General features: G+C 64.7%; 53 protein-coding genes and 2 pseudogenes (1 of these 55 running past the window's edge). 21 read left to right on the top strand and 34 right to left on the bottom strand.

All coding sequences use genetic code 11. The features are described 5' to 3' along the window. Nucleotides 1–570: the 5' portion of a hypothetical protein gene (locus DWB23_RS05675; RefSeq protein WP_121741798.1), read on the bottom strand. It extends 312 nt beyond the left edge of the window; the window shows 570 of its 882 coding nt (coding positions 1–570); its start codon is at nt 568–570; the stop codon falls past the left edge of the window. 109 nt (nt 571–679) lie between these two features. Next, nucleotides 680–1,714 (bottom strand): LLM class flavin-dependent oxidoreductase, encoded by a 1,035-nt coding sequence (locus tag DWB23_RS05670; RefSeq protein WP_121741797.1) that lies wholly within the window; start codon nt 1,712–1,714, stop codon nt 680–682. Nucleotides 1,715–1,811: 97 nt separating this feature from the next. On the opposite strand from DWB23_RS05670, the gene DWB23_RS05665 reads away from it, so the two are divergent. The 4 genes from DWB23_RS05665 to DWB23_RS05650 all read left to right on the top strand — a co-directional run bounded on the left by DWB23_RS05665 (nt 1,812) and on the right by DWB23_RS05650 (nt 4,722). Then, complete coding sequence (locus DWB23_RS05665; protein WP_121741796.1) at nt 1,812–2,069, top strand: hypothetical protein; 258 nt, start codon at nt 1,812–1,814, stop codon at nt 2,067–2,069. A 96-nt stretch (nt 2,070–2,165) separates the two neighbouring features. After that, nucleotides 2,166–2,834, top strand: a complete 669-nt coding sequence (gene npdG, locus DWB23_RS05660) for an NADPH-dependent F420 reductase (protein ID WP_121741795.1) — start codon at nt 2,166–2,168, stop codon at nt 2,832–2,834. Between the two features lie 470 nt (nt 2,835–3,304). Then, complete coding sequence (locus DWB23_RS05655) at nt 3,305–4,264, top strand: cobalamin-binding protein (RefSeq protein ID WP_121741794.1); 960 nt, start codon at nt 3,305–3,307, stop codon at nt 4,262–4,264. Continuing rightward, a complete protein-coding gene (locus tag DWB23_RS05650) occupies nt 4,261–4,722 on the top strand; it encodes a desampylase (protein WP_121741793.1) in 462 nt (153 codons plus the stop codon). The genes DWB23_RS05655 and DWB23_RS05650 overlap by 4 nt, the downstream gene beginning before the upstream one ends. Before the next feature lie 253 nt (nt 4,723–4,975). On the opposite strand, the gene DWB23_RS05645 is transcribed toward DWB23_RS05650, so the two are convergent. Continuing rightward, nucleotides 4,976–6,469 (bottom strand): sulfatase-like hydrolase/transferase, encoded by a 1,494-nt coding sequence (locus tag DWB23_RS05645; RefSeq protein ID WP_121741792.1) that lies wholly within the window; start codon nt 6,467–6,469, stop codon nt 4,976–4,978. Between the two features lie 522 nt (nt 6,470–6,991). Between DWB23_RS05645 and DWB23_RS05640 the strand changes: the two genes are divergently transcribed. Then, nucleotides 6,992–8,383 carry a GntP family permease gene (locus tag DWB23_RS05640; RefSeq protein ID WP_121741791.1) on the top strand — a complete coding sequence of 464 codons (1,392 nt, stop codon included), beginning with the start codon at nt 6,992–6,994 and terminating at the stop codon, nt 8,381–8,383. A 274-nt stretch (nt 8,384–8,657) separates the two neighbouring features. Here the strand turns inward: DWB23_RS05640 and hisS are convergent, their stop codons facing one another. The 4 genes from hisS to DWB23_RS05620 form a co-directional block, all read right to left on the bottom strand. Further along, nucleotides 8,658–9,956: a histidine--tRNA ligase gene (hisS, locus tag DWB23_RS05635; RefSeq protein WP_121741790.1), complete on the bottom strand. Its 1,299-nt coding sequence runs from the start codon at nt 9,954–9,956 to the stop codon at nt 8,658–8,660. Nucleotides 9,957–10,221: 265 nt separating this feature from the next. Continuing rightward, nucleotides 10,222–10,842 (bottom strand): DUF7411 family protein, encoded by a 621-nt coding sequence (locus DWB23_RS05630; RefSeq protein ID WP_121741789.1) that lies wholly within the window; start codon nt 10,840–10,842, stop codon nt 10,222–10,224. Beyond that, the gene (locus DWB23_RS05625; RefSeq protein ID WP_121741788.1) at nt 10,842–11,195 is read right to left on the bottom strand and encodes a DNA-binding protein; all 354 of its coding nucleotides are present in this window, start codon (nt 11,193–11,195) and stop codon (nt 10,842–10,844) included. Before DWB23_RS05625 ends, DWB23_RS05630 begins: the two co-directional genes overlap by 1 nt. 95 nt (nt 11,196–11,290) lie before the next feature. Continuing rightward, nucleotides 11,291–11,746 carry a 30S ribosomal protein S19e gene (locus DWB23_RS05620; protein WP_121741787.1) on the bottom strand — a complete coding sequence of 152 codons (456 nt, stop codon included), beginning with the start codon at nt 11,744–11,746 and terminating at the stop codon, nt 11,291–11,293. A 155-nt stretch (nt 11,747–11,901) separates the two neighbouring features. Between DWB23_RS05620 and thiL the strand changes: the two genes are divergently transcribed. After that, the gene (gene thiL / locus DWB23_RS05615; protein WP_121741786.1) at nt 11,902–12,870 is read left to right on the top strand and encodes a thiamine-phosphate kinase; all 969 of its coding nucleotides are present in this window, start codon (nt 11,902–11,904) and stop codon (nt 12,868–12,870) included. Between the two features lie 84 nt (nt 12,871–12,954). Here thiL and DWB23_RS05610 read toward each other — a convergent pair whose 3' ends face one another. From DWB23_RS05610 to DWB23_RS05600, 3 genes are all read right to left on the bottom strand, one after another. Next, nucleotides 12,955–14,112, bottom strand: coding sequence for a site-2 protease family protein (locus DWB23_RS05610; RefSeq protein ID WP_121741785.1), 1,158 nt, complete (start codon nt 14,110–14,112; stop codon nt 12,955–12,957). Nucleotides 14,113–14,375: 263 nt separating this feature from the next. Further along, nucleotides 14,376–14,621, bottom strand: coding sequence for a DUF7123 family protein (locus DWB23_RS05605; RefSeq protein ID WP_121741784.1), 246 nt, complete (start codon nt 14,619–14,621; stop codon nt 14,376–14,378). A gap of 250 nt (nt 14,622–14,871) precedes the next feature. Next, nucleotides 14,872–15,696, bottom strand: a complete 825-nt coding sequence (locus tag DWB23_RS05600; protein WP_121741946.1) for a molybdopterin synthase — start codon at nt 15,694–15,696, stop codon at nt 14,872–14,874. A 159-nt stretch (nt 15,697–15,855) separates the two neighbouring features. Here DWB23_RS05600 and pyrH point away from each other — a divergent pair, with 159 nt between their 5' ends. The 3 genes from pyrH to DWB23_RS05585 all read left to right on the top strand — a co-directional run bounded on the left by pyrH (nt 15,856) and on the right by DWB23_RS05585 (nt 20,271). Then, nucleotides 15,856–16,581, top strand: a complete 726-nt coding sequence (pyrH, locus tag DWB23_RS05595; protein ID WP_121741783.1) for a UMP kinase — start codon at nt 15,856–15,858, stop codon at nt 16,579–16,581. After that, complete coding sequence (gene lysS, locus DWB23_RS05590) at nt 16,578–18,362, top strand: lysine--tRNA ligase (protein WP_121741782.1); 1,785 nt, start codon at nt 16,578–16,580, stop codon at nt 18,360–18,362. The genes pyrH and lysS overlap by 4 nt, the downstream gene beginning before the upstream one ends. An 85-nt stretch (nt 18,363–18,447) precedes the next feature. Continuing rightward, nucleotides 18,448–20,271, top strand: coding sequence for a site-2 protease family protein (locus DWB23_RS05585; RefSeq protein WP_121741781.1), 1,824 nt, complete (start codon nt 18,448–18,450; stop codon nt 20,269–20,271). Nucleotides 20,272–20,346: 75 nt separating this feature from the next. On the opposite strand, the gene DWB23_RS05580 is transcribed toward DWB23_RS05585, so the two are convergent. Continuing rightward, on the bottom strand, nt 20,347–20,907 hold the full coding sequence (locus tag DWB23_RS05580; protein ID WP_121741780.1) for a PadR family transcriptional regulator: 561 nt from the start codon (nt 20,905–20,907) through the stop codon (nt 20,347–20,349). Between the two features lie 176 nt (nt 20,908–21,083). Here DWB23_RS05580 and DWB23_RS05575 point away from each other — a divergent pair, with 176 nt between their 5' ends. After that, on the top strand, nt 21,084–22,631 hold the full coding sequence (locus DWB23_RS05575) for a heme-binding protein (RefSeq protein ID WP_121741779.1): 1,548 nt from the start codon (nt 21,084–21,086) through the stop codon (nt 22,629–22,631). A gap of 87 nt (nt 22,632–22,718) precedes the next feature. Here DWB23_RS05575 and DWB23_RS22900 read toward each other — a convergent pair whose 3' ends face one another. Further along, nucleotides 22,719–22,889, bottom strand: coding sequence for a hypothetical protein (locus DWB23_RS22900; RefSeq protein WP_162989754.1), 171 nt, complete (start codon nt 22,887–22,889; stop codon nt 22,719–22,721). Nucleotides 22,890–22,979: 90 nt separating this feature from the next. On the opposite strand from DWB23_RS22900, the gene DWB23_RS05570 reads away from it, so the two are divergent. Next, the gene (locus tag DWB23_RS05570) at nt 22,980–23,444 is read left to right on the top strand and encodes a hypothetical protein (RefSeq protein WP_121741778.1); all 465 of its coding nucleotides are present in this window, start codon (nt 22,980–22,982) and stop codon (nt 23,442–23,444) included. A gap of 113 nt (nt 23,445–23,557) precedes the next feature. Here the strand turns inward: DWB23_RS05570 and DWB23_RS05565 are convergent, their stop codons facing one another. Both DWB23_RS05565 and DWB23_RS05560 read right to left on the bottom strand, forming a co-directional pair. Then, nucleotides 23,558–23,947 (bottom strand): DUF5611 family protein, encoded by a 390-nt coding sequence (locus DWB23_RS05565; protein WP_121741777.1) that lies wholly within the window; start codon nt 23,945–23,947, stop codon nt 23,558–23,560. Nucleotides 23,948–24,174: 227 nt separating this feature from the next. Further along, nucleotides 24,175–25,170: a DUF7093 family protein gene (locus tag DWB23_RS05560; protein WP_121741776.1), complete on the bottom strand. Its 996-nt coding sequence runs from the start codon at nt 25,168–25,170 to the stop codon at nt 24,175–24,177. Between the two features lie 187 nt (nt 25,171–25,357). Between DWB23_RS05560 and DWB23_RS05555 the strand changes: the two genes are divergently transcribed. The 4 genes from DWB23_RS05555 (at nt 25,358) to DWB23_RS05540 (ending at nt 28,736) form a co-directional block, all read left to right on the top strand. Next, nucleotides 25,358–25,660 carry a DUF6432 family protein gene (locus DWB23_RS05555; RefSeq protein ID WP_121741775.1) on the top strand — a complete coding sequence of 101 codons (303 nt, stop codon included), beginning with the start codon at nt 25,358–25,360 and terminating at the stop codon, nt 25,658–25,660. Nucleotides 25,661–25,699: 39 nt separating this feature from the next. Then, a complete protein-coding gene (gene ygfZ / locus DWB23_RS05550; protein WP_121741774.1) occupies nt 25,700–26,791 on the top strand; it encodes a CAF17-like 4Fe-4S cluster assembly/insertion protein YgfZ in 1,092 nt (363 codons plus the stop codon). 119 nt (nt 26,792–26,910) lie between these two features. After that, the gene (locus DWB23_RS05545; protein WP_121741773.1) at nt 26,911–27,330 is read left to right on the top strand and encodes a hypothetical protein; all 420 of its coding nucleotides are present in this window, start codon (nt 26,911–26,913) and stop codon (nt 27,328–27,330) included. Between the two features lie 83 nt (nt 27,331–27,413). Further along, nucleotides 27,414–28,736 carry a TIGR00341 family protein gene (locus tag DWB23_RS05540; protein ID WP_121741772.1) on the top strand — a complete coding sequence of 441 codons (1,323 nt, stop codon included), beginning with the start codon at nt 27,414–27,416 and terminating at the stop codon, nt 28,734–28,736. Nucleotides 28,737–28,755: 19 nt separating this feature from the next. On the opposite strand, the gene DWB23_RS05535 is transcribed toward DWB23_RS05540, so the two are convergent. Further along, nucleotides 28,756–28,938 carry a hypothetical protein gene (locus DWB23_RS05535; protein ID WP_121741771.1) on the bottom strand — a complete coding sequence of 61 codons (183 nt, stop codon included), beginning with the start codon at nt 28,936–28,938 and terminating at the stop codon, nt 28,756–28,758. Between the two features lie 143 nt (nt 28,939–29,081). On the opposite strand from DWB23_RS05535, the gene DWB23_RS05530 reads away from it, so the two are divergent. Both DWB23_RS05530 and DWB23_RS05525 read left to right on the top strand, forming a co-directional pair. After that, the gene (locus DWB23_RS05530) at nt 29,082–29,339 is read left to right on the top strand and encodes a hypothetical protein (RefSeq protein ID WP_162989753.1); all 258 of its coding nucleotides are present in this window, start codon (nt 29,082–29,084) and stop codon (nt 29,337–29,339) included. A 117-nt stretch (nt 29,340–29,456) separates the two neighbouring features. Continuing rightward, nucleotides 29,457–29,709 (top strand): annotated as a pseudogene (locus tag DWB23_RS05525) (IS5/IS1182 family transposase); the annotation flags it as partial. Nucleotides 29,710–29,778: 69 nt separating this feature from the next. Here the strand turns inward: DWB23_RS05525 and DWB23_RS05520 are convergent. Then, nucleotides 29,779–32,433, bottom strand: a complete 2,655-nt coding sequence (locus tag DWB23_RS05520; RefSeq protein WP_238717352.1) for an ice-binding family protein — start codon at nt 32,431–32,433, stop codon at nt 29,779–29,781. A 421-nt stretch (nt 32,434–32,854) separates the two neighbouring features. On the opposite strand from DWB23_RS05520, the gene DWB23_RS05515 reads away from it, so the two are divergent. Beyond that, the gene (locus DWB23_RS05515; RefSeq protein WP_121741768.1) at nt 32,855–34,285 is read left to right on the top strand and encodes an FAD-binding oxidoreductase; all 1,431 of its coding nucleotides are present in this window, start codon (nt 32,855–32,857) and stop codon (nt 34,283–34,285) included. Nucleotides 34,286–34,336: 51 nt separating this feature from the next. Here the strand turns inward: DWB23_RS05515 and DWB23_RS05510 are convergent, their stop codons facing one another. Both DWB23_RS05510 and DWB23_RS05505 read right to left on the bottom strand, forming a co-directional pair. Then, complete coding sequence (locus tag DWB23_RS05510) at nt 34,337–35,764, bottom strand: MATE family efflux transporter (protein ID WP_121741767.1); 1,428 nt, start codon at nt 35,762–35,764, stop codon at nt 34,337–34,339. A gap of 115 nt (nt 35,765–35,879) precedes the next feature. Next, complete coding sequence (locus DWB23_RS05505) at nt 35,880–36,971, bottom strand: geranylgeranyl reductase family protein (RefSeq protein ID WP_121741945.1); 1,092 nt, start codon at nt 36,969–36,971, stop codon at nt 35,880–35,882. A 260-nt stretch (nt 36,972–37,231) separates the two neighbouring features. Between DWB23_RS05505 and DWB23_RS05500 the strand changes: the two genes are divergently transcribed. The 3 genes and pseudogenes from DWB23_RS05500 (at nt 37,232) to DWB23_RS05490 (ending at nt 41,115) form a co-directional block, all read left to right on the top strand. Continuing rightward, entirely contained in the window at nt 37,232–39,214 is a 1,983-nt protein-coding gene (locus tag DWB23_RS05500; RefSeq protein WP_121741766.1) for an SLC13 family permease, read from the top strand. 88 nt (nt 39,215–39,302) lie between these two features. Next, nucleotides 39,303–40,127, top strand: coding sequence for a cyclase family protein (locus tag DWB23_RS05495; protein WP_121741765.1), 825 nt, complete (start codon nt 39,303–39,305; stop codon nt 40,125–40,127). Further along, nucleotides 40,124–41,115: pseudogene (locus DWB23_RS05490) on the top strand (fumarylacetoacetate hydrolase family protein). Before DWB23_RS05495 ends, DWB23_RS05490 begins: the two are co-directional and overlap by 4 nt. Nucleotides 41,116–41,164: 49 nt before the next feature. Here the strand turns inward: DWB23_RS05490 and DWB23_RS05485 are convergent. The 16 genes from DWB23_RS05485 to DWB23_RS05405 all read right to left on the bottom strand — a co-directional run bounded on the left by DWB23_RS05485 (nt 41,165) and on the right by DWB23_RS05405 (nt 55,242). Then, nucleotides 41,165–41,932: a class I SAM-dependent methyltransferase gene (locus DWB23_RS05485; protein WP_121741764.1), complete on the bottom strand. Its 768-nt coding sequence runs from the start codon at nt 41,930–41,932 to the stop codon at nt 41,165–41,167. A gap of 54 nt (nt 41,933–41,986) precedes the next feature. Beyond that, nucleotides 41,987–42,577, bottom strand: a complete 591-nt coding sequence (locus DWB23_RS05480; RefSeq protein WP_238717349.1) for a GTP-dependent dephospho-CoA kinase family protein — start codon at nt 42,575–42,577, stop codon at nt 41,987–41,989. Nucleotides 42,578–42,579: 2 nt separating this feature from the next. Beyond that, on the bottom strand, nt 42,580–42,777 hold the full coding sequence (gene spt4, locus DWB23_RS05475; RefSeq protein WP_121741763.1) for a transcription elongation factor subunit Spt4: 198 nt from the start codon (nt 42,775–42,777) through the stop codon (nt 42,580–42,582). A 2-nt stretch (nt 42,778–42,779) separates the two neighbouring features. Further along, nucleotides 42,780–43,349 carry a DNA-directed RNA polymerase gene (locus DWB23_RS05470; protein WP_121741762.1) on the bottom strand — a complete coding sequence of 190 codons (570 nt, stop codon included), beginning with the start codon at nt 43,347–43,349 and terminating at the stop codon, nt 42,780–42,782. Continuing rightward, nucleotides 43,350–43,742, bottom strand: a complete 393-nt coding sequence (locus DWB23_RS05465; protein ID WP_121741761.1) for a PIN domain-containing protein — start codon at nt 43,740–43,742, stop codon at nt 43,350–43,352. Between the two features lie 25 nt (nt 43,743–43,767). Then, complete coding sequence (locus DWB23_RS05460) at nt 43,768–44,997, bottom strand: translation initiation factor IF-2 subunit gamma (protein ID WP_121741760.1); 1,230 nt, start codon at nt 44,995–44,997, stop codon at nt 43,768–43,770. A 375-nt stretch (nt 44,998–45,372) separates the two neighbouring features. Beyond that, entirely contained in the window at nt 45,373–46,398 is a 1,026-nt protein-coding gene (locus DWB23_RS05450) for a glycerophosphodiester phosphodiesterase (RefSeq protein WP_238717348.1), read from the bottom strand. Between the two features lie 208 nt (nt 46,399–46,606). Then, nucleotides 46,607–47,593: a metallophosphoesterase family protein gene (locus DWB23_RS05445; protein WP_121741758.1), complete on the bottom strand. Its 987-nt coding sequence runs from the start codon at nt 47,591–47,593 to the stop codon at nt 46,607–46,609. A 277-nt stretch (nt 47,594–47,870) separates the two neighbouring features. Next, nucleotides 47,871–48,098: a DUF7511 domain-containing protein gene (locus DWB23_RS05440; protein WP_121741757.1), complete on the bottom strand. Its 228-nt coding sequence runs from the start codon at nt 48,096–48,098 to the stop codon at nt 47,871–47,873. A gap of 294 nt (nt 48,099–48,392) precedes the next feature. Beyond that, nucleotides 48,393–48,611: a hypothetical protein gene (locus tag DWB23_RS05435; protein ID WP_121741756.1), complete on the bottom strand. Its 219-nt coding sequence runs from the start codon at nt 48,609–48,611 to the stop codon at nt 48,393–48,395. A 277-nt stretch (nt 48,612–48,888) separates the two neighbouring features. Next, entirely contained in the window at nt 48,889–49,911 is a 1,023-nt protein-coding gene (locus DWB23_RS05430; RefSeq protein WP_121741755.1) for a phosphate signaling complex PhoU family protein, read from the bottom strand. Beyond that, on the bottom strand, nt 49,911–50,585 hold the full coding sequence (phoU, locus tag DWB23_RS05425; RefSeq protein WP_121741754.1) for a phosphate signaling complex protein PhoU: 675 nt from the start codon (nt 50,583–50,585) through the stop codon (nt 49,911–49,913). Before phoU ends, DWB23_RS05430 begins: the two co-directional genes overlap by 1 nt. A gap of 2 nt (nt 50,586–50,587) precedes the next feature. Then, a complete protein-coding gene (gene pstB, locus DWB23_RS05420) occupies nt 50,588–51,490 on the bottom strand; it encodes a phosphate ABC transporter ATP-binding protein PstB (protein WP_121741753.1) in 903 nt (300 codons plus the stop codon). 2 nt (nt 51,491–51,492) lie between these two features. Then, a complete protein-coding gene (pstA, locus tag DWB23_RS05415) occupies nt 51,493–53,217 on the bottom strand; it encodes a phosphate ABC transporter permease PstA (RefSeq protein WP_121741752.1) in 1,725 nt (574 codons plus the stop codon). A gap of 48 nt (nt 53,218–53,265) precedes the next feature. Then, nucleotides 53,266–54,207, bottom strand: coding sequence for a phosphate ABC transporter permease subunit PstC (pstC, locus tag DWB23_RS05410; protein WP_121741751.1), 942 nt, complete (start codon nt 54,205–54,207; stop codon nt 53,266–53,268). Nucleotides 54,208–54,270: 63 nt separating this feature from the next. Beyond that, on the bottom strand, nt 54,271–55,242 hold the full coding sequence (locus DWB23_RS05405; RefSeq protein ID WP_121741942.1) for a PstS family phosphate ABC transporter substrate-binding protein: 972 nt from the start codon (nt 55,240–55,242) through the stop codon (nt 54,271–54,273). Nucleotides 55,243–55,947: the final 705 nt, after the last annotated feature.

Raw genomic sequence — 55,947 nt, 5'->3', positions numbered from 1 at the left:
GAGGAACACGCGCCACTCGCCGTCCTCGGTGAGCGCGACGAGCGTCTCTTCTTCCGTGACCGTCTCGCCGTCCTCGGTGACCTCGGTCTCGACCGTCACCAGTGCGGCGTCTTCGCCTTCCAGCACGTCCTCGAGATCGACTTCCTGAAACCAGAACTCCACGTACGGGATGTCGTAAATCTCGTCGGTCTCGTACCCCTCGTCTGCGAGTTCGACCTCGTAGTCGTCGATTCCGTCGGTTCCGAGCGTGAACTCCACGTCTTCGTTTTCCTCGGCTTCCGCCGCCATCTCGACCGGATCGAACGGATGGCGGGTGTGCATCGCCTCGCTCATCCCCTCCAGATCCTCTTCGATCCCGGTCTCCATGTACGCCTCGACCGCCAGGACGGCACCGTGTTCGACGTCTTCGGACGGCTCGTTGCCGTCGTCGTTCTCGCCGTCGTCGCTCTCGTCGGTATTCGTGTCATCGTCGTTCTCGCCGTCATCACCGAGTCCTAACTCGCCCACGCAGCCCGCGAGTCCGGCACTCGCCATCGTACCGACGATCGCGACGTACGTTCTCCGATCCATACCTCTTCTCGAGTTTCGCTGATAATTAATTTTCTCATGACATTCTGGCGGCGAAGACAGTAGGCGGCCGCGACTCGAGGTCGACCGTCGTCGACGTCCGGATTCGCCGTCACCACGGCGAGAGGTCGGCGGCGTCGGCGAGCAACTCGTGGGATCGACGCGTGTCCTCGGGATCGGCGATCTGATTCTGGACGACGACCTCGTCGACGCCGACCTGAGCGGTGAGCTCCTCGAGCAGGTCCCGAACCGTCTCCGGGCTGCCGGAAATCGCTCGCGGCCACTCGCCCGGCCCGATCGATGTCGGAGTCGGGTCTGGAACGGTTCCGAGCTCGTCGATCGCCTCTTCGATCGACCGGATCGGTAGCTGGTCGGTCCGGCCGCTCCGAAGGAGCCTCGAGGACGCTTCGGTCGTCGCGCGCAGCCGCGCCGCCTCCTCGTCGGTGTCGGCGCAGGTGACGTTCAGCGCGAGCATTCCGTACGGATCGTCCGGGCCGGCGCCGAACGAGGACGGCTGGAAGTGCTCCCGGTAGGTCTCGAACGCGCGAACTGCGGGCTCGGGCCTGATGAACGCGGCGAAGCAGTAGGGGAGTCCCAGTCGGCCGGCGATCTTCGCGCTCGAGGGACTCGAGCCGAGGACCCACACCTCCGGCACGGAGTCGCGCGACCGAGGCAGTTGTAGGTCGCTGAACTGGTGGTCGTCCGGAAACCCGTCGTGGAGGTGTGCGGTGACCTCGTTGATCTCGTCGGCGTGATCCCCGCCGGACCGCCGTCGGCTCCGATCCTGTTGGAGGGCGAAGTCGCTGACCGGGTTTCCCGTCGCCCGCCCGAGGCCGAGATCGATCCGACCGGGTGCGAGTGCGTCGAGGACGCTGAACGTTTCCGCGACCTTGTACGGGCTGTAGTGATTGAGCAGCACCGTTCCGGAGCCGACCCGGATGTCGGACGTGTTGGCCGCGACGTGGGCGATCAGCACCTCCGGCGTCGTGCTCGCGATCGAGTCGGTGAAGTCGTGGTGTTCGGCGACCCAGAACCGCGAGTAGCCGAGTCGTTCGGCCTGCTGAGCGCGCTCGACCGTGCGTTCGAACGCCTCCGTCGCGCTACCACCCTCCGGGATCGGTGCGAGATCGACGAGCGAGAGCTCCATGCCGGCAGATGGGGTTTGGGTGGGAAGTGTGTACGCATTCGGCGACCCGACGCCTGACGGGCCAGCATTAACCACGCCCGCGCTCGAAACGGGTTCCATGACCGACACCACGATCGAGGACGTCGAACGAAGCCTCGACCGCGCGACCGACCTCGAGAGCGAGGACGCTGTCTCCGTCCTCCGGACGGCCCGCCAGGATCTCGCGGATCTCAGGAGCGATCCCGACGTCGACGACGAACACCGACGGGCGCTCGAGAAGCGCCTCGAGCAGCGAATCCGCGAGATCGAGGAGCGAGACGCGTACGACAGCGGACTGGGTGCGGCGATGAATCCGGACGAGGACGACGCGCCGTAGTGTTCGCGTGCGCTCGGCCGTACCGAGCGTCAGAGAACCCGGCGAGATCGACCGACCTCCCACCCTTTTATTCGGGTGCCGTCCTGAGGGTCGCGTATGCGAATCGCACTACTCGGCGGAACCGGTGATATCGGACAGGGGCTGGCCCTACGCTTTGCGCGCGATACGGACCACGAAGTGCTCATCGGCTCTCGAGACCCCGAAAAGGCGCGGGACGCGGTCGAGAGCTACGAGGACGAACTCGCGGAGCGCGGCGCGGAATCGAACGTCAAGGGCTTCGCGAACGAGATGGCGGCCGATCGAGCCGACGTCGTCGTCCTGAGCGTGCCGCCGTACTACGCCGGCGACACCGTCGAGGCCGTCGAAGACGTCCTCGACTCGGACTCGATTCTGGTTACCCCCGCGGTCGGCATGCAGGGCGACGAGGACGGCCTGCACTACCACCCGCCTGGAACCGGCAGCGTGACTCAGCTCGTCGCCGAACGCGTGCCCGACGAGGTGCCGGTCGTCGGCGCGTTCCACAACCTCGCGGCCGACGCCCTCTCGGACCTCGACAACGACCTCGACCTCGACACGCTCCTCGTCGCGGACGACGACGACGCGAAGGAGACCGTTCGCAATCTGGCCAACGAGATCGAGGGCCTGCGCGCGCTCGACGTCGGCCCGCTGGCTAACGCCGCCGAAGTCGAGAGCGTCACCCCGCTCGTGATTAACATCGCGAAGTACAACGAGGATCTCCACGACGTCGGCGTGAAGTTCCACTAACAAACTTTTGTTCCGCGGGCGCGGCGGAGCCGCGCCCGCGGTAAAATCTCGAGAAAGCAACGCTCTTTCGGCCCTCGCGGGAGCGAAGATGCCGCTTAGCTTTGATGGAAAGCACTCCTCCCTCCCCTGGCTCACGGCTTCGCCGTTCGCCTATCCGCGGCGCTACGCGCCGCGCTCTCCGGGTCGGTTGTCGGCCCGCTCGCTCCCGTTGGTCGCTCGCGGTGAGTATCTCTCTCCACATGCGGTGGCGCGCGCTGGGTCGCGGTGAGCCGATGGCGAACCGCGAGTCGAAATCGTGCGAGGGATGAGCGAACGAAGTGAGCGAATCGGCTGGGGAGGGTGTGGAGATCCTCGCCGCCAGTGTGAGTCGAGTGCTCGAGCCGTCGCCTCATCGAACGGTCTCGTAGCATTCGTTCAAAAAGAACGACCCCGAACCAGCCGCTTTTGACCCCACAACGCCTACGACGAGCATGCGAATCGTCACGACGCTCCCTTCGGCGACCGAAACCGTGGCCGCCCTGGGCATAGAGCCGGTCGCCACCTCCCACGAGTGCGACTATCCGCCCGGCGTCGAGGACCTTCCATCGGTGACCGCCTCGAGAATCGACGCGGAGGCCTCGAGCGGCGAGATCGACCAGCAGGTGCTCGACAATTCCGAAGCGGGCGTCTACAGCGTCGACACCGAACTGCTCGAGGCCCTCGAGCCGGACCTGATCGTCACCCAGGGGATGTGCGACGTCTGTGCGGTCGACGAAGTCGTAATCGAAAATGCCGTCGACGAAATCGATGCCGACCCCGAAATCATCACCACTGACCCCCACAGCGTCGCGGACGTCCTCGAGGACCTCGAGCGAATCGGCCGCGCCACCGACCGAGAAGACCGCGCCCGCGAGGTCCGCGCCGAACTCGAGTCCCGAATCGACGCCGTCCGAACCCGAACCGCCGACCTCGCAGCCGCTGACCGCCCGCGCGTCGCCGTCTTCGACTGGACCGACCCAGTCATGATCGCGGGCCACTGGACGGCCGACCTCGTGCAGTGGGCCGGCGGGACGTACGGGCTGTCCGACTCCGGAGAGCGCTCGAGGCCCCGCGAGTGGGACTCGATCCGCAAGTACGACCCAGAACTCGTAATCGTCGCGCCCTGTGGCTTCGGCCTCGAGCAGACCGCCGAGAACACCGCCGATCTCACCCACCGCGAGGGCTGGGACGACCTCGCGGCCGTCCGAGGGGACCGCGTCTGGGCGATGGACGGCCACCACTATCTGAATCGGCCCGGCCCGCGACTGGTGGACACGCTCGAGGCGCTGGCCCCGATCGTCCGGCCCGAACTGTTCGACGAGTCGACGCCGCCGGTCGCGCTCGAGGAGATCGCGGTTCCGTTCGAGACGCTCCCGGATCGACTCGAGGCGAGTCCGGGGCTGGAGCCGTGACCGACGGGTCCGATCCCGAGTCCGGTCCTGCACTCGTCGTCCCCGCCGAGATTCGCGATCGGATCCTCGAGCGCGCCCGCGACAGTCGACCCGCGGAGATCTGTGGGGTCTTCGGCGGCGAGTACGATCCCGCCCCCGATGGTCGGAGCCGCGTTCGTTCGCACTACCCGGCCGAAAACGTCGCCGAGACGCCGCGGACGCGCTACCGGATCGATCCCGAAGCGCAACTCGAGATATTCGAAGCGCTCGAGGGAGGCGCCGGTGAGGAGATCGTCGGCTTCTATCACTCCCATCCGCGCGGCCCGCCGCGGCCGAGCGCGACCGACGCGGCGCAGGCGACGTGGCCCGATCGGTCGTACCTGATCGTCTCGCTCGAGCCGCTCGAGGTCGGTTCGTGGCGGTGGCGAAAAGAGGGAGAGTCCGGCGCGTTTGAGCGGGAACGGCTCGTTCTCGGGTGAGTGGACGTTTCAGGTGCGATTTGAGCGACCAGCGACGACTCGAGCGTCTCGTCTGAGATGAAATATGCGAAAACCCGCTCACACTGGCAGCGGTGAGCGCCACGTCCTCCCCAGCCGATTCGCTCGCTGCACTCGCTCATCCCTCGCACACCGTCGTCGACGCACCCTCACCGCGTTCGGGTCCGTCGACAGCGCGCGCCACCGCACGTGGATAGTCGGTAAGCGACGTGAACGGTCGGTCGTTCGGGTGTCGTCACGACGCGTTTCTCAGCACGTCCGGTACCCAGCCCCGATTCGGGTCGTCCGTCTCCTCCATCCACTCGATCAGGCGCTCGCGCATCTCGCGGCGCACGTCGGCGTACTCGGGGTGGTCGATCAGGTTCTGCAACTCGGCGGGATCGGCTTCGAGGTCGTACAGTTCGTCGATGTCCGGCCCGTTGTAGACGTACTTGTACCGATCCGTGCGGACCATCCGCTGGGTGTAGAGGCCGAACTCGTCGCCGTGATATTGGGCGAACGTGGAGTCGGGCCACCCCTCGTGGACGGTTTTCGGATCGTCGCCGGCCTCGAGCAGCGGCACCAGGCTCCGAGAATCGAACGACTCTGGAATCCCGACGTTCCCCATCTCGAGGAACGTCGCCGCGAGGTCGTGGAGGTGGACGGGGGCGTCACAGACCGACCCGGGCTCGGTGACGCCGGGCCAGCGCATCTGCAGCGGAATCCGATAGGTGTCGTCGTACATCAGCGGCCCCTTGTTGAACTGTCGGTGGTTCCCGATGAAGTCGCCGTGGTCGGAGGCATGGACGACCGCCGTCTCCTCCGTAAGCCCGTACTTCTCGAGGGCCTCGAGGATCCGCTCGAATTGGTCGTCGATCAGCGTCACGAATCCCCAGTACTTCGCGGTGGCTTCGGCCCAGCACTCCCAGTCGAGTCCGTCGACACCGCGATACGCGAGGTAGTTCGCCTGGACCTGTGGCTTCCCGTCGTAGGTCTCGGCGTAGCTCTCGGGCGGCTCGATCGCGTCGGGATCGTACATCGAGGCGTAGGGCTCGGGGACGACGTAGGGGTGGTGAGGACCGTAGAAGTCGGCCCGGTGGAAGAACGGCGCGCCGTCGTCGCTGTCGCCGTCACCGTCCGCGTGCGCCTCGATCGCGTCGATCGTCCGCTCGGCGAGAAACCAGGCGCGGGTCTCCTCGACGTCGACCGGCGTCTTCGCGGCGACGAACGTTCCCTCGCTGCCGTCGCGGGGGTCGTCGCCGGTGTAGAGTTCCTCCTCGAGATCGACCTCGCCCAGCGGCACGCCGCGCTCCTCGCGGTACTCGCGAAAGGCGTCGTCGATGTCGTCGTGGTGTTTGTCGCTGCCGCCGAGATAGGAGAAGCCGAAGTCCTCGGGCGTTTTTCCGCGGCCGACGTGCCACTTGCCCGTGTAACTACATTCGTACCCGCTGTCGGCCAGTCGCTCCGAGAACGTCGGTATCCCGGGCGGCAGGTTCGGCCGGATCGCGTCGGCCTCGTGGCTGTTGTTGAGCATCCCGTGGCCGTGGGGGAACCGGCCGGTCATCAGCGAGGCGCGAGCGCTCGTGCAGATGCTGATCGGCGTGCACGCCCGCGAGAAGCGCGTTCCCTCGCTCGAGAGGCGGTCCATCGCCGGCGTCTCGACCGGCGGCCCGTCGGGAGCCGTGCAGTCGTATCGCTCCTGGTCGGTGAGGACGAAGAGGACGTTCGGACGAGTGTCGGCGTCGGCCATCGGAGGGCGTACGCCGACGTCGAAGTTAATGGTGAGGCCTGCCGGGGATTCGACGCGACGGTTGGCAGTCTCTCGATGACTACGTCTCGAGGCCGATATTGCCGACGACCGCTTCGCCGGTTCTCCGTCGGCGCGCCGCGCTGGTCTCCGTAGCCGTTACCTCTCCGGATACTGGACGCCTCTATGGAGTTGGGCGTTTTCACCAACTCACCCGAAACGATCGGTTTGTGTTCATCCCGACCCCCGCAGCGTCGACGTCGGTGCTCGCCGTCGCGCACAGCCACCGATCGTCGTCTTGATCGATCTCGTGACGGGCCTGATCTCACTGACCTCAGATGCGTTACGTGGGCAACCAGAAGGCGACCAGCAGAACGTGATCGCCCTTTATTTCCGTCTTTCAGACGGACGTTATCCCGGTAATACGCCGTGGATAATTGAATGTTCGTATGTTGATAAATATCGTCAACGATCTTAAACTTGCTAAGTGATTAATTATAAATAGTGTATTGCACATGTTGGAGTATGACATTCACAACTGTCCCGATGCAACTGGGAGGAGAGGCGCCGCTCATCTCGCTTGCAGTGGGAATCATTGTGATCGTGCTTCTCCTGGTCGTTCTCGATCTGCCACCGTTTATCGCGCTCGTTCTCTCGGGGTTCGCCGTTGGCACCGTTACCCCCGCGATTGCCTTTGGCGATGTCCCCGGCGAGTACGCTACCGCGTTCGGTGACGGCATGGCCGGCATCGGTATCCCGATCCTGATGGCGGCGGTTATCGGGAAGTCGATGGTGGAGAGCGGGGCCGCGGATCGGATCGTACGCGGGTTTACCGCGCTCTTCGGGGAGGACCGGACCGAACTGTCGCTGTTCGGTAGTAGCTTCGTAATCGCGATCCCGGTGTTCTTCGACAACGTCTTTTATCTGCTCGCTCCCCTCGCACGGGCGGCCCGCTCCCGGACGGGCAAGAATTACGCGCTGTTCATCGTTGCCGTCGGCGCTGCCGGGGCTGTCACACACGGTTTCGTCCCGCCGACACCCGGTCCGCTACTCGCGGCGAACGAACTCGATGCCAACCTCGGGTCCACGATCCTTATCGGTCTCCTTACCGGGCTTCCGACGGCGATCATTGCCGGTCTCGGATACGGGTACTGGATCAATCGGCGTCTGGACATTCCGCTACGCGATGCGATGGGTACCACGGTCGACGAACTAGAGGAGAAAGTCGACACACCGACCAGCGCCCTCCCCGGGTTATTCGAATCCGCACTTCCGATCCTTCTCGCAGTCCTCCTCGTGGGCGCGAACACTGGCGTCGAGACGTTTCTCGGTGAGGACACGACGGCAGCTTCGTTCACCAACTATATCGGCGATCCGAACTTCGCGCTGACGATCGCCGCGCTCGCGGCGGCTTTCACGTTTTACCGCGTGAGCGAGTTCACCAGCGAGACGTTTTCGGATGAACTCACAGAAGCGCTCAAAAGTGGCGGCAACATCGCCGCGATTACCGCCGCCGGCGGTGCGTTCGGCGCGATGCTCGCTGCGGCGGGTGCGGGCGAATACATCGCGGGTGGACTGGAAAACATCGGACTGGGTCTCCTCGTGACGGCGTGGGTAATCGCCGCCGGGGTGCGCGTCGTCCAGGGGTCGGCGACCGTCGCGATCGTCACCACGGCCGGAATCATGGCGCCGTTTACGGGCGAACTGACGGTCAACACCGCCTACCTCGTCATGGTGATCGGCGCGGGGGCTACGTTCTGTTCGTGGTACAACGACAGCGGTTTCTGGATCGTCAAGGAAATCGGAGGGCTTACGCAGGCGGAAACGCTCAAGACGTGGACCGTAGCGACGATCGTGATCGGTGTCGGTGGACTGCTCATCACGCTCGTTTGCTCGACGATCCTTCCGCTCGCGTGAACTCGAGTTCTCTGTTGACGATCGGAACGAACTGATCCGACTCGACGTCGAGGACGGCAACGGCGTCGGCCCTCGAGTTCGACTCGCTGGATGATTTTTGCGGCGCCGATCGAGATCGACCCGAGAGCGTTGATGTCGCGGTATCGCCAGTGATAATCGACTTGAGAGCGACGAATAACGATCCGTCGCCGCCCTCGAGTCGCCCATCAAGCCCGCCGCGCGCGTCTTCGGTGACTACGCTATCACGGTCCGAACGCAGATCCGGCGAGCGCCCCTATTCGAGGTCGTCGAACGTCGGTCGCTCGAGGTCGCCGGGGAACGAGTCGACCGGCACCTGCGTCTGGTCGCCGGATTCCATGTCCTTGATCGTTACTTCGTCGTTCTCGAGGTCCTGTTCGCCGACGATGACGACCGTTTCGGCGTTGATCGAGTCGGCGTAGTTCAACTGCGCGCCGAAGGATCGGCCGGCGACGTCGGTTTCGACGACGTGTCCGCGCTCGCGCAGGTCGCGGGAGATCCGGGCCGCCTCCGACCGCGTGTCGCCGATCTGGAGCACGTAGTAGTCCGTCGTCACTTCCTCCTCGGGCCAGACGCCGGCACGCTGCATCAGGAGCGGCAGCGTCGCGTGACCCGGCGCGACGCCGACCGCGGGCGTCGGCTGGCCGCCGAAGCCTTCGATGAGGTCGTCGTAGCGTCCCCCGCCGAAGATCGACCGCGAGACCTCGCCGGTCGAGTCGAAGCACTCGAAGACGACGCCGGTGTAGTAGTCGAGTCCGCGCGCGGTCTCGAGGGAGATCGTACAGTACTCGCGAGCCCCGAAGTCATCGGCCGCGGCGAGGACGTTCTGGAGGTTCTCGACCGCCTCGGTCACCCGCTCGGTGTCGGCGAACTCCTTGACGTCCTCGAGGTCGCCGGCGGCCACGAGGTCGTCGAACTCGGCGGCCTGGTCGGCCGTCAGTCCGGCACCGATCAACAGGTCGTGATACTCGACCCGCGAAATCTTGTCGCTCTTGTCGACCGCGCGGATCGCCGCTTCGGTGTCGACGTCGGCGTCGTAGCTCTCGAGGAGCCCCCCGAGGATGTCCCGGTGGGAGATCCGGAACTCGAAGTGCTCGCCGGTGAGTCCGAGCCCGGTCAGGGTGTCGGCCGCCCACGCGAGGATTTCGGCGTCGGCTTCGGGCGCGTCGGAGCCGAAGATGTCGACGTTGGTCTGGTAGAACTCCCGCTGGCGGCCCTGCTGGACCTGCTCGTAGCGCCAGAACGGCCGCGTCGAGAACCACTTGATCGGCTTCGAGAGCGCCTGCTGTTTGGCGACGACCATCCGCGCCACGGTCGGCGTCAGCTCCGGCGTCAGCGCGACGTGACGGCCCCCCTGGTCCTCGAAGGCGTACAGTTCGTCGACGATGTCGTCGCCGCTCTTGTCGGTCCACAGTTCGGCTCGCTCTAGGGCCGGCGTCCCGATCTCGCGAAAGCCGTATTCGCGAGCGGTTTCCTCCACGATATCGATGGTCGCCCGCCTGGCGGCCATCTCGCCGGGATAGAAGTCACGAAAGCCCTTGATCCGGTCGTACATGTCCACCGGTTCGGGGACGGCGAACTTCTATCCTGTTGTTTGGCGACGGCCGCCGCGTTCGTCGCTGATCGGAACCGGTTCGTTCAGCTTCCCAGTCTCGATTACCGCGACCGATCTTCCTCGAGACTGGCCAGACCATGAGACAACCCGGAGTGACGGGGACTCCTGTGCAACGCGTCGCCGACACCCACGGCTGATCAGCTATCGTCGTCGAAAGCGATACGGACGGCGCGAGATTCGAGTTCGCCCGCTAACTCGTGCCGGTCTATTCCACTTCCGTCGGCTCGGTTCCATTTCGGTGAACGTCCGTCACGTACGTCTGCTCGTGATTCGGAAACAGCTCGAGAACGGCTTCGGGGCCGTCCTCCGCGGCGATAACGGCCCGCAGTTCCGCCTCGTAATCGGCTCGATCGATCTCCTCGCTCGGCCCGACGGTCACCTCGAGTCGCGCCTCGACCAGTCGGTCGACGGCGGTGCGGCCAAACCCGGACAGGGGTGCGATGTAATCGACGTCGTGGCGGTCCTCGAGGCTCTGGGCCTGGGCTCGCGACACCGTCGGGACGCGGTCGTCGCGCCGGGTGCCGTCGGCGATCGCGTCGAACTCCTGATCGGCCAGTCGCTCGAGGGCGTGCTGGTGGATCCGCTGGATACCGTTTCGGGGGAACCCGTCCGCACGAATTCGTTCGATGGCCTCGCGGGCGACGCCGGGGTCCAACTCGAGGCGCTCGAACGCGAATCCGTTGGCCGTTGCGGTCTCGCGGGCGTGTTTCCAGTCGTCGCTGATGCCGAAGTGAGCCGTAACGAGGGTGACGTCGTAAAACCGCTCGAGGAGAAGGGCCGCGAGCGTCGAATCCTTGCCGCCGCTGTAGAGCACGCCGAGTTCCATTAGCGGCGCTTGATATCGAAGCTCTTCTCGTCGGGCTTGAGCTCCTGCAGGAGCTGTTTCATCTTTTCGTCGTCGATTTTCCCCTGAATGCGCCCGCTGCGGGCGAGCGTGACGACCTGTCGTTCGACCTGTTCGCCGAACTGGGGCTTGCTCATCTTGACCGTGTTGAGCCGCTTGCGCGCGTCGTCGGTCAGGTGCTGGCGCAGGACCGCCTTCTTCTGGGCTTCGGCCTGTTGCTGGGCCGCTTCCTGAGAGGCGTCGCCCTGCTGGGACCCGGCCTGTTGTTCCTGTAGCTGCTCCATTTTCTTCTGTCGGAGTTCCTCGAGTCTCTCGTCGTCGGGTGAACCACTCATAGTCGCGCATTCGTTTGCACCGCGGAAAATGATTTCGGACGACAGGTACGGCGGGCGCTCGAGGGTCGTTTCGACGCGAAAACTGCGCTCCGTCGTTACGCGTAGCGCTCGAGTTCCGGACGGTCGAGGTCTTCAAGGACGGCACCGGCGGTGTCGTCGAGCAGGCTCTGGCCCGCGGGCGTGATGCGGCGACCTTCGCCCTCGGCGGTCTCGACGAGGTCTTCGTCCTCGAGTTGCTGGAGGATGGTGCGGATCAGGTTCTTCGAGCCGTCGGTGCGCTTGTCGGGGGCGACCTGATAGCGGTTCGAGCCACCCTTCGCACCGCCGTACTCCGTCGAGAGTCGCTCGACGCCGACCGGTCCGCGGTCTGCGACCTTGCGCAGGAGGCTCGCGGCGCGGGTCGCCCAGAAGTCCTCCTGTTCCGGTGGTAGATCGCGGTCGACACCGGACTTTGCGAACTTGCCCCAGTCGGGTTCGTCGAGCCGTTCCTCGAGATCGTCGGCGAGCGCCTCGATGAGGTCGTCCGCCGGAACGTCGTACATTGTAGCCATTGGCGTGTGGTTTCCGTCCGTCGCATTTAAGACCATCGTTGTCCCCGCGCATCGGGTGTGTGCCGGCCGTGCACACGGATTCCCGCGCCGTAGCTGCATCGACCGCTGCGGCGCTAGCCCGGATCGTTTTTCGTGCTGGAATCGAAACGATCGGTATGGACGAACGCGCCGCCCTGGCGCTCTTGGAACGCGAACTCGAGGGGGCCGGCGACGACGCCGCCGTCGTCGACGAACTCGTGATCACGACGGACATGCTCCACGAGCGGACGGACTTTCCGGCGGGGACGACCCGGTACACGGCGGGCTGGCGAGCGGTCGCTGCATCGCTCTCCGACGTGGCGGCCATGGGTGCCGACGCGACCGCCGCCGTCGCGGCCTACGCGGCCCCCGAGTTCGATCGCGAGGAACTGCTCGCGTTCGTTCGCGGCGCGAGCGACGTCTGCGAGCGCGTCGACGCCGAGTACGTCGGCGGCGACCTCGACGGGCACACGGAGTTTACCGTAACGACGACGGCTATCGGCCGAGCCGACGACCCCGTCCACCGAAGCGGCGCTCGAACCGGCGATCTCGTCTGCGTTACCGGCACGCTGGGCCGGAGCGCAGCCGCCCTCGAGTTGTTCGAACGCGGGGCTCGAGACGGCGAGCGGAGCGCCGGAACCGGCCACACCGTCGACGCGGACGACGCGGACGGTGCAGATGACGCGGCCGATGCGGACGCGATCGAGCGCGCGAACGACCTCTTTCGATTCGAGCCGCGGGTCGCGGCCGGCCGAGCGCTCGCACCGCGGGCGACGGCGATGATGGACTCGAGCGACGGACTCGCGCGGTCGCTCCACCAGCTCGCCGAAGCCAGCGGCTGCGGCTTCGAGATCGAATCCGACCGGATTCCGGTCGCCGACGCGCTGCTCGAGGTCGCGACGGACGACGAGGACGCGCTCGAGCGCGCGACGACCTTCGGCGAGGACTTCGAACTCGTCGCGACGGTTCCAGAGGCGGCGCTCGAGACCGTCCGATCGGCGACGGATCTCGAGTGCTCGGTGATCGGGTCGGTCACGGAGGCCGGGCGCGGGATCACGCTGGACGGGGACGCGCTCGAGGACCGCGGTTACACGCACGGCGGGTGAGGCGAATCCGGCCGCTGCTGCGGGGACGCGTCGGTAGTGACCCGAAACGCGGACGTGTCCGCCGTCGTGGTGCGATGCTGCCAGTCACTGAACGATCTCGAGCGGGACCGGCATGAAACAGAGCAGTCCGAAACCGAAGGTGACGAGACCGATGATGACCCGTCCGGTTCCCAGTCGGCTGTCGTCGACCGGGTGAGCCGCGCCCGCCCGTGCGAAGACGGCGGTCAGAACGCCCCAGAAGATCCAGATGAACACCGTTTGCAGACTGTAGCCGCCGACGTAGTAGAGGTACGCGGCGAGGGCGAACAGCGCACCCGGAACGAGCGCGCTGATCGTTTCGTGGAACTCGCCGGTTATTGCGCGGAGGATGTGGCCGCCGTCGAGCTGACCGACCGGGATCAGGTTGAGGAAGGTGACGAACATGCCGACCCACGCGCCGATAACGACCGGGTTCACGCTCGTCGTCGGATCGTTTCGGTACAGCGGCCGATCGAGCACCGACGCCAGGAACTCGAGCAACGGGGGATAACCGAGCCGAATCTGGATCGAGCTGGGATCCTGTACGAGCTCCGGCGATGCGACCACGGGCGGAAGGTGAAGCCCGATAATCGTGACGACGACCGTCGCGACCAGCCCGGCTAATGGGCCGGCGACGCCGATGTCGAACAGGGCCTTTCGGTTCGGCATCCGCCCCTTTAACCTGATCACCGCGCCCATCGTCCCGATGAGCGTCGGAATCGGGAGGAAATACGGTAAGGAGGCGTCGACCTCGTGGTACCGACTCATCGCGTAGTGTCCCATCTCGTGGATCCCGAGCACGCCGAGGATCGCGACGGTGAACGGCCAGGCCTCCAACATCGCCGTCGGACTGGCGAGCGGATCGTTGTGGTACCACATCGATCCGGCGAACAACGTCGAGAGCACCGTCGCGAGCAGGAGAACGATGTTCGTCCACGGAATCCCGTCGATCCCGATGTCGATGGGCTCGGCGACGAGGACGTACTCCCCGTGTCGCGTCGTCAGCTGCGGCTCGTATCCCGCCTCGCGAAAGACCGGCCACAGCTCACGCATCGCTCGCTCGGGATGCATCCGGGGATCCCCGTAGTACAGTAGTCGCTCGTCCTCGGTTCGGAGCTCGTGGATCGTGAATACCGACTCGATCCGCTCGAGTGGCGGCCCGCGCTCAAACGACGGGCCGTCCCTCGGCGACGATCCGAACCCGGACGATTCGACGTCGTCCATCGTCCGTGACTCGGGGCCCACGTCGTATAAATCGACTGCCGTCGGCAGGGCCGACCGTCTTCGAAACGGGGAGAACTGCTCGACGGGTACCGATCGTCGCCGGGGAGTCGGCAAAATTGACGGACCGAACGGAGTCACCGTTCGGCCCGACGAAGGGGTGGAGACCTGTTCAGAGGACGTTACCGGTGGCGCTGGAGAACGCGCCGGCACGCGGGGCGTGATTCGCGGATCGCGGGATCCGTCGCGTCGTACGGGATTCGGGATCAGACTGGCTCGACGCGCCACGTCGTCGCACTCGTGTACGACCACTTCTCGATCTCGAGGTCGCTGACCGAATCGGAGAGTTTGACCATCAGTGCGCCGATCTCTTTGGGGGACATTCCGACGTCGTCGGCGATGAATTTTCCTTTGAAGTACAGCTCTCCTTCTGCTGCACGTTCACGCAGGTAGCGTTTGAGGCGGCGTTCCTTGCTTTCCGTGGAGGATTGGGCTGTCGTGCTCATCGACATCAACTCCTTGTAGGGAAGATATGTTATAAAGGGTGGATGGTTAGCGAGATTTCGATTGTGTTCAACGATCTGGGGGGTAACAGACGTTTCATTCCCATTTATGATAATCTTTACGAGCGTTTTAGAGGAGTCTAGACGTTTTAAAACTCTCTCTAACGCGTTATCTCCATCAAAAAACTTCGTGATCGATAGAGAGTCACGTTTCAGTGCCTGTGGAGTATTTCGAACGACGATGGCATGAATATAATGCTCACGATCGCTCGTGGACCCAGAACTCGTCCTCGACCGTCACTTCCTTCTTAAACAGCGGAACTTCGTCTTTCAGCCGGTTGATTCCGTCTTCGACGGTTCGAAAGGCCTCTCCGCGGTGGCCGGCGAGGACGACGACGAAGACGATGTCCTCGCCGTCCTCGACGACGCCGGTCCGGTGGTGGAGTTCGACTTCGAGGACGCCGTCCCGCGCCTCGAGATCCGTTTCGAGGGCGGCCATGCGTTCGTCCGCGACGCCCTCGTACTTCTCGAACTCGAGGAACTGTGTCCGCGAGTCGTCCGCGTCGTCTTTCGCGCGCACCCGTCCGGTGAACGTCGCGATCGCGCCCGCGCGATCCGCCTTCGGTGACCGTTTGACGCGGTCGACCAGCGACTCGAGGGTCTCGTAGGCTTCCGTCTCCGCCAGCGCGGTCGCGACCGCCTCGACGTCGAGGTCGCCGTCGTTCTCGACGGCCGCGATGGTGTCGCCGTCGACGTCGCTCGAGCCGACGACGACTGTCGGGTATCGGAGACCGTCGACGCCGACGACGATCGCGTAGTCGCAGTCGATCGCTAACTGATCGAGCGCGCCGCCGACGGTCATTCCCGTTCCGGTCGCGGTCCAGTCGCCGTCGGCGCCCAGATCGTAGATGACGTCGCCGCCGACCGCCGTCGGTTCGTGGGTGTGCATTCCGTCCGCGATCGTCGCGTCGTACCTGATGACGCCGACGCGCCCCTCCTGTGCGAGTCGATCGACGGTTCGGTTGACGACCCGCTCGAGTGCGTCGCCGTCGGCACCGCGATCGATGATCCCGAGTACGTGCATGTCTGAGAGATGGTGGCGTCGGACTTTGTAGCTGTCGACGCCGACGCACGTCACCGGACTCGATCCCGTTCGAGAACCGATCCCGTGTTCGAGTGAGACACGCGCGCAGCCAGCCAGTTGGCAACTCTTAAGATAGCAACCCGGTTACACCGGATTAGCATGAAAGTGGTCGTCTCTATTGGCGGAAGCGTGCTCGTGCCCGAACTCGGGACGGATCGGGTAGCCGAACACGCGGCCGTCGTCGAAGACCTCGTCGCGGACGGCTGTCGCGTCGGTGCCGTCGTCGGGGGCGGCGGCGTCGCCCGCGAGTACATCAGCGCCGCTCGCGATCTGGGGGCCAACGAGATCGAACTCGATCAGCTGGGGATCGACGTCACCCGGCTCAACGCGCGTCTACTGATCGCCGCACTGAGCAGCGGCTCAGTCATCGCGCCGGCCAAAAACTACGAGGAAGCCGGCGAATCGCTTCAACGCGCGGGAATATCCATTATGGGTGGCGTCGCACCGGCCCAGACGACTGACGCCGTCGGTGCCGCCCTCGCGGAGTACGTCGACGCCGATCTGCTCGTCTACGCGACGAGTGTCCCCGGCGTCTACAGCGACGATCCCAACGAAAACGCCGAGGCGACGAAGTACGACAGCCTCACCGCGACGGAACTCGTCGACGTGATCGCCGGCCTCGAGATGAACGCCGGAGCCTCGGCACCCGTCGACCTGCTGGCGGCGAAGATCATCGAGCGTTCGGGCATGCGCACGATCGTCCTCGACGGCACCGACCCGGACCGAATCTCGCGTGCCGTCCGATACGGGGAACACGACGGGACCAACATCATCCCCGAGGGCGCGGGCGAGGAACCGACCTACTGGGCGCAGGACGAACGATGAGCACCGAACACGACGGCGGGGAGGAGACCCCGGACGCCGAGAGTCCCTACACCCTTCAGCGCGAGGACGGCGACGACGCGCGCCACGCCTTCTGGGCGGACACCGTTGCGGATCGGATCGAAAACCGGGACCCGGACGACCCGATCGTCGTCAAGGGCGGCATCTCGCCGTCGGGCGTCCCCCATCTCGGCAACGTCAACGAGCTCATGCGGGGCTACTACGTCGCCGAAGTCCTGCGCGAGCGCGGTCACGAGGTCCGCCAGGTCTTCACCGCCGACGACCGGGACCCGCTCCGAAAGCTGCCGCGGACGCTCTGTGATCTCGAGGGGAATCTCGTCGATCTCGGCGAGGTCGACGCGGGCGCGCTCGGACGAAACCTCGGCGCGCCGTACACGGACGTTCCGGACCCCTTCGGCTGCTGTGACTCCTACGGCGAACACTTCTCGACCATCATTCAGGACAGCGCCGACGCCGTCGACGTCCCGATCGAACTGATTTCGAACACGGAGCTGTACGAGTCCGGCGACCTCGAGGACGTGACGCGGTACGTCCTCGAGAACCGAGAGCGCGCCCGCGACGTGCTCTCGCAGTACCAGGATAAGGTCGACGCGGACTACATCCCCTTCAATCCGATCTGCGAGGACTGCGGGAAGGTCACGGAAACGGTGACAAGCGTCAATTTGGATGGCGAGGCGCGAAGCGCCTCGGATAGTCGAGCGGGGAGCGAAGCGACCCGCGAGACAGGCGAGCCGCCGACCGTCGACTACCGCTGTACCGACATGGACGCCGGCGAGCAGACGATTTCGGGCTGCGGACACGAGGGCACCGCGACCCTGCGCGAGGGCAAGCTGCCGTGGCGCTTCGAGTGGCCCGCGCAGTGGCAGGTACTCGGCGTCGACTTCGAGCCCTTCGGCAAGGACCACGCCGAGGGCTCCTGGCCCAGCGGACAGGACATCGCGCGCAACGTCCTCGGGATCGAACCGCCCGTTCCGATGGTCTACGAGTGGTTCACCCTCGAGGGCGAGCCCTTCTCCTCGTCGGCGGGCAACGTCATCCTCGTCTCGGACGTCCTCGAACTCTTAGAGCCCGAAGTCCTGCGCTACTTCTTCGCGAAAGACCCCTCGAAGGCCCGGGACTTCAGCATCGAACGCCTCGATCAATTGGTCGACGAGTTCGACCGTCTCGAGGCGATCTACTTCGACGAGATCGACGCGAGCGAGGACGAGACGGCATTCGCGAAGCGAGTGTACCCGCTCGTGGTCGAGGGGGCGGCTACTGCCGCCAGTTCAGAGCGCGCGGACGGGCCGCGCGAGGAGCGCATTCGGCTCCCCTACACCTTCGCCGCCGTGCTCGGAATGACCGACGACCCCGACCTGCGCGAGGAGATCGCCCGACGCGAGGGGCACATCCCCGAAGACGCCCCCGAGTGGGCGATCGAGGGCGCACTCGAGCGAGTCGAACGGGCCCGAAACTGGGCGCGACGCACCGAAAACGAGTTCGATTACGAACTCAAGCGCTCCGAGATCCCCGACCACGACTTCGACGAGAACACCGAGGCCGCGCTCGAGGAGCTCGCCGACTTCATCGAGGCGGGCCACGAACCCGACGAGATCCAGAGCGAGATCTACGAGACGGCGCGCCGTCACGACGTCGACGTCGGCGACTTCTTCGGCGCGGGCTACCGGCTCTTCTTCGACGAACAGCAGGGACCGAAGCTCGGGTCGTTCCTCGCGAAAGTCGACCGCGAGTTCGTCGTCGGCCGATTACGCCGGGAACGGTGAACCTGACAGACCCCCTCCTCGAATCGGTACGAGAGTGACCGGATAGACAAAAGCCCTTTGAGAACGCCCCCCGGAAATACGGTAGATGGATTACGGCTCCCCCGCTGTCGTTTCGGTTCCCGAACTCTACGGCTCGGAGACGCTGACGTGGGTCGTCATCGGCCTCCTCGTCTACTGGTTCGCTATTATCGCGCTCAAGCGAGCCGATCTCCTGCCGGAGTACGTCGGGACTCAGGGACCGATTCTCACGTTTCATACCAAACGCGGCCGAGCGTTTCTCGATCGGCTCTCGAAGCCCAAACGCTTCTGGCGCGCCTGGGCGAACATCGGCGTCGGTATCGCCATCGTCGTCATGGCGACCATGTTCGTCGTCCTTCTCGCCGCCGCGATCTCCGCGATCACGTCGCCACAGCCGGCCGGAAGCGTCCAGCAGCCGCGCAACGTGGTCCCCTTCCCCGGCGTCAACGACTTCCTCCCGGTCTCCGCGACACCCGGTATCGTCGTCGGACTTCTCGTCGGATTAGTCGTCCACGAGGGCGGCCACGGACTCCTCTGTCGCGTCGAGGACATCGGCATCGACTCGATGGGCGTCGCCATGCTCGCGATCATCCCGTTTGGCGCGTTCGTCGAACCCGATCAGGAGAGCAGCAAAAACGCCTCGAGAGGCGGTCAGACGCGGATGTTCGCCGCCGGAGTGACGAACAACTTCGCGGTCACGATACTCGTCTTCGCGCTCCTTTTCGGGCCGATCGTCGGCTCGATCGGCGTCGCTTCGGGTGCTGCGGTCGGCGGCGTTGCGCCCGGTTCGCCTGCGGCATCGGCCGGGATCGAACCCAACGATCGCATCACTGCCGTCGATGACGAGCCCGTCGAGACCAACGACGACCTCGCGGACCGCCTCGAGGCTGCCGACGGCGAACAGGTCGAACTCGAGCTCAACGGCAAGCGAACCGTCCAGGTGAATCGGTCGTTGCTCGTCACCGCAGCGATGGAGAACGGTCCGACAGGGGTGGAAGTCGGTGATACGATCGTCGCGGTAAACGGACAGACGGTCGCGACCGAGGACGCCCTCTACGAAGCGGTCGGCGACGACGAGCGCGTCACGCTGACGATCGATCGCGACGGCGAACGCATCGAGCGAGAGGTTCCGATCGGTGCGGCCGTCGACGTCACCGACGACGGGCCGCTCGAGGGCGCGACCGGAGCGACCGACGAGCCGTTCGTGATCACGTCCGTCGACGGCGAGCGAACGCACACCTACGACGATCTCGAGTCGCTGCTCGAGGAGAGCGAGGCGGGCGACGAAGTTACCGTCGTGGGCTACTTCGGCGACGAGCGCGCTGAGTACGAGGTGACGCTGGACGACCATCCGAGGCAGGATACCGGGTTCCTCGGAATCCTCGGCAACCCCGGCGTATCCGGCTTCGAAGTCAGCGATATCGGCGTTCAGCTCTACCCCGCCGAGGAGTACCTCGCCGTCCTCGGCGGCGACGGGGGAAGCTACGGGCCGATAACCGACTCCTTCTTCGGGAAGATCGGTCTCTCGATACTGCTTCCGGTAATCGGCGTCGTCGGGCTCTTGCCGTTCAACTTCGCCGGCTTTACCGGGGGCATCGAGAACTTCTACGAGGTCCAGGGATCGCTCGCGGCACTCGGGGATAGCACGGTCTTCGTCATCGCAAACCTGCTGTTCTGGACCGGCTGGATCAACATCCAGTTGGGCTTTTTCAACTGTATTCCGGCGTTCCCGCTCGACGGCGGGCACATCCTTCGAACGAGCACCGAGGCGATCGTCTCGCGCCTGCCGTTCGAGACGACGCGCGGACACGTTCGAACCGTGACGACGACGATCGGGCTGACGATGCTCGCCAGCTTCCTCCTGATGCTGTTTCTGCCGTTCCTGACGTAGGCTGGCGCCGTTCGGCCGGCTTCGGTCGATTCGGCTCGCCGTTCCGCGTTCTCGAGGCCTCGTGTCGACGGTTCGTTACCGGTCGGATCCGTCGCCCGCATCCGTCTCGTCGGCTCCGTCCTCGTCGATGCCGTGACGGTCGTAGAACTCCGCCGGCGTCGCCTCGATCCGTTCGAACTCGGTCTCGAAGTGGTGTTCGTGGTGGCGAACGACCTGTTCGACGATCCACGCGCTGAACGTCTCGTCGAACCGCCACTCGCCGTCTTTTTCGGGAATCTCGAACCGATCGTCGGTCGAAAAGGCCGCGTAGACGTGGGAGAAGCCCAGAATAATGTCGGCGAACTCTCGCGCGTTCTCGGTACACCTCGATCGGCGCTGTGTGAGTTCGTCGTCGCCGTCGGCGGTGAGTTCGAAGTACTTCCGGTCGGGTTCGTCCTCGCGCTCGATGCGTTCGGTCCAGCCCTGCTCCTCAAATTTGTAGAGAATGGGGTAAACGGAGCCGTAGGAGGGCTCCCAGTGTCCACCGCTGATCTCGCGGATTTCCTTGAGGATTTCGTAACCGTACCGTGGTTTCTCCTCGAGAAGTTCGAGAACGAGATAGGCGATGAGTCCTTTCGGTGGCCCACTTTTCCGCATGTACGCCGTGCTTTAAACTGGCATCGCTAAAGGGTTTCGGTCACCCCCAATACCGGCGAGCGAGTGTCTGAGGCACGCTATCCGGTGGCCGGTGAATCGGCCCGACTGGCCAACACGGGCCGACGTGTCGGCTCGAAACCCCGTCCTTCTTAGCCTCGCCGACCCAACCCGCGATCATGGAACGACGGCAGCCGCCACAGACCGAAGAGGGCTGGTACGTCCTGCACGATTTCCGGTCGATCGACTGGGACGCCTGGCGCGACGCCCCCGAGCGTCGCCGCTCGCAGGCCATCGACGAGGGTATCGACTACCTCGCCGCCGCCGAGGACGTGGCGGACGCCGACGACGGCGACTCGGCCACGTTCTCGGTGCTCGGTCACAAAGCCGACCTGTTGATCCTCCATCTGCGTCCGACGCTCGAGGACCTCGACACGCTCGAGCGACGGTTCGAGCACACGGCGCTCGCGGCGTTTACCGAACGCGCCGACTCCTACCTCTCGGTGACCGAGGTCTCGGGCTACATGTCCCAGGAGTTCTTCGACGACGACGCGGAGGTCGAAGACACCGGGATGAAACGCTACATCGAGTCGCGGCTCGAACCCGAGATTCCGGACGCCGAGTTCGTGAGTTTCTACCCGATGAGCAAACGTCGCGGTCCCGACCACAACTGGTACGACCTGTCCTTCGAGGAGCGCGCGGACCACCTCTCGAGTCACGGCGAGATCGGCAAGGGGTACGCCGGCCGCGTCACGCAGATCATCTCCGGCAGCATCGGACTCGACGACTTCGAGTGGGGCGTGACCCTGTTCGGCGACGACCCGACCGACGTCAAGGAACTGCTCTACGAGATGCGATTCGATCCCTCGAGTTCCCGTTTCGCCGAGTTCGATCGATTCCTCTCGGCCCGTCGGTTCCCGCCGGAGCACCTCGGTGCGTACCTCGCGGGCGACCCCGTCCCGCAGGAAGGCGGTGCGGACGCACGAGGCCACCCACACGCCGACGGCGAACACGGCGGGCATCACGCCGGCGACTCGCGCGGCGGTCATCACGGCAGTGACTCGAGCGGCCACCACGGTGACGATTCGAGCGAGCACGCACACGGCGATGCGGACGAGGGAGAGACAGGCGTCCGTAGCGAACTTGAGGAGATCGGGGTCTACGCGGGCCAGCCGCACGGCGAGGACGTCCACGCGGTCGTGCTCTATTCCGCGGCGGACGCCGGCGACCTGTTCGACGAGGTCGACGGGCTGCGGACGAACTTCGATCACTACGATACGCACGTGAAGACGGCCGTCTACGACTCACGGGCTGACGACGCGGAGGCCGCGATCGTCAGCCTCTGGGAGACCGAACGCGCCGCGAACACGGCGGCCGGTTTCCTCGCGGATCTCCCCGACATCGTCCGCCAGGCGGGCGACGACGGGGCGTCCGCCGCCGACGGTTCGTGGGGCACGATGGGAATGTTCTACACCGTCGAACCCGACCATCGCGAGGACTTCGTCGACACCTTCGGCGACGTCGCCGGCCTGCTCGCGGACATGGACGGCCACCGGAAGACCGATCTGCTGGCGAACCTCGAGGACGAAAACGACATGTTCATCGCCAGCCGCTGGGACTCCCGCGAGGACGCCATGGCGTTCTTCCGGAGCGACGCCTTTTCGGAGACCGTCGAGTTCGGTCGCGATATCCTCGTGGATCGACCGCGACACGTCTTCCTCGCCTGACCGACTCCTCCTCGAGTCGCCGTTTTCGCGTTCGGCCGCCGTTCTCGGGCCGGCACTGGTCGTTGGTTTCGGACGCGGCGTCTCCGCTCACGTCCCGTCGTAGAAGAAGTAGCCGGCGACGCCCGCGAGACCGAGCACGAGCGTGAGATACGGCCAGTTTCCGGCGTCGTGGTCGGTCACCACGGCGTGACCGGTGACGAAAACCGCGAGGCCGACGTGTGCGACCAGCGTCGCAGCGAGGAACGTAGCGATATCCATTCACCTCGGTGGATTCACGGTGTACCAATAGCCGTTTCGGACCATCCCGGGGGAAAGCTACTCCATGTTAGTCCACGTACACCGACAGTAGTGAAACGACGTGCGCTCTTGGCGGTCGTTCCAGGGATCACCCTCGTCGGCTGTGCGACTCGGCTCGGACTCGTCGAGCGCGTCACGATCACGCAGAAGTCGGTTCGACTCCACCCTCGAGGTGGCGGTGAACCGGTTTACGCGGCCGTGAGGCGCTACGATCCCACGGGAGACGAGGAGGGCCCGTACTATCACGGCGAGATCCACGAAGCGCTCGCCGGCGATATCGAGGAGGGCGCACCGATCACGATCTCCGAGTCCCTCGTGAATCGTCTCAGAGCCCAGTTCGAGACCGTCGAGTTCAGATTCCGCGGCTGTGACACCGACGGCGAGGACTGTCGATACACGGCGCTCGTCCGAGCGGATTTCAATCAGATCGAAACCGGTGATATCGTCGACGTCATCTATCGAAGCTCCGGTGCGGGACTGGTCGCCGTTCACGACCCGTACGGGAGCCGCGACTGACCGGATCGTCGTCCGTTCCTTCGCTCCGATGACCGTGCCTGGCGGTCTCTCGAGTGACGCCGCTGCTAACCGAGCGCGGGAGCAGTCGTACAGAACGGTCCGCCGATAGCCGATCAGGCGTCGATATCGTGATCTGGGTCGTCCTCGACGGAGCGTTTCAGCGAATCGCGGCGAGCTTTCGCGTCTCGAGCGGTCGCCTCGAGCAGGAAGTCGTTTTTGGCGTCGACGGCGTCGGCTGCGGCCTCGAGTTCGTCGGGGCCGAGTTCGGTGGGATCTCGCTCGTAGAATTCGACGGCGAGTTTGTCCTTCTTGCCGGAGTAGTCGACGGCTCCAACGACGATTTTCTCGAAGACGGGGTTGTCGGGCTCGCCGACCACGTACAGGTCGCTCCCCTTGTACTCCTCGGTACCCGTGATCGGTCCGAAATAGTCCACGACTGTCGCTTCCATGTCGGGGATCCGCTCTTCGAGATACTCACCGCGGCGCATCTTGTACTCCTTCATGGATTGGAGATACACGGCGGACTGTTTACCTCTTTTCATAGTCACCGTCGCAGCCGGCTGACAGACGGCTCGAGTGACGGTTGGGAACGGCTGGTGGACGCCTCATCCGAAGGACGGGTTGACGACTCGCGACGTGGAACTCTCGGGTCACCGAACGGTAGTACGAATCCGATCGCACGACACCTGTACGTTTTCGGTGATCGCGACCGGGCGCTGGCGGCGCTGTGCTAGCGGTATTCTCGCTCGCCGAGGTACCCCTTCCGACACTCGGGACAGATGTCGCCGGCCCGAAGCGAGGCCCGGTCGCTGGATGCGACGTAGTCACACCGCGGACAGTAGAACTCGGTCGGAACGTCTTCGCGCGACGCGTCGCCGCTTTCACCGGGTGCCGGTGCCGCCGCCGCTCGCTCGATACCGCTTCCAGCGTCGGCTTCTCGCTCCGCGTCGGCTTCGCTTCCTGCGTTCGGGGGAGTCGGTGCCTCCGTGGTCACCGATCTGGCGTCGGCCGCCGCGGTCGATTCGCTCGCTGCGCTGCCGAGCGTGGTGTCGTCCTCGAGAATCTCGCCGTCGTCCACCACTTCGGTATCCGCGGGGGGCTCAGCGTCGATGGCCGTGGCCGCCTCATCGATGTCGCTTTGCTCGTCGTCCGGCCATTCGGACGGGTCGTTCTCCGTACCGACCGGCGGACCGACGTCCTCGGAGTCGGGCCATTCGCCGTGCTCGCGATCGCGGGGCGTCTCGTCGTCGTCGTCCTCGAGAATCTCGGCGTCGTCGGTTATCGGCTCGCCGTTTTCGTCGGTCGGCACGTCGATGCCGTCATCGGAATCCGGCGATTGAGCGTCGGCGGAAACCGGGTCGTCCGGAGCGCTCTCGTCGCCGGCGGAATCGGCATCGACGAGTTCGGCACCGCCCGCTTCGTCGGTGAATTCGATCTCGGTACCGGTTTCGACGGGCGCGTCGGCCGGCGGTTCGGCGGGTTCAGTATCGACCGATGCGGTCGTGTCGGACTCGAGTTCGGACTCATCGGGGAGCGAGTCGGCGTCCGCCGCGACGGAGATACTCGTTACCTCGGTGTTCTCGCTGATGACGTTTCGCTCGCCACAGCGGACACACTCTTCGTACTCCTGGACGGTTACGACGACCTCACTGCCCCGTTCTTCGCGCTCGCGATCGACTTCGGCGTCACCGTAGTCGTGCCCGAGCAGCGAACATCGCAGGACCATTGTCCCACCGTACCCAGTCACACCATAAAAAACGTGCTGCCTCTCGGAGCCGCGGTCGTGGCGACGAGTCGACGAGTTGGCCGTGAAGGTCGGCGGCCGTCGACCGTCGTTCGTGGACTCGGATCGGCCGTCTGCCCACCGGTCGAACGGCAAACGTCAAATCCCCGGTCGTTGAATACCGATACGGATGAGAGCAAAGCGGGAGTTTCGGGACCGGGGATCGACGGAGGTGGCGGTGCTCGACGCGCTCGTTGACCGCGCTAACGACGGAATGAGCGTCTTCGAACTCCGTGCTGCCGTCGAGGTCGACATCGACGAACTCGAGCAAGCGCTCTCGATGCTGAAACAAGACGGGCTGATTGTCGTCGAGTCCGGAGCCAACGAGACCGTGATCAAACCGGACGAGCGGGTGGTCCCCGACATACCGACCGACGAGGATGACGACGCACAGTCGATCGGCGAGTGGCTCCGCGAGCGACTCCCCTTTTGAATCGAAACGCCTGATAGGCTCAGGCCCGTCCGGATAGCTATGAGCGTCATCGAGTCTATTCATACGGATCACGGGGCGACGTTCGGCGAGCGGGACGGTCGAACGATCGTCGAACACTTCGGCCGCCCCGAGCGAACCCACCGCGCGGTCCGCAACGGCGTCGGCTTACTCGAGATGGCCTACGGCGTGATCGTCGTCGAGGGCGACGACCGCCTCGAGTACGTTGACAACGTCGTTTCGAATCGGGTGCCCGACGAAGACGGGCAGGGCTGTTACGCGCTCGTGCTCGGTCCGCAGGGCGGGATCGAGGTCGAACTCTACGTCTACAACGCGGGCGAGCGGCTGTTGCTCTTCACGCCGCCGTCCGAAGCCGAACCGCTGGCAGAGGACTGGTCCGAGAAGGTGTTCATCCAGGACGTCGACATCAGGGTCGCGACCGACGACTACGCGATCTTCGGCGTCCACGGGCCCCACGCCACCGAGAAGATCGCCAGCGTCCTCAATGGCGCGGCGTCCCCCGACCGGCGTTACTCGTTCATCCGCGGGACGATGGGCGACGAGGGCGTGACCGTCATCCGCACCGACGCGCTCACTGGCGAGGAGAGCTACGAGGTCATATGCGGGGCCGACAACGCCGAAGCCGTCTACAGCACCCTCGAGACGCAGGGGCTCAACGCCGCGCCCTTCGGCTACCGAACGTTCGAGAGCCTCGCGCTCGAGGCCGGCTCGCCCCTGTTCGAGACCGAACTCGAGGGCACCCTCCCGAACGTGCTCGGCCTGCGAAACGCCCTGGACTTCGAGAAGGGCTGTTACGTCGGCCAGGAGGTCGTCTCTCGCGTCGAGAACCGCGGCCAGCCGAGTCGAAAGCTGGTGGGGCTGACGCTCGAGGGCGAATCCGTTCCGGAGCCCGGGGCCGCGATTTTCGACGGTGATAGCTCGGTCGGCGAGGTCACCCGCGCGGGCGAGAGCCCGCTGCTCGAGGACGTTATCGCGCTCGCGCTGGTCGACTACGGCCTCGAGCGCGACGAGCTGACGGTTCGGGTCGGCGGCGAGGAAGCGGCCGCGACGATAACGGAATTGCCGTTCCTCGAGGGCTCCGATCGGTCGGATCGGCTGCCCGAGTATCAGTGAACGGCTGGTTCGGTACAGGTCTCGGGAACCGGACCTCCGCGTGCTTCACTCCGTGACGGCTTCCGCCGCCGGAACTGGCCAGCCACACTCTCAAGGACGACGCGAGCGGTGTGGCGGATATGGGCTCGAGTCACGACACCCCGATCGACGCGAGCACCGACTTCGAGGAACTGTCCGCCCGCCTGCGCACGCAGTCGGAAAAGGCACCCGGCTCCGACACCGCGCGCGTCACGATCCGCTCGCTCGAGGAGATCAACGCCGACTCGCTGTCCGAGTTGCTCGAGGCGGGCGAAAACGACGCGTCCGACCCGTCCGACCTCGTTTTCGTGCTCTCGCGGACCAACGCCGAACTCCTCACGAAACGGGAGTTCGACATCGACGACGTCGACGAACTCGAGGACGTTCTTGGGCGCACAGTACAGGTCGAAGACGGGATGCCCGACGATACGATCCTTCTGCTGGCTCCCGACGCGGTCGACGGCGAGGAGATCCGCGATCCCGACGCCATCGCCTGCGGCATCGTCGGCACCGGCGGCTGAGTCGGTCCGCGCGATCCGGCCGCTCGCCTCGCCCCGTCCACTGCCGCCCGTAGGTCTATCCGCGGGTCGGCTGTGGCCCCAGTATGCGCTATCTCGAGATCACCATCCCGAAGGGGAAGCGACGGCCCGTCCTCGACATCCTCGAGGAGGAGGGAGTAGACTACGTCGTCAGCGACGAAACCAGCGGTCGAGGATACGCCGCCGTCGTCAGGTTTCCGCTGCCGACGCGGGCCGTCGAACCGGTTCTCGATCGACTGAAACGGGCCGGAATCGACGACGACGCCAGCACCGTCGTTATCAACGCCGAAACGGTCATCTCGACGGAGTTCTCGACGTTGGAGGACCGATACAGCCACGGCGGCCAGAAGGGGTCACGCACCTCGAGACAGGTACTCCGGACGAAGGCGGACGAACTCACGCCGCCGTTTACGATCTACGCCGTCATGTTGCTCATCAGCGCCGTCGTCGCGACCGCCGGGTTGCTTGCGGACTCGCCGGCGGTCGTCATCGGCGCGATGGTCATCGCGCCGCTGCTCGGTCCCGCACTCGCCGCCAACGTCGGGATCGTCACCGGCGACGACCGACTCAAAGCGACCGGCTTCCGCTACCAACTCGTCGGCGTGGCGATGGTCGTCGTCGCCTCGATCGCCCTCGCCTTCCTCGCCCGCATGGCCGGCCTCGAGCCGGCGGGAGTCGATATCGTCGTCGCGACGGAACTCGAGGAGCGCGTCTCTCCCAACCTCTTTTCGTTGGCGGTGGCGCTCGGTGCCGGGATCGCCGGCATCCTGAGCCTCACGCGGGGCTTTTCGGAGGCCATCGTCGGCGTCATGATCGCCGCGGCGCTCATCCCGCCGTCGGCCGCGGTCGGGATCACGGTCGCCTGGGGAATGCACGGCGCGGCGATCGGCGCTGCCGCCCTCGTGATCGTGAACCTCCTGTCGATCAACCTCGCCGCGCTGGCGACGCTGTGGGTCGCCGGCTACCGCCCGCAGGGGTTGTTCGAGGTGTCGCCGACTCGGAGGCCGACCTACACCTACGCGGCTCTCTTCGGGATCGGACTGCTGGTTCTCGCCGCCCCGCTAGCCGGCGTCACCCTGCTCGATTTCCACACGACGGAACTCGAGTCGTCGGCCGAAGACGAGGTCGAAGCGGTGCTCGCGGAGCCGCGGTACGATCATCTCGAGGCCGACGCCGTCACGGTCGAACTCGACGGCAACTATCCGGTCCAGTCCGTCGAGGGGGTCACCGTTACGGTCAGCGGGGAGGACCCCGGCCCGGAGCCGGGACTGGCTGATCGACTCTACGAGGCGATCGAACCCCACGGCGACGAGTCCGTCGTCGTCGAGGTTCAGTACGTCGTCGCCGAACAACGCGGCGGAGACGAGACCCAACGGACGGCGAGTTAGCCCTCGAGCGAGCCGTGAGTCACATCGCCGTCCCCATTCCCGCCCCGATCGCGACGCCGATGGCGATCCCGATCGCCAGATTATCCATCGCGACGCCGATCGCGACGCCGATCGCGACGCCGGTCCCCATCCCGATCGCCATTCCGGTCCCGTCGGAATCGTCTCCGTCGCCTTCTGCCGTCGGCTTCGTTTCGTCTGCCATACCGGTTGAGTCGGGTGCAGACCTGATAGCGATATCTCTCTGAGCCGGGTCGCCGGTGTCTCGAGTCAGCCCTTCCGCGGCCATCGTTCACCCTGGGTGACATCTCCACTGGTTTTATTATGGTGGATTACTAACACCTATGTATGGGTAATCCGACACGACAACGGTACGTCCCCGCATCGACGTGGTTCCGCATGAGTAGCGCGACCATCTACGCGGTGACCCTCGCCGCCCTCCTCGCTGCAACGACGTCGGCGGTGCTCTTCTCGGCCGGCGCACCCGAGTTGAGCGTCCCGATTGCCGGGACGATGTTCGCGGTCGTCGCCCTCGGTCTGGCCGCGGTTCACGCGTTCGAATACTGCCGACACAACGGCGTTCCGCTCCTCGAGTCGCGTCGGTAACTCGGAGACCGTTTTCCGTGCGATTCGAACGCATTTTCCGATAGTGCTACTTCGAGCCACAGCGCGCTCGCCTTCACGAACTGTCTCGAAAGCGAGCGGTCGGCGATTTACCTGGGATCGGTCGATCGCTTTCTCACCGACATCGACACGTCGACGAGGTCTTCGACCACCTCTCGAGCAGGCAACCGTCTGCGGCCTGCTCGATTTGACCTCTCGCATCGATTCAACCGACGTGAGAGCGATGCCTGCCGATCCGGATGCGTCGAAATGCGCCGATCTACCCGCTGAAGAGTACTACTGTGGCTACGGTTGCACGATCGTCTCGACTGCCTCAAAAATTCTCACTGTAGCGGAGTTCAACAGCGCAAAATAACGAACCGCTCGAGGCGACGCCACGGTCGGCGCGGTCGAACGCGACCGGGCCGGTTGTTCGACCGGATCAGGACGCGTTCTTACAGTTCTTTTTGTACTTCTCGTACTCGCGTTTTGCGCGCTCGTAGGCGTGGCGCTTCTTTTTCAGTTGCTTCTTGTTCACCTTCCCTTTCTCGTATTTCTTTTTGTACTTCTCGTACTCGCGTTTTGCGCGCTTGTATTTGCGCTTTTTCTTCTTCTTTTTCTTCCCGTTGCCCCCATTAGCGGGTTCCTTCGTAAACTCCAGAATCTCGCCGTACACCACTGTGCTGCCCACCTGGGCGACCGCCTGGAACTCGTAGGTTGTGCCAGTCTCGAGGTTCGTCGCCGTCGCACTGAACGGCCCGGGTTCGGTGAGGACCGCTTCGTCGGTGAACGTCCACACCGTCGTTCCCTTGACGCGGTACAGGAAGTAAACGGTAACCTCCGCTGCACCCTCGAGTTCGAGCAGTTCGCCGTTGAGCGTGGCCGTCGAGCCGTTGACCTTCGTCGCTGGCCTCGTCTCGACCTCCAACTCATCCGGCCCGAATTTGGTGAACGAGAGCGTGACTCCGAGGAACCGTTCGCCGTTCGCGACCATGACCGCCCGGAATTCGTACGTGGAACCGAGTTCGAGGCCTTCGATCCCGGCGCTGAAGTCGCCGGGTTCGTCGAGCGTCTGGGAATCGGTGGCGATCCACTCGTCCGCGCCGAGTTCACGCCACTCGAAGAAGACGTCGACGGTGTCGAAGTCGCCGAGATCGAGCGCTTCACCGTTGAGCGTCGCGGTCGAGCCGTTGATCTCTGTCGCCGGCTCCGTCTCGACGCTGGGGACGCCGGCCTCAGCTTTGGTGAACGAGACGATGGTTCCTTCCTCACGCGTGCCATTGGCCACTACGACCGCCCGGAATTCGTACGTGCTACCGGGCTCGAGGCCCTCGATCCCGTCGCTGAAGGAGCCGGTCTCTTCGAGCGTCTGGGGCTCGGTGGCGGTCCACTCGTCCTCGCCGAGCTCACGCCATTCGAAGAAGACGTCGACGGAATCGAAGTCCCCAATCTCGATCAATTCACCGTTGAGCGTCGCCGTCGATCCGTTGATCTCCGTCGCCGTCTGGGTTTCGACGATGGGTGCGCCGGGTTCGTCTTTGGTGAACGAGAGAGTGGCCCCTTCGTCGCGCGTGTCATCGGTCACTGCGACCGCCCGGAACTCGTACGTGCCGCCGGGCTCGAGGCCCGCGATCCCGGCGCTGAAGTCGCCGGGCGCGTCGAGCGTTTGCGGCGCGGTGGCAGTCCACTCGTCCGTGCCGACTTCACGCCACTCGAAGAAGACGTCGACCGCGTCGTAGTCCCCGAGATCGAGCAGTTCGCCGTTGAGCGTGGCCGTCGATCCGTTGACCTCCGTCGCCGGCGACGTGATGACCTGCGGTACACCTGGCACCTCCTTGATGATGCGAAGCGTGGCTCCTTCGACTCGTTCGCCGTTCGCCAGCCCGACCGCCCGGAATTCGTACGTGGTGCCGGGCTCGAGACCCTCGATCCCGTCGCTGAAGTCGCCGGGCGCGTCAAGCGTCTGGGGTGGGGTGGCGATCCACTCGTCCGTACCGAGCTCGCGCCACTCGAAGAAGACGTCGACGGTGTCGTAGTCACCGAGGTCGGTTAACTCACCGTTGAGCGTGGCCGTCGAGCCGTTGACGTCCGTCGCGGGCGTCGTGACGACGTCGGGGACGGCCGAATCGCAACTGACATTGAGCGTCGTAATATCGAGACCGATCGCGATGTTGTCGGTCTCGAGCGAGTACGTTCCATCCGCGAGATTCCCCCACGTCGCCGAACCACCGGCGGGAACCTCCATCGTCTCCTCGTACCCATCGGGACCGGTGACGGTTACCATCACCGAGACGTCGTTGGGATTCGTTACCGTGATCTCCCCTTCCTCATCTACACACGCCGAGTCCACTTGCAGGTCGACGAGATCGCAATCGCACCCGGTAACCGTCGCCATCTGAAGATTGACGTCGGTTTGGGCGTACAGACAGCCGTCCACCGTTGCGTTGGTGAGCACGTTGATCCCCGTCTGGGCCAGCACGACCCCCGCAAAGTTCGCGTCCGTTCCGATCTCGACGCCGGGACCGCCGGCGACCACCCAGACGATGTTTTCGGCCTGCGCGCCCCCTTCAAGATTGACGGTCACCCCGCTCGCCACGCTGAGACCGCCCGCGACCTGGAAGATCCAGGTGTCGTCCGGGCCGCCGTCGATGGTGATATCGTCGTCGATCGAGAGGCCGGTATCCCAATTGTACACTCCCGGAGTCAGTGTTTGCCCGGCGAGGTTGCCGCCGCCTAAATTCGTTTCATCTGGCGGGACGCGGCCGTACGCATCGGTGAACGCGGTTTCCATATCGCTCACGGCCGTGGTCAATCTGGACGGTGTTGGCTCCGAATAATCGGCCGCGTACACCCGTCCGCCCACCTGCGTCGATGTCGAATAGACGCCGGATGCATCCAGCGTCAGATCGAACCCGGTTATGGCGGTCGACGCGATCGGACTCACGCCAATGTCCCCTGTCACGTCGGAATTGGGAACGCTCGAGATCCCGGATTTTGCCAGGATCGAAAAGTCACAGGCCGTCCCGAGATCGACCGGTGCTGGACCGTCTTGCTGGATCTGGACCGGGGGATCGCCATCTTCTTGCGCGGCGCCCATACAACCGGCGAGACCGGCTGTGAGTAATCCACTCGATGCGAGGACCGTCCGTCTGGTTGGACTGTAATCCATACCTGAGAATCAGCGAATCAGTACATTGTAAATCACAATCTGTATCTACGAAACCACACCCTGTTTCGAGTGATCGTTTCGATTGCACCTCGTTTTCAGAATAATACTCAATTGGGAGTACGTCGCCGAGGTAGTCGGTGCCTACGGAGTGCGGTAGGCCCCATTGGGGATTCTCGAACGGCTACCACCAGAGGCGACGCCCGCCTCGACGGATCCAAATGCGAATGCCCGCGGCTGTAACTCGCTGGCCGGCTTCGGACCGTAGCCTGCCGGCCCGTCATATCTGCACGATTGATCGTCGTATAAACGGCCAAACTGGTTTATGGTCGTTGACGGTGTAGTTCGGCCCATGGCAACGACGGGTAACACTCCCGGCGAGAAGGCGTTTGCCGATCTTCCAGGCGACGCCGTTCGGTCGTTCGAGGCGGGCTTCTCCGGTGACGCCGTGCTCCCGGCCGACCCGGAGTACGAACGGGACCGACAGATCTGGAACGGAATGATAGACCGATATCCGGCGATCATCGCCCGCTGTGACGGCGTCGCCGACGTCGTCGCGGCGGTCTCCTTCGCCCGCGAGCAGCGGCTTCCGCTCGCGATTCGGGGCGGCGGCCACAACGTCGCCGGGACGGCGATCTGCGACGGCGGACTCGTCGTCGACCTGACGCCGATGCATAGCGTGCGCGTCGATTCCGAAGCGCGAACGGTCCGCGTCGAGGGCGGCGCGACGCTCGGCGACGTCGATCGCGAAACGCAACTGTTCGGCCTCGCGACCGCCCTCGGGGTGGTCTCGGAGACCGGGGTCGCGGGGCTGACGCTCAACGGCGGTTACGGCCACCTGAGCCGCCAGTACGGACTGTCGCTGGACAATCTACGGAGCGTCGACGTCGTGACCGCGGACGGAACGGTTCACACCGCAAGCGCCGAGCGGAACGAGGACCTGTTCTGGGGACTCCGCGGCGGCGGCTCCCTCGGCGTCGTCACGTCCTTCGAGTTCGACCTCCACGAGGTCGGCCCCGAGGTGTACGCGTTCTTCGCGTGGTTCTACGCCGACGATGCGCACGCGGTGATGGAACGATACCTCGAGTGGACGGCGGATGCGCCGCGGGAGGCGAGCATCCTCGCGTTCACCGCGCACGTCCCCGATACCGAGGAGTTCCCCGAAGAACTGTGGGGCGAACCCGCCGTCGCCATGCTCGGTTCCGGGCACGGCGACCTCGAGGGCGCCGCCGACGGTTTCCGGTCGATCCGGGAGAGTGCGACGCCCGTCGCCGACTTCAGCGGACCGATGGACTACGTCGATCTGCAGTCGATGCTCGACGAGGACTACCCCGACGGGCTCCGGTACTACTGGAAGTCGGTCTACCTCACCGAGATCACCGACGACGTCGTCGAGCTCATGGTCCGGTACAACGAGTCGGCTCCGTCGCCGCTCTCGACCGTCGATCTCTGGCACCTCGGGGATGCGGTCGCCGACGTAGCCCGGGACGCGACCGCGTTCTGGCACCGCGACAAGCCGTACATGCTCACCGTCGAGGCCAACTGGGAGGACCCTGACGACGACGACGCGAACGTGGCCTGGGCCCGCGAGGTAATCGCCGAAATACAACCTCTGCCGGTCGCGTCGGGCCGTTACGGCAACTTTCCGGGGCTGAACGAGGACCCCGAGAAACTGCGCTTCGGCGACAACTACGAGCGAGTAATCGAACTACAGACGACGTACGATCCGGAGCACCTGTTCAGCGCGAACGGGGCCGACGCTCCGCGAACGGGTGGTGAGTGAGCCGCGCCCGCTCGGTCGTACGTCGTCTGCGATGCGACCCGACTGCTGACCTCAACTCGCCTCTGACGACGGCCGATACCGACGACTCACGGCCTTCCAGCGGCCGCGTCGGAACAGCCAGTAGTTAACTCCGGCCGGCACGGTCGTCTCGAGCAACAAGGCGAGGTAGAGCGCTCCGATCCCGAGCGGCGTGACTAATCCGAGCGCGGCCGCCGGGAGCGCGAAGCCGTACCGGCCGACCAGGGAGGCGACGAACGGTAACCGGGTGTCGCCGGCACCCAAAAGCGCGCCCGCTGCGGCCCCGTCGATACCGTAGCTGATCGAACTGATCGCGCCGACGGCGACGAACGTCGCCGCCTGTGCGGCCTCCTCGGGACCCGTGACGAACAGGCTCGCGATCGGTTCCGCGAAGACGACGACCACCACGGCCAGTCCGGCGTACAACACGATCGAGAGCCGAATAATCGCCGCACCGTAGGCGCCCGCCTCCGCCTCGTCGTTCGACCCGAGGTGCTGGCCGACGAGCGAACTCGAGGCCAGCGAGAGCCCCCAGTTGATGCTGTTGATCAAGCCCCGCACCCGACGGCCGACCTCGAGCGCCGTGACGACCACCGGGCCGAACGTGGCGGCGATCCACAGCAGCGGGAAGACGACGATTCCCTGCGCGAGCCGCCGGCCGATCTCCGGCGCGGAGATCTCGATCACCTGCCTCATTAGCGACGGCTCGAGCCACGACCCCGATGCGGTCACGGGAACCGGGCTGGGTTCCATGCCGAGCGCGCCGTAGGATCGGCCGATCATTCCCCAGGCGAGGACGACCGTCACGAACCCCGTCGAAACGGTCGTACCGATCGCCGCTCCGGCGACGCCCATCTCGAGGCCGAAGATGAGGAGGCCGCTGAGGACGATGTTGAGCGCGGCACCTCCCGCGCGGGCGATCATCTCCGTGAACGTGTCGCCGACACCCGTGTAGGTTCGACTGGCGATCAGGTTCAGCATCTCGAACAGGACGGCCGGCGCGACGAACGTGAGGTAGGTGGCCCCGTGCTCGAGCGACGCATCCTCGGCCCCCAAGAGGCCGATCAGCGAGTCGGCGAAGCAGAGAAATACGGCGACGACCGGCACTGCGAGTACTACCACGAGCAGGATGCTCTGTTTCACGACGAGCGAGGCGCGTTCGGTCTCCTCCCCGCCGTAATTTTGCGAGACGAGGCTCACGGTGCCGCCCGCGAGTCCCAGCCCCAGCATCGTCACGATCTCCCAGAACGCGAGCGCGTACGCCAGCCCCGCGGTCCCCGCTATCCCGACGGCGATCCCGACCATCGCGAGGTCCGCCGTCTGCTTGGACATGATCGCGAAGCCGGTCACGATCCGGGGCCACGCCAGATCCACAGTCGGGCGGAACCGCTCGGCGTCGATAATTCCGAGGCGCTCGAGCGCCGTCGCGAGCAACTCGACTGCCGCCTGCCGGCCCGTCATTCCCTGACTGTTTCGGGACGGGTGTCTTCCGTCTGTCGACTGCGCCGCGGCCGATCGGACGCGTCCCGCGCGGTCGTCTCTCGAAAACGCAACTACCCGGTCCCAATGCGGGACGTCACGACCGAAGCCTCGAGAGCATCGCCTTGAGATGCGTCGGCGAGACGAGCGATGTGGGGCGGTCCATGTGGACACCGATCTCGCCGGAGAGCGCGCCGAGGCCGACGTGCTGGAGCGGTTCCGGGAAGGAGTAGGCCCGGCGGAGGTAGCGCCCGAGTTCCTGCTCGCGCGCCAGGTCGTCGCGCCAGGCGTGTTCGTAGGCCGCGAGCGTCACGGGACGTTCCGGGTCGATCTCTCGAGCGGCGTGGTCGGCGCAGGTCATGCCGTAGAGGATGCCGCCACCGGTGAAGGGCTTGGTCTGGGCTGCCGCGTCGCCGATGAGAAACGCCCGCCGGCTGGTCACGCGATCCGGCGGGTCGATCGGAATCGCGCCCGAGCAGCGATGGGAGACGTCGATCTCGTAGCCGTCGATCAGTTCCCGGAAGTGCTTGTTGACCTGGACGCCCGGGGGCGCGGCCAGCCCGTACTCGACGCCCGCCTCGCCGCGCGGAATGCGCCACGCGAAGAACGTCGGCGCGGTGAGGTGGACGTCGACGAAGTTCTCGTGGTCGTCCTCCTCGGAGAACGCCAACACGCCGTGGAGGAGTTCGCCGGGCTGAGGGAGCGAAAGCTCGTCCCGAACCCGGGACCGTGCGCCGTCGCAGCCGGCGAGCATCTTCGCCTCGAAGCTGACGGTGCCGTCGGGGCCGTTGGCGACGACCTCGACCCGATCGCGGCGCTCGGTCACCGCCGTGACGGTGTGTTCCTCGCGGACGTCCGCGCCCGCCTCGCGCGCGAGCTCGGCGAGGTGGCGGTCCAGTCCGACGCGGTCGATGACGTTCGACGCGACCTCGTCCTTGTAGAACGGGTAGGACTCGCTGTGTGGCCCGCCGACGTGAAAGCGCGCGCCGTAGACCTCGTTCTGGAACAGTTCCTCGCGTGCGCCCTCGCCGGTGAACGCCCAGATGTCCGTACTCACGTGCCCCGAACAGGCGAGCGGCGTCCCCACCGTTCCCTGCTCGAGTGCGAGCACGTCATAGCCGTTTTCGGCGGCTCGTCGCGAAAAGCGCGCCCCGGCCGGGCCGACGCCCACGACGACGAAATCGTACATGTACGGTAGGACTCCGTCGGAGAGTAAATACCTTCTCGAGACGCCGCCGATGGGTTCCGGCGATCCGCGGAAGACGACGCGCACGGGACGGCCTCGAATCGTCCGTCGCTGGACGCGTCCGCCGACCGGTGAACAGATATTGTTTTATGAGTTGTCCGTACTCGAGTTAGTGTGAACGCGACGCCAGTAGCGTTCGTCGTCGAACGCTCGCCGACCCAGTTGCGACCAGTTTTCGGCGATCCTCGCCGACTGATCGGCCGATGATCGGTGGGATTTCTACCGGGGCGCTGGTCGTCTTCGGACTAATTTTCGCCGCTCTCGTGTTGTTCGTCACCGAAGCGCTTCCGAACGACGTGACGGCGATCGGGATCATCGTCTCGCTGGCCGCACTCGAGCCGCTGACGGGCGTCGGCCCGCAGGCGGCGATCTCGGGCTTTGCGAGCACCGCGACGATAACGATCGTCGCGATGTACATGCTCAGCGCGGCGATCCAGCGGACGGGCCTGGTCCAGCGACTCGGACTCTCCCTCGCAACGGTGACGAACGGCAGTGAGAAGCGAGCGCTGGCGGCGACGATCTGTACGACCGGACCGCTCGCGGGCGTTATCAACAACACGCCCGTCGTGGCGGTCTTCATCCCGATGATCTCCGAACTCGCCGAGAAAACCGGCATCTCGCCGTCGAAACTCCTCCTGCCGCTTTCCTACGCGGCGATCCTCGGTGGCACCCTCACCCTCATCGGGACCTCGACGAACCTCCTCGCCAGCGAGTTCGCCGTCGAACTCCTCGGCCGCGAGTCGCTGGGCATGTTCGAGTTCACGCTGCTCGGGTTCGTCATCCTCGTGGTCGGACTCACGTACCTCGGGACCGTCGGCCGCTGGCTGACGCCCGCGCGGATCCCTGTCGACGCCGACCCCGTCGATGAGTTCGATCTCGAGGACCACCTCACCGCGGTCCGCGTTCGTTCCGATTCGAAACCGGTCGGGCTCACCGTCGGCGACCTCGAGGCGCAAACAGACGCGAACGTTCGCGTCCTCCAGCTCCGTCGGGACGGCGAGACGGAACGGAAGCGGCAGGTCCTCGAGTACGACAGTGGGGACGTCGACGAAGACCTCGAGGCGACCGGCGACCAGCGACTCCGCCGTGGCGGCGAGATCCGGACCGAAACGACCGCGGAACCGGTCGATGCCGCGGCCGAGTCGTTCGTCGCGGTCAGGTCCGATCAGCGCATCCGCGAGGGCGACGTTCTCACGGTCCACGGCAGCCTCCAGGCGGTCAACCGCTTCGTCGAGGACCAGGACCTGAGCCAGCTCGTCCGGAAACGAGTGACCGAAGAGACGTTCGATAACGCGCCCAGCGATGACGTTCTCGCCAAGGCGGTCGTCCCCGATGACTCGGAGTTCGTCGGCGAAGTACTCGCCGAGATGAACGTCCGGAAGTTCTACGGAACGACCGTGCTGGCGATCCGCCGCGAGGGCGATCTGCTCCGGACCGACCTCGGAGACGTTCGATTCGCCGCCGGGGACGTCCTCTTGCTCCAGACCGATCCCGACGCGATCGAGCACTTCTCCGCGTCGAACGACTTGGTCTTCGTCGACGAGGACGCCTTCGAGCGACTGACGGACGCCGATCTCGAGGAGGTCGCCCCGCTGTCGCCGAAAACGCCGGTCGCGATCGCGATCATGGCCGGGGTCATCGGCGCGGCCGCGTTGAACGTCGCGCCGATCGTGATCACCGCGTTCGCCGGCGTGTTCCTCATGGTCGTCACCGGCTGTCTCTCGATCAACGACGCCTACGACGCCGTCTCCTGGAACATCGTTTTCCTCCTCGCGGGCGTGATTCCGCTCGGTATCGCCCTCGAGGCCACCGGCGGTTCGCAGATCATCGCGAGCGCCCTGGTTTCGACTGCGGACGTCCTTCCGCTCGTCCTCGTATTGTTACTGTTTTACATCGTCACGGGGCTGCTCGCGAACGTCATCACGCCCGTCGCGACGGTCGTGTTGATGATCCCTGTCGCCGTCGATGCGGCGGTGAGTCTGGGCGCGTCGGAGTTCTCGTTCCTGCTCGCGGTGATGTTCGCCTCGGCGACCTCGTTTATGACGCCGGTGGGGTACCAGACGAACCTGATGGTGTACGGCCCCGGGGGCTACGAGTTCACCGACTTCCTCAAGGTCGGCGGCCCGCTCCAGTTCCTGCTGGCGTTCGTCACGACGGCCGGAATCGTCCTCATCTGGGGGTTGTGACGGTTTTCCGTTTCCCCGACGGACTCGGCTGCTCGAGCGCTCATCACTGCAAACACTTTCAAATGGGGTTCCCCGAATCGTGACTCCTATGTGCGATCTGTTGACAGCCGACGATACCGCGTTGATCGACCTGAGCATCGGCCTCGAGGACGGTCCACCGAGCGAACCAATGCCGCCGTCTATCGACGCGTTCGACCACGAGGTGGGGGCCGAGCGACTCGCCCAGAATCTCCGGGCGCTCGGCCACGATATCGACGCGAGCGACTTCCCCGAGGGGATGGGATTGGCCTGGGAAGATCTCGAGGTGATCCCCCACGCGGGGACCCACCTCGACGCGCCGTGGCACTACGGTCCCGAAGTCGACGGCGAACCGGCGAAGACGATCGAGGAGATTCCCCTCGAGTGGTGTCGCGGGAACGCGGTCGTGCTCGACTTCCGGTGGATGGAGCCCGGTGCGGAGATTTCGGTGGCCGACCTCGAGGCGGCGCTCGACGAACTCGGCCACGACCTCTCACCCGGCGAGATCGTCCTGATCCAGACCGGTGCCGACGAGCTGTGGGGCACGCCCGACTACCTCACGCAGTTCCCCGGCATGGGCGGCGAGGGAACGAAATACCTCGTCGAACGGGGCGTGAACGTGATCGGTACGGACGCCTACGGCTTCGACAAACCCTTCACCGCGATGGGCGAGCGCTACGTCGAAAGCGGTGACGAGGCGGAGCTGTGGCCGGCCCACGTCGCCGGTCGCGAGGTCGAGTACTGCCAGATCGAGAAGATGGCAAACCTCGATGCACTGCCGCGCAAGACCGATATTCCGATCGTTGCGTTCCCCATCAAGATCGAGAACGGGAGTGCGGGCTGGGTACGTCCTGTCGCTTTTATCGAGAGCGCCGGGAGAGGTGCGGATGTATGAAACTCGCAACCTTCGAGGTGCGAACCCCCGTCGGCCCGGTCGAACGCATCGGTGCCGTGGCCGAGGCGGCCGAGAGCGAGGGTGTGGCTGCCGGGGAGGCCACACTCGTTGATCTCACCGCGGCTTACGCCGCGACACTCGAGGCCGAGGGCGAACCCGAACCGACCTCGCTCGCGCCCACGTCCCGTCGGAGATGATCGCCTTCCTCGAGCGCGGCGACCGGGCGATCGACGACGCGAGGGAAGCGCTCGAGTACGCGGCCGAGACCGACGCCGAGCGCTGCCCTGACGGGGCGAAGATCCGCTACGAACCGGGCGAGTACGATCTGCTCGCGCCGCTTCCGCGCCCCAACTCGCTGCGCGATTTCATGGCCATCGAGGAGCACGTGCAAAACAGCACGGACGGCGAGATCGACGACGTCTGGTACGAGTTGCCAGTGTACTACAAGGGCAACGCCGACAGCGTCGTCGCGCCGGGCGAAACGATCCGGTGGCCCGCGTATTCGTCGATCATGGACTACGAACTCGAGATCGCGGCCGTGATCGGCAAACGAGGCCGGGATATCGCGGTTGAAAACGCAGAAGACTACATCGCCGGCTACACCGTGTTCAACGACTTCAGCGCCCGCGATATCCAGGGAACGGAGATGAAGGGGCGACTCGGCCCGGCGAAGGGCAAGGACTTCGCGAACGGGCTCGGGCCGTACGTCGTTCCCGCGAGCGATATCGACGTCCTCGAGGCCTCCATGACCGCCCGCATCGACGGCGAGGTCTGGTCCGAGGGTACTGTCGACGAGATGTACCACTCCTTCTCCGATATCATCGCGCACGTCTCCCAGTCCGAGACGCTCCATCCCGGCGACGTCATTGGCAGCGGGACCGTGGGTGGGGGCTGTGGACTCGAGTTGGGTACGTGGCTCGAGGACGGCGATACGGTCGCACTCAAGGTCGAAGGGATCGGCACCCTCGAGCACACCGTCCTCGAGTGAGAACGCCGACCCGACCCCCTTCCCGCCACCTCCGCTCCGCTTCGGCGCGTCACTCGACTCGCGTCGCGCGAACGAGCGCCTTGAGGTTCGCGAACGACCGGACGGTCCCGTCTTCGGCCTCGATCTCGAAGAACGACGCCGCCGCCGGCGAGGCGTCGAGCAGCACCGACTCGAGTTCCGCCCGGCGGTCGGCGTCGACCGACTGCGCGGCCGTCCAGCTATCGAACTCGAGGGTCTTCCTCAGACGGTGGACCCCCTCGACGACGAATCCCCGTTCCTCGAGCCACTCGCACCACCGATCCGTGCGGTACGAGCGGACGTGCGTCGGATCTCGGAGCCGTTCGACGCGGTCGAGAAACGACTCGAGCGCGTCGTCGTCGGGCGCGACGCTGTCCTCGAACGCGAACGTCCCGCCCGGACGAAGCACGCGGGCGACCTCCGCGACGAACGCCTCCGGGTCGGGAAAGTGGTGGGCCGCGATTCGACACGAGACGGCGTCGAACGAGTTCGCGGCGAACGGTAACCGCTCGGCGTCGGCCATCGCGCCCGCAACCCCGTCGAACTCCCGTTCGGCGGTCGCGACCATCGCTCGCGAGGCGTCGACGGCGACGACGGTCGAGACGCCGCGCTCGGCTACGGCACCGGCGACGTGTCCCGCGCCCGTGGCGACGTCGAGCACCTCGTCCGCGTCCCGACACCAGTCCGCGAGCCGTTCGAGATCGGTTCCCTGCCTGTGGACGTCGCTGTCGAAGTAGTCGACAGCGGCGACGTCGAACGACGACGCGGCCGCCCGTTTCGCCTCGGAGTCGTCTCTCATCGAACTCGAGTAGGCGGTCGAGAAACATAATTACGATCGAATCGACGGCATCGACTACCCGTCGTCCCGGTCGAGCAGTTTCCAAAACCGCTCCGTGTCCCCCTCGAACCGATCGAGCAGCGCACGCATCTCGGCTCGGTGCTCGTCGCTCACCTTCACGTGGACCATCCCCTCGTCGGGTTGGCCGTAGACGACGCTCGCACCCTCTGGTGCGGCGACGATGGCGGGCAGCGCGACCAGATCCTCCTCGCCCTCGACGAGGACCGTGGTCGGTTCCTCGCGGGCGAGTCCCTCGAGCAGCGCCTCGATCACCGCCGCCGAAATCTCGGCGGGCGGGTTCATGGCCTCGAGGTGCGTCGCTTCGGTGACGGTCTCGCGGATCTCTTCGTCCACCTCCTGTCGTTTGGTTCGCTCGTCGACGAGCGCGACGTCCGGCGGGCGACCCGCCTGCAGGAAATGGTAGGTGACGACGTCGCCGACCGCGATCAGTGGCCCGTCGACGTCCTCGAGGAGCGTCTCGGCGTCGGTTTCGATCGGCCCCATCGGCTCCTTGAGTTCGTGGCGGAGGTCGTCGGGGAGAACCAGCAGTTGTTCGTCGGGATCGGCGGGATCCGATTCCGACGACCGCTCGTCGTCGCGAGCCACAGTTACCGGACTTTCAGCGCGTACGCGCCGGGTTCGGTTACCTGCATCTCGGTGGCGATTTCGCTCTCCTCGGGATGGGCGATGACGACGTAGCCGGCCCAGTCCTCGGTCAGCGACGAGGAGTTACAGGAGTCGCAGGTTTCGTTGTCCGGATCGTTGACCCGGTGGCACTCACGACAGACGAGTCGATCCGAGGCCATCGTTATTCACCCGCAGCCGCTTCCTGCCTCTCGTGTTCGTCCTCGAGCCACCCGTGCTTGCCGAGACCGGGCTGTTTCGCCGTCAGGCCGATCTTCGAGTCGCGCGGGTTGCGCTCGTCGATGCTCTTGGTGACGATGCGCGTCCGGACGGCGTCGTCGACCCCCAGCGTCTGGCTGGACTCGTTCGATGCGAGTTGCTGGTTTTCGCCGTCGAAGGCGAGGTACTCGTCGCTGATCTGCGAGACGTGCAACAGGCCGTCGACGGGGCCGATGCCGACGAAGGCACCGAACTCGACGACTTCGACGACCGTCCCGTCGACGACTTCCTGCATCTGCGGATCGAAGGTCACGGCGTCGAAATCGGCTTCGTAGTAGACGCCCGGGCGGTTCGGTAGCACCGTCCCCTCACCGATGTCGTGGACCTCGGTGACGGAGACGACACTGCCAACCTCCTCGTCCATCCGCCCTTCGAGTTTGTCCTGCAGCAGTCGCTTCACGAGGTCCGGCGAGACGTCGCCGAGTTCCTCCGGTGGTACTTCTACCGTGTCTTTTAGTCTGACCCGTTTGTACATCTATGGTTGAGTGATCGCTAACTTGTTTCTCCCGCGTAATGCAATTACCGGTACACGCTCCTCGAGTACTCGGTCGCAAAGCGGGCGATCGTTCGTAACGACGTAGTCGACGACGCCCTCGCGGGCGAGTTCGACCAGGGCATCGTCGGCGTACGATGCCTCCGTATCGACGACGAGGCAGCGTTCGGTTGCCAGGTCGTGACCGACGGTTGCGGCTGTTCCCTCCGTCCCGCCTTTCTCCGAGAGGCGGCGGAGTTCTTCGATAACGGCCTGTGGCGCCGTGGGTTCGAACGAGTTCAGGATCCGATCGAGTTCGTCGAACAGTCGGACGTCGAGTTCGACCGGCATCATGAGCGCGCTCGTATCGAGGGCCACCTGCGTCGGCGTGTGCATTCGTCTGTCGTGTCCTCGTCGATCGCTATTCTTTGAGCGTCCCGAGCCCGATCAGCCGCCAGCGCGCACCGATGCGGCGGTTGATCGCGATCTTCGCGCCCGGTTCGGCGGCGACGGGACGCTTGAGGTTGACCTCGCATTCGCCCTCGCGGGCGCTGGTCACGGCTCCGACGGTCGTCGCCGTGCCGACGGTCATCATCAGCGGTTCGCCGGTGCTGATCTCGTCGACTTCGCCGCCGTCGGTTCCGACGACCCGCTCGAGGAGGTCGACGTCCATCGTGAACTCCTGCCACGTCGGCGGCAGCGACCCCGGCGGACCGGCCAGCCGACCGGCGAGGGCATCGCCCTTCGTCAGGGCGGGATCGAGTCCGGTTCCGACGCCGAGGAGGCCGCCCGGCGTGACGGTGTCGACGTTGTTGCCGCCGGCTTGCAGCGATCGAATCGACGTTTGAATCGGGACGTACTCGGTTTGGCCGCCCTCTTCGACTTCGCGGCCGGGCCGGATCTCGATCTCGTCGTCGACCTCGAGTTCGCCGCGGATCAGGCTCCCGCCGAGAACGCCGCCGGAGAGGTCTTTGGCCGTCGTTCCCGGTTTGTTGATGTCGAAACTACGGGCGACGTGCATCCGAGGATCGGCGTCGGGATCTCGGTCCGGCGTCGGGATCTCCGCCTCGATCGCCTGGATCAGCAGGTCGATGTTGACTTCCTGGCCCGCGGAGATCGGAACGACGGGAGCGCCTTCGGCGACGGTTCCCTCGACGAACTCCTGAATCTCCTCGTAGTTGTCCTGTGCCTGCTCGCCGCTGACGAGGTCGACCTTGTTCTGGGCGATGACGATGTTGTCGATCCCGATGATGTCGAGCGCCATCAGGTGTTCTTCGGTCTGGGGCTGTGGAACGGGCTCGTTGGCGCTAACCACCAACACGGCCCCGTCCATCAGCGATGCACCAGAGAGCATCGTCGCCATCAGGGTCTCGTGACCCGGGGCGTCGACGAACGAAACGGTCCGTAGCGGCTCGCTTTCCGAGCCGTCCGGACACTCCTCCTCGACGGTGTAACACTCGGGTTCGTCCGCTCCCTCGCAGTAGCGGAACGTCGCGTCTGCGTAGCCAAGACGGATGGAGATACCGCGTTTCATCTCCTCCGAGTGCTGGTCAGTCCACGACCCACTGAGAGCCTGGACCAGCGTCGTCTTGCCGTGGTCGACGTGACCGACGAGCCCGATGTTCACCTCCGGTTGTTGATTTCCTGCCATAAGACGGTGAGTAATCTTAGATAGAAGTTCCGTCGTGCGCTTGATAAAGGTTGCGAGCTATACCCGTCTCTGGGGCGCGTGATACGCGCCAGAATCACCTCTCCAGTCGCGGTCGAACGCCTCGAATCGGATCGTCGTCGAGCGAACTATAGTAGCCACTGAACGTCACTGCACACCTGATCGCACGACAGTTGTGCGATCAGTGTGTAAATCATTTCAGTTGTTACTATACCACCGGAGAGAATCGAGCAGCTCTGCGTCGAAACGCACGCGTCTCGAGCGTCGCGGTGCCCGGCGGAGCGCTGTGCGTTCTGCGGACGTCGTCGAGGCGGCCGCTCTGTCGCGATCGCTCCTATCGGCCGCCGTCCAACGGTATCAGTATCGCTCGAGCGCCCCCCACCGCACGATTCCGGGGTAGTCGAGGAACAGCCCGTCGACGCCGGCGTCGATAAGCTGCTCGGCCTCGTACCAGGTGTCGACCGTCCAAACGTTGACCGGCAGGTCTCGAGCGTGGGCTTCGGCCACGAGATCGATCGGCTCGTAGGACTCCTCGTCGAAAAACGGCGTGCCGTAGATCATGTCCATCGACGGGTTGATCCCCGCCGTCTCGTACTCGTCGGTGACGTCGAGTCCCTCCTGGATGGACCCCGACAGGAGGTACGCCGCCGGGACGTCGGGGGCGATATCCCGAACCGTCGCGAGTGCGCCCTCCCAGAACGTCGAAAGCAGGAGTTCGTTTCGGTGATCGGTGGCGATGTCGACCACCGTCTCGAGCCACTGCCACGCGTCGCGTTCGGCGTCGGGATCGGCGACCCGACCGAACTGCACGTCGGGAGCACCGGCTTTGATATCGATGTTGACGCCGACGTTGGGCGGAATGGCGTCCATCGATTCGGCGAGCGTCGGGATGGTCTGGCCGCTCTCGAGCACTTCGGCCGAGAAGACGTCCGCCGAGGGCGTCTCGTAGATCAGGCCGTCGGTGTCGGTCAGCCCGCTCATGTCCGCGTCGTGGAAGACGGCGATATCACCGTCGGCGGTGGGGTAGACGTCCAGTTCGATCCAGTCCGCACCCCGTCGTGGAGCGGCGTCGTGCGATCCGCCTCGAGCGGCGAGCGCGAACGCCGCGACGGTGTTCTCCGGATACGTATCGGCGAACCCGCGGTGGGCGATGACGGTCGCACGGTCCTCGTGCGGACCGCGCCCCCTACGAGCGTTGCCGCCGCGTTTCGTCTCGCCGTTCCCGTCGCTCGCACCGACGGTTCCCACGACCGCACTGCCGGCGGTTGCTGCGCCCGCTCCGGCGACGAACTGCCGCCGATTGAGGATGCTCGCGTTCCGCCGGTCGGTCGAACCCGCACCGTTTCCATCGGGCTGATCCGTTTCGCTGTCGGTTTCTGGCATGCAACCCTGAATCTATCGGATCGCACGATAGTAATTTATAATAGTACTATATTGAAGAAATATCTACGGAACGCTTCTCTGTGAAATACGATCGCTTACGGCGGCTCCTCCCCCTTCATCGACTCCGTACGGGAGATGGTCACGATCGTCTCGTGACCCTCGAGAACAACGCGATCTGCATCGAAGGAGATGGTACTCGCGGTCTTAGCTACGACTGGAACTGCCGTCTCCGAACGGTCGGTAACGACTCCGTTCGATCGGCAGTCGCATCGACCAGCGGTGCCGCGGTGAGCGTTTCGTCGATGAGTCGAACGAACGTGTGACGAAGTGGCGGCCCGGCGCACATCGCGTCGTGTGATTCTCGCCGGTCGGCGGCCGTCGCGTGAGGAACGAGCGTGACCGTCGTTCCCTGAGCGTCAATATCGATCAGGAGGTGTGCCAGCGGGTAGGCACAGGTCGCCGGCGCAATGAGCTGCGTGAGCGACCCGGCGCTCACCGTCGCCGGCACGTGGTGGTGGCCGGAGATCACGAGCGGAACGTCGTAGCGGTCGAGTACCTCGAAGACTGTCTCACCGTTTTGAAGCGAGAACGTCTGCCACGGCGAGTTCTCGACGAGATCGCTTCCGAGAATCGGTAACAGGTTGTGGTGGAACGCGACGACCGGGTTCGACACAACCTGTAGCGTCGTCTCGAGCCACTCGAGTTGCGCTCGAGAGAGCGCACCGCGGTGTTCGCCCTCGAGCGAGCCGTCGGGGACCGTCGCGCTGTTGCAAACCACGAGATCGATCCCGCCGACCGATCTGACCAGGGGCAACGACTCCGGCGCGTACCGGTCTTCGAACGACGAAACGGGCGGCGTGTCGTGCTCGTCGCTGGTTTTCGAAACGTCATGGTTTCCGGGCGTCGCGACGAACGGAGCCTCGAGTTCGGCGACGAGTTCGTCGAATCGATCGAAGTTCCACGGCTCGCCGTCTTTCGTGAGATCCCCGTCGAAACAGACGAGGTCGGGATCGGCGGCGTTTATCGATTCGATCGCGGCGGCCGCTCGGTCCTCGGTTCGGTGGAACAGCCTGTCAGTACCGCGCGCCCTGGTGGCGACGTGGAGGTCGGAGAGCACCGCGAGCCGAACTGGGCGCTCGGTCGTCGGTCGTGCGAGCCGTGCGAGAACGATTCCGTCCGCGTCGATCGGCACCATCTATCGCACCTTCTTTCGGGCGTACGCCGGCGGGAGTTCGCTCACGACACTAGCAACAGACCGGCGAACCCGCATTAAGTATTCTAGTTGGCATATTGTACAGTACGGACGACATCGTACGGATACGTAGTGTCTAACACCACTCCGGACAGCTCCGTCCCCGACAGTACAGTCACCGCCGAACACGCTTGTGTCGGTGAATCGATCCGGGGACGGATCGTCCACGTCCGTTTCGTAGGGCGAACCCGGCCGCGAACACCCGACGGCGAATCGATCGCTACCGGACTGCCGCGAGGTCGACGACGGCCGACAGATCCGCCGACAACCAGGTGGTGGTCCGTTCTTCCTCGGGGCACTCGCGCGGTGCGATCGTACACCGATCCGACTGGTTTCGGTAGTGGACGACGACGCACTCGAGCGCGGACGAGGGATCCGCGTCGGTTGCAGCCGCCTCGAGTCGCCGTCGTACCGCGTGGCCGTCGGAGTCGTGTGATGATTTGCTCATAGGGGCGTGTAACCTCGAACGACTATCTAGGGGAACGGAGAAACTACACAAAACCGCTGCTAGTTGTCGTATTGAGTACTCCGTATCGATGTAGGGAGTGCCGTATCGACCGGTACGCTATCGGCACTTCGAGGCGAGCCGCTTCGACCGGTCGGGTCCGAAAAACGTCCGCACGGCGGCGACGAGTTTTGCAGCGTCGAATGAAGTCAGTGCTCGAGCGGCTTCCGATCAACACCGGTTCTCGGGAAGCGATACCCGAAACTGGAACCGCGATCACGTTCGGTATCCGGCGGTTCAGTGTGGCGCGTCCGCCGGCTGGCACTCGAGTAGCAGTTCGCTAATCGAACTCTTTCGGTGGCTGGTCAACAGGTGCGTGTAGGTGGCGTTCCGGGTTTCGCCGGTGTACGAACACAGCGGACAGGCTGTCGATTGCTCGACCGGTGTGGACCGGCTGGCTGTCGTGGACGGGTCGACTGCCGTCGACCGGTCGGCCGTCGTGGAGTGATCGGACATTGTGAATCGGACGGGTGAGGCTGTCGTGGTCGTCTCGGTTGGGGGCGCGCATCGAGAGCAGCCGTCGTCGATCGGTCGGCACCGTTCCGCTGGGGGCGGAGCATCGTCGGTCACCGTCTCTCGAGCGGGTGGTGAAACACCACGCAACTGTTCCGTCCACTCGTCAACACAAGGCTATTTCTAGGAGCCGTACGGATCGCTCTCGGAGCGACTGTAGCACTACGTTCGGCTCCCGTCCGGACGAGTATCCCGTCGGACGGCAGTGATCGCTCGCTCGTCACGGTACTCTCGTTTCTCGCTCCGCGACGCTCGCCTCGAGCGTCGTCTCGGCGATTTCGACGCCGATATCGGCCGTTTGCCGGAGGGCGTCGAACACCGACCTGTACAACCGCGCGTCAGCGTCGGATCGACCGTGCAGTTGCCGGTTGAGCGACGTGAGAGACGCACGAACGGCCGAATGCGTCTCGGTCGCGGACCGGAACTCACCCGCCAGCGCCGCGTCGACGACCGTCCGGGTATCGGTCGTGACGGGTTCGATCCGCTCGCGGAGCGCGTCGTCCGGCGGATCGGACTGGCGCAGCGCGACGGCCGCGATCCGATCCGCGCGGTCCGCGATTCGCGTGAGTTGGCGCGCGATCCGGTACTCGCGAAACGCGACCGTCCGATCGGTTTCCAACTGACCGACCTCCCGCACGTCCTCGAGCCCGCGGTGGAACCCCCGACTGACGAACGCGAACAGTCGGTCGACGTCGCCGTTCCGGTTCTGGACCTGTCGTGCGAGTTCGTCGTCGTTCGACAGGAGGGCGTCGACCGCGTCACCGTGTAACTCGAGCGCGAGTTGTCGCGCCTGCGCGACCGTCTGTGGAAGCGAGACCTCACTGGCATCGAGCAGGTTCGCTATCGAAAGTTGATCGTCGGTCACGTCCTGGATTTCGATGCCGATCAGCCGACTGACGGTTCGCTCGAGCTCCCGTCGCGTGTCCGCCTCGAGGCGGTCCGTTCCGGTGACCGTAATTCGATCGTATCCCGTCGTGTATGCCGCGCGAACCCGCTGTACCACCGTTCGTCCCTCGACCGCCGTCGCCTCGATCGTCACCGACCGATCGCGACCCGAGACGTGCTCCGGGGCGGCCACGACCCGGTCGTCGTGCGGATACAGGTACATCGACATCCCGGACTCGAGGCCCTGATCGAGCGCCCACGCTTTCGGCAACGAGACGACGAACGTGGAGTTGCCGGTCAACTGGACCTTCCGTTCGATGGGATCGGCCGCGCCGTCGGACAGCGAGTGGTGACTCATCAGTAGATCAGTTCGTCGTCGTTTTCGACCATGTACAGCGTTCGCGCGGCGATGTTCACCGCGTGATCGCCGACGCGCTCGAGATCGCGGACCGTCAACAGCATCCGCGAGACGTCCTCGAGGAGCGCTTCGTCACCGAACTTCTCGACCGCGGTCTCGAGTTCGAGCAGGTCTCGAACGACGATCTCGCTCGCACCCTCACAGAGCGCGTCGATCTCGTCGTCCATCGCCGCGATATCTCGCGTCGTCGTCGCATCGTCGGCTTCGTAGGCCGCCATCGCCGCCTCGACCATCTCGATCGTCTGCTCACCGATATAGGCGATATCGATCTCGGAGTAGCGCTCGCGTTCGGCCTGCTTGGTGTACTCCCCGAGATTGACCGCGAGGTCGCCGATTCGCTCGAGGTCGGTGCTGATCTTGAATGACGCGGCGATGAATCGCAGATCGCCAGCAACGGGCTGTTGGAGCGCGAGCAACTCGATACAGGTCTGCTCGAGGTCGAGATACAGCTCGTTGATCTCGTGGTCGCCCGCGATGATCTGGTCGGCCAGCTCGTCGTCTTTCGCTTCGAGAGCCTCGAGGGCTCGCTCGAGTTGCCGACAGACGAGGTCGCTCATCTCGAGGACGCGTTCGCGCAGGTCCGCGAGCTGCTGTTGATACTCGTTTCGTGCCATGATTAGCCGAATTTGCCGGTGATGTAGTCCTCGACGCGGTCGTGCTCGGGGTTCTCGAAGATTTTCTCCGTCTCGTCGAACTCGACGAGTTCGCCGCCGGTGAGGAAGACGGCCGTCTTGTCCGAGATGCGGGCCGCTTGTTGCATGTTGTGGGTGACGATAACGACGGTGTAATCGCGAGCGAGGTCGGCGATGAGGTCTTCGACCTTCGAGGTCGCCACGGGGTCGAGCGCCGACGCGGGCTCGTCCATCAGGATCACGTCGGGATCGGTAGCGATGGCGCGGGCGATACAGAGGCGTTGTTGCTGGCCGCCCGAGAGGTCGAGGCCCGACGACTCGAGTTGGTCTTCGACTTCTTCCAGGAGCGCGGCACGCTCGAGTGCCGTGTGAACTCGCTCGTCGACGTCGTCATCGATGCCCTGGACCTCGAGGCCGAATGCGACGTTGTCGTAGATCGACTTCGGGAAGGGGTTCGGTTGCTGGAACACCATGCCGATTTTCCGGCGCAGGGCGACGGGGTCGACGTCAGTGTCGTAGACGTTCTTTCCGTCGAACTGGACCTTGCCGTCGATGCGGCAGCTCTCGATGCGGTCGTTCATCCGATTGATACAGCGCAAGAACGTCGATTTTCCACAGCCCGACGGACCGATCAGTGCCGTCACGTTGCGCTCGGGAATCGCCAGGTCGACCTGCTGTAACGCGCGGTCGTCCCCGTAGTACACGTCGAGGTCCCTCGCTTCGACGATCGGATCGGACACCGTCGAGGTCTGGTGGCGGACGGTCGATTCGGGTCCCGTCTCCACGCTCGAGGCGGTGTTGTCTCCCGTGGAGAGCTCGATACCAGCCGTCTCGTTCGCTGTCTGACGTCCGGTTGGATCGGACGCGGATGGATCGTTTTGAGTCATCGTTACCCGTTCTGGGTTCGCTGATAGCGGTTTCTGAGGACGATCGCGGTCGCGTTCATCGTGAGCAGGACGACGAGCAGCGTGATGACGCCCGCCGCGAGCACGCCGTACCGGAAGTCGACCCCGATCTGCGTCGACCAGGTGTAGATCTGTCGCGACATCGCTCCGGTTCGACTCGTAAAGGAGTTGGGCGAGGTTCGAACGACGGCGGGGACGCCGATCATCAACAGCGGCGCCGTTTCGCCGATCGCACGCCCCAGCGCGAGAATCGTTCCGGTGAGGATGCCCGGAATCGCTTCGGGGAGGACGACACCTCGAACGGTTTGCCACTTCGTTGCGCCCATACCGTAGGCAGCATTACGCCGGGAATCCGGCACCGAACGGATCGCCTCCTGGGCCGAAATGATCACGATCGGGAGGATCAACAGTCCGATGGTGAGGCCGCCGACGAGGGCCGTCCCGTTTTCCATGCCGATCACCCTGATGAAGACTGCGAGGCCGAGGACGCCGTACACGACCGAGGGAACGCCGGCGAGGTTCGCGATGTTGACCTCGATGAGCTCGACGATCTGGCTCATGCGTCCCTGCGTCGGCGCGTACTCTTCGAGGTAGATCGCCGCACCGACGCCGATGGGGAACGCCGAGATAACGATCACGACGAGGATCAAAATACTGCCGACGAGGGCGGGATAGATTCCGGCCTCGGTTGCAGTCGTGTTGTGTGGACTGGTCAGGAACGACCAGTTGAGCCAGGAGTCCGGCCCGGCGACGCCGAGCGTTCCCGCGAGTGCCCACAGGAGCGCGAACCCGACTGCGACGACGATCGGAAACGCGAGTCCAATCGTCCCCTCGCGGCGTCGGAGGACGTGTTCGGTGTACAGCCCGCAGGCCCCGCCGACGATGGTCGCAAAGAGGATCCACGTTGTCGTCGTTATACCGACCGCTGGCGCGGTAGCGAGGCCGACTCCGGCGAGGGCAGCCGTCGCTCCGAACGCGACCGCCCCGTCGCGCTCGCTCTCGCGGACGCGACGAATGTGCCACCCGATCGCGGCTGCAATCGGGACAGCGACCGTTCCAAGCAGGACGAGACCCGGTGCCGGGAGTACCGGCAACGAGAGAATCACCGCCCGAACGCTCGGCAGGAGTTCCGGCGTCGAGAGGTCGACTCGAAACAGTTCCTGTCCGAGAAGGGGTGTCCGAACCAGAACGTCGATGCTGATCGCCGGAATCCCGACGAGCGCGAGCAACGGGACGAGAACGACGACGCCCAACCGCTCGAGAACGACGTCCGGCCGGACTCGAGTGTGTCCCTCGATGACGGCGGCTGCGGCGAGCAGTGAGAGGAATAACGCGAACCACTCGTGGGGCGTGACGATGTGGGCGAAGACGATCCAGATGCCGCCGGCCGCCAGCGTCGCGACGAGTGGAAGGCCGAGTGCCGTGTAGGCGACCCGTCCTGCCTGGGATTCGTTTCGGTATACGTACGCGGCGAACACGAACGCCGGCGCGATCACAACCAGTCCGAACAGGCCCAGCCACATCGGGTCGGCCGTTAGTGGCTGGAACGCGTCGTTAGCGACGTACAGAAGGAATACCAGCATCAAGCCGAGTGCGAGCATCGTCGCACCCAGACAGAACCACTTGAACAGTATCCCCCGTGTTCGGCCGATCTCTTCGCCGGTATCGAACCAGTCGTCGGCGGTCGATCGGTCGGTCCGTCCCGCCATTAGCTGTCCACCTCCGATCGAATCGCACGTATCGATATCTCGGTCATCTCACTGGTACTCCTCGCGGTACCGCGCCGCGATACGGTTGCTCAGCAGGTTCATCAGGAACGTGATCGCGAACAGCGTCAGGCCGATCGCGAACATGCTGTAGAACTCCGCCGACGCGCCGGTCGCGTCGCTCGTCACCGCGTGAACCATCGCCGCGGTCATCGTCTGTCCGGAGTTGAAGAGGTTCTCGAACGGGTTCGTCACGTTCAGCAGTCGCGCCATCATCCCGCCGGCCATCACGACGATCATCGTCTCGCCGATCGCCCGAGAGATGGCCAGAATGTACGACGAGAAAATCCCCGACACCGCGGCGGGAATGACGACTTTCGTCGAGACTTCGAACTTCGTCGCGCCGAGGCCGTACCCCGCCTCACGAAGCTCCTCCGGAACGGCGCTCATCGCGTCTTCAGAGAGCGACGAGACCATCGGCACGATCAGAATGCCGACCATGATCGACGCGCTCAATAGATTGAACGTCCCGACCGGCACGCCGGCCGCTCGAAGCCACGGGGAGAGATACACCAGCGCCAGGAAGCCGTAGACGACCGTCGGAATCCCGGCGAGAATTTCGAGCGCTGGCTTCAATACCGAGCGCATTCGCGGACTGGCGTACTCCGAGAGGTAGACCGCGGCGGCGGTTCCGATCGGGATGGCGATCGCGGCAGAGACGACAGTTACGATCAGGGTCGAACTCACGAGCGGGAGGATCCCGAACGTTCCCGTTCTCGAGTTCCACTCCGTTCCGGTTAGAAAGGAGACGACCTCGACGTGGTCGAAGTCGAAGAACGTAATCGTGTCGTAGGCGAGCGTCCCGAGGATACTCAACGTCACCAGTACTGTCAGCGCCGTACACGAAAACAACAGCCAGCGATACAACCGCTCCTTGGCATCACGGCCGGTCTGTACTCGTGTTAGCGAGGTAGTTACCGAATCATTACTCATATTGTTGATAAATTAGCGTCCGTTCGTGGTGATTGGTCGTCCGCTCACGGCCACGACAATGTCTTACGCGAGATCCTCGAGCGTCGAGAGGTTCTCCTCGCGGACGTCGTCGCCCGACGGGACGTAGCCGATGTCGTCGGCGATGAAGCTCTCGCTCGAGTTTTCGAGGTAGAACTCGAGGAAGTCGTAGACCGGTTCGCGCTGGATCGATTCCTCGCTCGCGTAGATGAACAGCGGGCGAGCCATCGGATACTCGCCGGCCTGTGCGGCCTCGAGACTCGGCTCTCCACACTCGTCGTCCTCGGACTCTTTGACCTCGAGGGCTTTGATCGCGTCCTGGTTCTCCTGATAGTACGCGTAGCCGAAGTAGCCGATCGCGTAAGGGCTGTCCTGCAGTCCCTGGATGATGAGGTTGTCGTCCTCGGTCGGCTCGTAGTCGTCGCGATGGTTACCGGCCTCGCCGACGACGTTCTCGGTGAACCAGTCGAAGGTTCCGGAGGTCGTGTCGGGTCCGAACAGTTCGAACTCCTCGTCGGGCCAGTCGTCGTTGACGTCGGCCCACGTCTCCGCGCCGTCTTCCTGCCAAATCTGGGCCATCTCGTCGAAGGACATGCAATCGACCCAGTCGTTGTCGGGGCTGACGGCCATCGTCAGCGCGTCGCCGGCGATTTCGAACTCGACCGGCGTCACGTCGTTGTCCAGACAGCTCGACTCCTCTTCGTCCTTGATCGGCCGCGACGCGCCGTTGATATCCGAATCGCCCGGGCAGAAGTGGTTCTCGAAGCCGCCGCCGCTGCCGGTCGAGTCGGTCGGGACGTTGATGTCCGGATTCTCGTCCATGAACCGCTGAGCCATCTCGTCGGAGACGGGGAAGACGGTACTCGAGCCGGTGATAACCACTTCACCGCCCTCATCTTCGTCGGCGTCGGTTTCCGAACACCCAGCGAGTGCGAGCGTTCCCACGGCCCCGGTCGTCGCGAGGAATCCGCGTCTTGTCGCCGATCCACCCACCAGTCCGAATTTCTTATCGGTCATCATGTGGACGATACGACGGGTGATAAAAGTACGATGCTATGATTACTATATATCCACACGTACCTATATATCCAAGAACGTTGAAGATCAGTACTGGCGCAGTAGGTGTCCCAAGTTCACGAAATCGACAGAATCTAATTTCGGAACAATTCTCGAATGTGTGCTTCATCTCCAAAAACAGCTGTCTCGACACGGACTATATTGTGCCGACCGGCCTGCCGAATAACGTTCAAATCAACCCGCCCGTTCGGATCCGTCTCTCCCACATCGTACCCGTTCGTCGCGGCTGCGTTTTCGACGCTGCTGGTGCGGAGCGTTCTCGGTCGGCTCACGACCGACGGTCACCGCGTCCCCGAATACGCAAACTCCCGTGGTATCGATCAGACCACTCGGTCCGATTGATCCGGACTCAGTCGGCAGAGTACCGCGTGACGGCCGATTCGTCGAAATCGCCGAAACGACCGTCGATCTCGAGTACGGACGAAAACAACCGCTCGAGCTAATTCGGTATCGAGGTGGAAATTCGGGATATCTATATAGCCTATATGTCGGTACGTATCGATACATTGTGATACTGTCTGTGGTGTATTAGAGCGTCTTAAGGCGCGATTCAGCGCGAACGCCGTCTCAATTCTCGCGCTATCGACGGCAGTAGTGGAAACAACTCTATAGATTTGGGTAGGTTTATGTTCTCCCCATAGAAAA

The organism is Natronorubrum halophilum (assembly GCF_003670115.1).
In the GTDB taxonomy this organism is placed as follows: domain Archaea; phylum Halobacteriota; class Halobacteria; order Halobacteriales; family Natrialbaceae; genus Natronorubrum; species Natronorubrum halophilum.
The sequence above is the reverse complement of the archived record's forward strand: the minus strand, read 5'-3'. Positions and strand labels throughout refer to the sequence as shown.

Bases quoted from the DNA above. Each gene is read 5' to 3' on its own strand.
- DWB23_RS05605 (WP_121741784.1), bottom strand. From the start codon at position 14,621: ATGTCGATGAGCACGACAGCCCAATCCTCCACGGAAAGCAAGGAACGC.
- DWB23_RS05435 (WP_121741756.1), bottom strand. From the start codon at position 48,611: ATGTCCGATCACTCCACGACGGCCGACCGGTCGACGGCAGTCGACCCG.
- DWB23_RS05545 (WP_121741773.1), top strand. From the start codon at position 26,911: ATGGGCTCGAGTCACGACACCCCGATCGACGCGAGCACCGACTTCGAG.
- DWB23_RS05630 (WP_121741789.1), bottom strand. From the start codon at position 10,842: ATGGAACTCGGCGTGCTCTACAGCGGCGGCAAGGATTCGACGCTCGCG.
- DWB23_RS05575 (WP_121741779.1), top strand. From the start codon at position 21,084: ATGGAACGACGGCAGCCGCCACAGACCGAAGAGGGCTGGTACGTCCTG.
- DWB23_RS05450 (WP_238717348.1), bottom strand. From the start codon at position 46,398: ATGCCAGAAACCGACAGCGAAACGGATCAGCCCGATGGAAACGGTGCG.
- DWB23_RS05625 (WP_121741788.1), bottom strand. From the start codon at position 11,195: ATGAGTGGTTCACCCGACGACGAGAGACTCGAGGAACTCCGACAGAAG.
- DWB23_RS05505 (WP_121741945.1), bottom strand. From the start codon at position 36,971: ATGTACGATTTCGTCGTCGTGGGCGTCGGCCCGGCCGGGGCGCGCTTT.
- DWB23_RS05535 (WP_121741771.1), bottom strand. From the start codon at position 28,938: ATGGCAGACGAAACGAAGCCGACGGCAGAAGGCGACGGAGACGATTCC.
- DWB23_RS05540 (WP_121741772.1), top strand. From the start codon at position 27,414: ATGCGCTATCTCGAGATCACCATCCCGAAGGGGAAGCGACGGCCCGTC.
- DWB23_RS05560 (WP_121741776.1), bottom strand. From the start codon at position 25,170: ATGGTCCTGCGATGTTCGCTGCTCGGGCACGACTACGGTGACGCCGAA.
- DWB23_RS05405 (WP_121741942.1), bottom strand. From the start codon at position 55,242: ATGACCGATAAGAAATTCGGACTGGTGGGTGGATCGGCGACAAGACGC.
- hisS (WP_121741790.1), bottom strand. From the start codon at position 9,956: ATGTACGACCGGATCAAGGGCTTTCGTGACTTCTATCCCGGCGAGATG.
- DWB23_RS05510 (WP_121741767.1), bottom strand. From the start codon at position 35,764: ATGACGGGCCGGCAGGCGGCAGTCGAGTTGCTCGCGACGGCGCTCGAG.
- ygfZ (WP_121741774.1), top strand. From the start codon at position 25,700: ATGAGCGTCATCGAGTCTATTCATACGGATCACGGGGCGACGTTCGGC.
- DWB23_RS05530 (WP_162989753.1), top strand. From the start codon at position 29,082: ATGGGTAATCCGACACGACAACGGTACGTCCCCGCATCGACGTGGTTC.
- DWB23_RS05580 (WP_121741780.1), bottom strand. From the start codon at position 20,907: ATGCGGAAAAGTGGGCCACCGAAAGGACTCATCGCCTATCTCGTTCTC.
- pyrH (WP_121741783.1), top strand. From the start codon at position 15,856: ATGAAAGTGGTCGTCTCTATTGGCGGAAGCGTGCTCGTGCCCGAACTC.
- DWB23_RS05500 (WP_121741766.1), top strand. From the start codon at position 37,232: ATGATCGGTGGGATTTCTACCGGGGCGCTGGTCGTCTTCGGACTAATT.
- DWB23_RS05665 (WP_121741796.1), top strand. From the start codon at position 1,812: ATGACCGACACCACGATCGAGGACGTCGAACGAAGCCTCGACCGCGCG.
- DWB23_RS05640 (WP_121741791.1), top strand. From the start codon at position 6,992: ATGACATTCACAACTGTCCCGATGCAACTGGGAGGAGAGGCGCCGCTC.
- DWB23_RS05565 (WP_121741777.1), bottom strand. From the start codon at position 23,947: ATGAAGGAGTACAAGATGCGCCGCGGTGAGTATCTCGAAGAGCGGATC.
- pstA (WP_121741752.1), bottom strand. From the start codon at position 53,217: ATGGCGGGACGGACCGACCGATCGACCGCCGACGACTGGTTCGATACC.
- DWB23_RS05485 (WP_121741764.1), bottom strand. From the start codon at position 41,932: ATGAGAGACGACTCCGAGGCGAAACGGGCGGCCGCGTCGTCGTTCGAC.
- DWB23_RS05520 (WP_238717352.1), bottom strand. From the start codon at position 32,433: ATGGGCGCCGCGCAAGAAGATGGCGATCCCCCGGTCCAGATCCAGCAA.
- DWB23_RS05655 (WP_121741794.1), top strand. From the start codon at position 3,305: ATGCGAATCGTCACGACGCTCCCTTCGGCGACCGAAACCGTGGCCGCC.
- DWB23_RS05515 (WP_121741768.1), top strand. From the start codon at position 32,855: ATGGCAACGACGGGTAACACTCCCGGCGAGAAGGCGTTTGCCGATCTT.
- DWB23_RS05460 (WP_121741760.1), bottom strand. From the start codon at position 44,997: ATGGCAGGAAATCAACAACCGGAGGTGAACATCGGGCTCGTCGGTCAC.
- spt4 (WP_121741763.1), bottom strand. From the start codon at position 42,777: ATGGCCTCGGATCGACTCGTCTGTCGTGAGTGCCACCGGGTCAACGAT.
- DWB23_RS05465 (WP_121741761.1), bottom strand. From the start codon at position 43,742: ATGCACACGCCGACGCAGGTGGCCCTCGATACGAGCGCGCTCATGATG.
- npdG (WP_121741795.1), top strand. From the start codon at position 2,166: ATGCGAATCGCACTACTCGGCGGAACCGGTGATATCGGACAGGGGCTG.
- pstB (WP_121741753.1), bottom strand. From the start codon at position 51,490: ATGACTCAAAACGATCCATCCGCGTCCGATCCAACCGGACGTCAGACA.
- DWB23_RS22900 (WP_162989754.1), bottom strand. From the start codon at position 22,889: ATGGATATCGCTACGTTCCTCGCTGCGACGCTGGTCGCACACGTCGGC.
- DWB23_RS05430 (WP_121741755.1), bottom strand. From the start codon at position 49,911: ATGAGTCACCACTCGCTGTCCGACGGCGCGGCCGATCCCATCGAACGG.
- DWB23_RS05645 (WP_121741792.1), bottom strand. From the start codon at position 6,469: ATGGCCGACGCCGACACTCGTCCGAACGTCCTCTTCGTCCTCACCGAC.
- DWB23_RS05470 (WP_121741762.1), bottom strand. From the start codon at position 43,349: ATGTACAAACGGGTCAGACTAAAAGACACGGTAGAAGTACCACCGGAG.
- phoU (WP_121741754.1), bottom strand. From the start codon at position 50,585: ATGGCACGAAACGAGTATCAACAGCAGCTCGCGGACCTGCGCGAACGC.
- DWB23_RS05445 (WP_121741758.1), bottom strand. From the start codon at position 47,593: ATGGTGCCGATCGACGCGGACGGAATCGTTCTCGCACGGCTCGCACGA.
- DWB23_RS05555 (WP_121741775.1), top strand. From the start codon at position 25,358: ATGAGAGCAAAGCGGGAGTTTCGGGACCGGGGATCGACGGAGGTGGCG.
- DWB23_RS05600 (WP_121741946.1), bottom strand. From the start codon at position 15,696: ATGCACGTACTCGGGATCATCGATCGCGGTGCCGACGGCGACGCACTC.
- DWB23_RS05610 (WP_121741785.1), bottom strand. From the start codon at position 14,112: ATGGACGACGTCGAATCGTCCGGGTTCGGATCGTCGCCGAGGGACGGC.
- DWB23_RS05585 (WP_121741781.1), top strand. From the start codon at position 18,448: ATGGATTACGGCTCCCCCGCTGTCGTTTCGGTTCCCGAACTCTACGGC.
- DWB23_RS05495 (WP_121741765.1), top strand. From the start codon at position 39,303: ATGTGCGATCTGTTGACAGCCGACGATACCGCGTTGATCGACCTGAGC.
- lysS (WP_121741782.1), top strand. From the start codon at position 16,578: ATGAGCACCGAACACGACGGCGGGGAGGAGACCCCGGACGCCGAGAGT.
- DWB23_RS05670 (WP_121741797.1), bottom strand. From the start codon at position 1,714: ATGGAGCTCTCGCTCGTCGATCTCGCACCGATCCCGGAGGGTGGTAGC.
- DWB23_RS05440 (WP_121741757.1), bottom strand. From the start codon at position 48,098: ATGAGCAAATCATCACACGACTCCGACGGCCACGCGGTACGACGGCGA.
- thiL (WP_121741786.1), top strand. From the start codon at position 11,902: ATGGACGAACGCGCCGCCCTGGCGCTCTTGGAACGCGAACTCGAGGGG.
- DWB23_RS05620 (WP_121741787.1), bottom strand. From the start codon at position 11,746: ATGGCTACAATGTACGACGTTCCGGCGGACGACCTCATCGAGGCGCTC.
- pstC (WP_121741751.1), bottom strand. From the start codon at position 54,207: ATGAGTAATGATTCGGTAACTACCTCGCTAACACGAGTACAGACCGGC.